At 45.9% G+C, this 48,671-nt stretch carries 34 protein-coding genes, 2 tRNA genes and 3 rRNA genes (1 of these 39 running past the window's edge); 16 read left to right on the plus strand and 23 right to left on the minus strand.

Going from position 1 to position 48,671, the window contains the following annotated elements:
* The 7 genes in view from BACSA_RS18205 to BACSA_RS18235 are tightly spaced (at most 55 nt apart) and all read right to left on the minus strand, a layout consistent with a single transcriptional unit that may run on beyond the window.
* A protein-coding gene (locus BACSA_RS18205; RefSeq protein ID WP_013619492.1) for a fimbrillin family protein crosses the window boundary here: on the minus strand, nt 1-1,309 show its 5' portion. Its footprint begins 731 nt before the window's first position; 1,309 of the gene's 2,040 nt are visible here — the first part of the coding sequence; the start codon lies at nt 1,307-1,309; its stop codon lies beyond the left edge, outside the window.
* A gap of 22 nt (nt 1,310-1,331) precedes the next feature.
* Complete coding sequence (locus BACSA_RS18210) at nt 1,332-2,390, minus strand: hypothetical protein (protein WP_013619493.1); 1,059 nt, start codon at nt 2,388-2,390, stop codon at nt 1,332-1,334.
* Entirely contained in the window at nt 2,387-4,111 is a 1,725-nt protein-coding gene (locus tag BACSA_RS18215; protein ID WP_041584122.1) for an Mfa1 family fimbria major subunit, read from the minus strand. Before BACSA_RS18215 ends, BACSA_RS18210 begins: the two co-directional genes overlap by 4 nt.
* 1 nt (nt 4,112) lies before the next feature.
* Entirely contained in the window at nt 4,113-5,117 is a 1,005-nt protein-coding gene (locus BACSA_RS18220; protein WP_013619495.1) for a FimB/Mfa2 family fimbrial subunit, read from the minus strand.
* Between the two features lie 55 nt (nt 5,118-5,172).
* Complete coding sequence (locus tag BACSA_RS18225) at nt 5,173-6,810, minus strand: Mfa1 family fimbria major subunit (RefSeq protein ID WP_013619496.1); 1,638 nt, start codon at nt 6,808-6,810, stop codon at nt 5,173-5,175.
* 21 nt (nt 6,811-6,831) lie between these two features.
* Nucleotides 6,832-8,256 carry a DUF3868 domain-containing protein gene (locus BACSA_RS18230; RefSeq protein WP_013619497.1) on the minus strand — a complete coding sequence of 475 codons (1,425 nt, stop codon included), beginning with the start codon at nt 8,254-8,256 and terminating at the stop codon, nt 6,832-6,834.
* Between the two features lie 12 nt (nt 8,257-8,268).
* Complete coding sequence (locus tag BACSA_RS18235) at nt 8,269-8,844, minus strand: DUF3575 domain-containing protein (RefSeq protein WP_013616653.1); 576 nt, start codon at nt 8,842-8,844, stop codon at nt 8,269-8,271.
* Between the two features lie 709 nt (nt 8,845-9,553).
* Between BACSA_RS18235 and BACSA_RS18240 the strand changes: the two genes are divergently transcribed.
* The 3 genes from BACSA_RS18240 to BACSA_RS18250 all read left to right on the plus strand — a co-directional run bounded on the left by BACSA_RS18240 (nt 9,554) and on the right by BACSA_RS18250 (nt 12,651).
* Entirely contained in the window at nt 9,554-10,294 is a 741-nt protein-coding gene (locus tag BACSA_RS18240; protein ID WP_013619499.1) for a (Fe-S)-binding protein, read from the plus strand.
* Nucleotides 10,291-11,655: a lactate utilization protein B gene (locus BACSA_RS18245; protein ID WP_013619500.1), complete on the plus strand. Its 1,365-nt coding sequence runs from the start codon at nt 10,291-10,293 to the stop codon at nt 11,653-11,655. The genes BACSA_RS18240 and BACSA_RS18245 overlap by 4 nt, the downstream gene beginning before the upstream one ends.
* A 381-nt stretch (nt 11,656-12,036) precedes the next feature.
* Nucleotides 12,037-12,651 (plus strand): LutC/YkgG family protein, encoded by a 615-nt coding sequence (locus BACSA_RS18250; RefSeq protein WP_013619501.1) that lies wholly within the window; start codon nt 12,037-12,039, stop codon nt 12,649-12,651.
* A 26-nt stretch (nt 12,652-12,677) separates the two neighbouring features.
* Here the strand turns inward: BACSA_RS18250 and BACSA_RS18255 are convergent, their stop codons facing one another.
* The 8 genes from BACSA_RS18255 to BACSA_RS18290 all read right to left on the minus strand — a co-directional run bounded on the left by BACSA_RS18255 (nt 12,678) and on the right by BACSA_RS18290 (nt 19,438).
* Nucleotides 12,678-12,917 carry a hypothetical protein gene (locus BACSA_RS18255; protein WP_041584123.1) on the minus strand — a complete coding sequence of 80 codons (240 nt, stop codon included), beginning with the start codon at nt 12,915-12,917 and terminating at the stop codon, nt 12,678-12,680.
* A gap of 36 nt (nt 12,918-12,953) precedes the next feature.
* On the minus strand, nt 12,954-13,412 hold the full coding sequence (locus BACSA_RS18260) for a GNAT family N-acetyltransferase (RefSeq protein WP_083802664.1): 459 nt from the start codon (nt 13,410-13,412) through the stop codon (nt 12,954-12,956).
* Nucleotides 13,413-13,505: 93 nt separating this feature from the next.
* Nucleotides 13,506-14,225 carry a phosphate signaling complex protein PhoU gene (gene phoU / locus BACSA_RS18265; RefSeq protein ID WP_013619502.1) on the minus strand — a complete coding sequence of 240 codons (720 nt, stop codon included), beginning with the start codon at nt 14,223-14,225 and terminating at the stop codon, nt 13,506-13,508.
* Between the two features lie 39 nt (nt 14,226-14,264).
* The gene (gene pstB / locus BACSA_RS18270; protein ID WP_013619503.1) at nt 14,265-15,017 is read right to left on the minus strand and encodes a phosphate ABC transporter ATP-binding protein PstB; all 753 of its coding nucleotides are present in this window, start codon (nt 15,015-15,017) and stop codon (nt 14,265-14,267) included.
* Nucleotides 15,018-15,035: 18 nt separating this feature from the next.
* A complete protein-coding gene (pstA, locus tag BACSA_RS18275; RefSeq protein ID WP_013619504.1) occupies nt 15,036-15,920 on the minus strand; it encodes a phosphate ABC transporter permease PstA in 885 nt (294 codons plus the stop codon).
* Nucleotides 15,921-15,923: 3 nt separating this feature from the next.
* On the minus strand, nt 15,924-17,117 hold the full coding sequence (pstC, locus tag BACSA_RS18280) for a phosphate ABC transporter permease subunit PstC (protein ID WP_013619505.1): 1,194 nt from the start codon (nt 17,115-17,117) through the stop codon (nt 15,924-15,926).
* 43 nt (nt 17,118-17,160) lie between these two features.
* On the minus strand, nt 17,161-17,940 hold the full coding sequence (locus BACSA_RS18285; protein ID WP_041584124.1) for a phosphate ABC transporter substrate-binding protein: 780 nt from the start codon (nt 17,938-17,940) through the stop codon (nt 17,161-17,163).
* Nucleotides 17,941-18,298: 358 nt separating this feature from the next.
* Nucleotides 18,299-19,438 (minus strand): aldose epimerase family protein, encoded by a 1,140-nt coding sequence (locus BACSA_RS18290; protein WP_013619507.1) that lies wholly within the window; start codon nt 19,436-19,438, stop codon nt 18,299-18,301.
* A 141-nt stretch (nt 19,439-19,579) separates the two neighbouring features.
* On the opposite strand from BACSA_RS18290, the gene fldA reads away from it, so the two are divergent.
* From fldA to BACSA_RS18305, 3 genes are all read left to right on the plus strand, one after another.
* A complete protein-coding gene (fldA, locus tag BACSA_RS18295) occupies nt 19,580-20,086 on the plus strand; it encodes a flavodoxin FldA (RefSeq protein WP_013619508.1) in 507 nt (168 codons plus the stop codon).
* A gap of 123 nt (nt 20,087-20,209) precedes the next feature.
* Nucleotides 20,210-20,560, plus strand: a complete 351-nt coding sequence (locus BACSA_RS18300; protein ID WP_013619509.1) for a DUF2023 family protein — start codon at nt 20,210-20,212, stop codon at nt 20,558-20,560.
* 326 nt (nt 20,561-20,886) lie between these two features.
* Entirely contained in the window at nt 20,887-22,392 is a 1,506-nt protein-coding gene (locus tag BACSA_RS18305) for a TrkH family potassium uptake protein (RefSeq protein ID WP_013619510.1), read from the plus strand.
* A 99-nt stretch (nt 22,393-22,491) separates the two neighbouring features.
* Here the strand turns inward: BACSA_RS18305 and BACSA_RS18310 are convergent, their stop codons facing one another.
* A complete protein-coding gene (locus BACSA_RS18310; RefSeq protein WP_041584125.1) occupies nt 22,492-24,111 on the minus strand; it encodes a pectate lyase in 1,620 nt (539 codons plus the stop codon).
* Nucleotides 24,112-24,299: 188 nt separating this feature from the next.
* Between BACSA_RS18310 and BACSA_RS18315 the strand changes: the two genes are divergently transcribed.
* Nucleotides 24,300-24,737 carry a cupin domain-containing protein gene (locus BACSA_RS18315; RefSeq protein WP_013619512.1) on the plus strand — a complete coding sequence of 146 codons (438 nt, stop codon included), beginning with the start codon at nt 24,300-24,302 and terminating at the stop codon, nt 24,735-24,737.
* A 260-nt stretch (nt 24,738-24,997) separates the two neighbouring features.
* Here BACSA_RS18315 and BACSA_RS18320 read toward each other — a convergent pair whose 3' ends face one another.
* Complete coding sequence (locus BACSA_RS18320) at nt 24,998-27,139, minus strand: RagB/SusD family nutrient uptake outer membrane protein (protein WP_013619513.1); 2,142 nt, start codon at nt 27,137-27,139, stop codon at nt 24,998-25,000.
* Nucleotides 27,140-27,161: 22 nt separating this feature from the next.
* Nucleotides 27,162-30,398 carry a SusC/RagA family TonB-linked outer membrane protein gene (locus BACSA_RS18325; RefSeq protein WP_013619514.1) on the minus strand — a complete coding sequence of 1,079 codons (3,237 nt, stop codon included), beginning with the start codon at nt 30,396-30,398 and terminating at the stop codon, nt 27,162-27,164.
* Nucleotides 30,399-31,201: 803 nt separating this feature from the next.
* On the opposite strand from BACSA_RS18325, the gene BACSA_RS18330 reads away from it, so the two are divergent.
* The 7 genes from BACSA_RS18330 to glgP all read left to right on the plus strand — a co-directional run bounded on the left by BACSA_RS18330 (nt 31,202) and on the right by glgP (nt 41,023).
* Nucleotides 31,202-32,732: ribosomal RNA gene (locus BACSA_RS18330) — 16S ribosomal RNA — on the plus strand.
* A gap of 91 nt (nt 32,733-32,823) precedes the next feature.
* Nucleotides 32,824-32,897, plus strand: a tRNA-Ile gene (locus BACSA_RS18335).
* 7 nt (nt 32,898-32,904) lie between these two features.
* A tRNA-Ala gene (locus BACSA_RS18340) sits at nt 32,905-32,978 on the plus strand.
* Between the two features lie 127 nt (nt 32,979-33,105).
* A 23S ribosomal RNA gene (locus BACSA_RS18345) occupies nt 33,106-35,985 on the plus strand.
* A 73-nt stretch (nt 35,986-36,058) separates the two neighbouring features.
* Nucleotides 36,059-36,167: ribosomal RNA gene (gene rrf / locus BACSA_RS18350) — 5S ribosomal RNA — on the plus strand.
* Together the 16S, 23S and 5S rRNA genes with 2 tRNA genes alongside form the textbook arrangement of a ribosomal RNA operon.
* Nucleotides 36,168-36,760: 593 nt before the next feature.
* On the plus strand, nt 36,761-38,425 hold the full coding sequence (locus BACSA_RS18355; protein WP_013619515.1) for a glycogen/starch synthase: 1,665 nt from the start codon (nt 36,761-36,763) through the stop codon (nt 38,423-38,425).
* 30 nt (nt 38,426-38,455) lie between these two features.
* Entirely contained in the window at nt 38,456-41,023 is a 2,568-nt protein-coding gene (gene glgP / locus BACSA_RS18360; RefSeq protein ID WP_013619516.1) for an alpha-glucan family phosphorylase, read from the plus strand.
* 534 nt (nt 41,024-41,557) lie between these two features.
* On the opposite strand, the gene BACSA_RS18370 is transcribed toward glgP, so the two are convergent.
* From BACSA_RS18370 to BACSA_RS18390, 5 genes are all read right to left on the minus strand, one after another.
* The gene (locus BACSA_RS18370; protein ID WP_316928574.1) at nt 41,558-42,574 is read right to left on the minus strand and encodes an IS3 family transposase; all 1,017 of its coding nucleotides are present in this window, start codon (nt 42,572-42,574) and stop codon (nt 41,558-41,560) included.
* Entirely contained in the window at nt 42,523-42,882 is a 360-nt protein-coding gene (locus BACSA_RS18375; RefSeq protein ID WP_013616650.1) for a hypothetical protein, read from the minus strand. The genes BACSA_RS18370 and BACSA_RS18375 overlap by 52 nt, the downstream gene beginning before the upstream one ends.
* Nucleotides 42,883-43,008: 126 nt before the next feature.
* Nucleotides 43,009-44,190, minus strand: a complete 1,182-nt coding sequence (locus tag BACSA_RS18380) for a C1 family peptidase (protein ID WP_013619518.1) — start codon at nt 44,188-44,190, stop codon at nt 43,009-43,011.
* A gap of 57 nt (nt 44,191-44,247) precedes the next feature.
* Nucleotides 44,248-45,243 carry an AI-2E family transporter gene (locus BACSA_RS18385; protein ID WP_013619519.1) on the minus strand — a complete coding sequence of 332 codons (996 nt, stop codon included), beginning with the start codon at nt 45,241-45,243 and terminating at the stop codon, nt 44,248-44,250.
* A 4-nt stretch (nt 45,244-45,247) separates the two neighbouring features.
* The gene (locus BACSA_RS18390; protein WP_013619520.1) at nt 45,248-46,219 is read right to left on the minus strand and encodes a bile acid:sodium symporter family protein; all 972 of its coding nucleotides are present in this window, start codon (nt 46,217-46,219) and stop codon (nt 45,248-45,250) included.
* 160 nt (nt 46,220-46,379) lie between these two features.
* Here BACSA_RS18390 and BACSA_RS18395 point away from each other — a divergent pair, with 160 nt between their 5' ends.
* Together BACSA_RS18395 and BACSA_RS18400 are read left to right on the plus strand one after the other, a co-directional pair.
* Nucleotides 46,380-47,540, plus strand: coding sequence for an N-acetylmuramoyl-L-alanine amidase family protein (locus BACSA_RS18395; RefSeq protein ID WP_013619521.1), 1,161 nt, complete (start codon nt 46,380-46,382; stop codon nt 47,538-47,540).
* Nucleotides 47,541-47,547: 7 nt separating this feature from the next.
* A complete protein-coding gene (locus BACSA_RS18400) occupies nt 47,548-48,435 on the plus strand; it encodes an MlaD family protein (RefSeq protein ID WP_013619522.1) in 888 nt (295 codons plus the stop codon).
* Nucleotides 48,436-48,671: the final 236 nt, after the last annotated feature.

Genomic DNA, 48,671 nt, shown 5'->3' on the forward strand with positions numbered 1-48,671 from the left:
CATCATCACCTGGATATACAGCAATATTTTCACGTTCTTTAATGGTAGCAGAAGTTAAGACAATGGGTCGTTCATCATCTACACAATATACCCTTTCTCCGTTTTGATTGTAAGTATAAAGATATTGATAGATCTGACCAACTCCATTGTTTTTATCATACTTTTCCTTATCTAATATATAAGGTATATTCCTCGCATACTGGTAATAATATCCTCTGCAGTTTTCCCAATCGTTTTCGCAATCGGCACTTTTGGCACCCAAGTTACGGTCCATCCACATCAGGTTGGCAAAGGTAACGGGTTGTCCCAAGTAGTTGTCATCTCTGTTCTCGTCAATCCAGTCATACACCTGCGGAGCTATGGCAATGGTACGCACTTCGTCTTTCAGTACGGTTATCAGCAGGGTATATTCATGATTCATTTCAAATTGGAAGTTACCGTCTTCCTCTCCTTCCTCATCTATCTCCATAAGGCGATAATCCACCGTCTTTTCGCCTTCGCTATCGCCTATTCCGGTCAACGTAACCGATATGGTTACCTGCTCGTTTGCCTCATTCGGAAAGACAAGCATTTCGCCCGGAACCTCTTGTGAGGCAGTCTCTACCTTCATGCCCGTTGTGTTGTCATAATACGTCCTTACGGACAAATCCACTTCCTCCTCAACATACGTCCACTTGCCATTTACGATGTCCAACGAACCTGTCCCGTGCGTACCCTTTACTTGTATTTTTGTCAATGTAGCGTTCTCCAACTTCTTCTCCGCTTCCGCATCCTCCGTTTCATCTTGCTTCACAATCCTAAATTTCAGTTTGCTCATGGCATGTTTGAAATCCATTTCCAGCCGATAGCCATGACTTACCGTTTGGTCTATCAAGTTATTGGAAAACATCAAGTCGGGCAGACTATTATTTGTTACTTTTTCTGCAATCATCGGAACGCCAAGTGGGGTATTTTCAGGTGCTTTGTTCGGACTGTCCGGTGTTCCATACGTCACCCCGTAAATACTAATTGGAGTATCGTCATAGACAAGAGGTGATCCGTAACCGATTGTATTGTTGGCTTGCTCTATCCCTTCCCTATTATATAAGGGCCATTCGTTTCCTCTGTTAGCGTAAAGCAAATATTTTGTACCTTCTTCAAACTGCTTCACTTCATCACCTGCACGGGTAATGATGTGGCTTTTTCGGGCAGAAAGTATGGTTTCCTGCTCTTCTGACGGAGTGACGGAAATTGCGTCCTCGTGCGTACAGGCTGTGATACCCAGTAGGGCTAATATGCCTGCTCCGTATTTCAATTGTTTCAGTATCATGTATCGTTCCTCCTTCTTTCAATCAGTTAAAAGGATAAATGGGAATTACCAGATAACCACCTTCTTCCCATGGACATTCGTTTCCTATCAGTTCGATGCCTTCTTCGCTGAAGACGAGGGTGAAGGTGTATGACTCGTTGGCATAGAGCGTATTCTCATTTTTGCCCTTATCCCAATCATCACCCGCATCCCGCTCTATCTTAAACTCAAATGTTGGTTCTACGGTAAAATCCTTCCACTCGGTTGCTTCCGCCGATTCTCCCCTTGCCACTGTAACTTCGACCGACAAATCAGTCTGTCCGGGCACGATATATGCCCAGCCGATTTCCAATGGATTTTCAGGGGTCAGCATGTAGTAATCGTTGTCATCGTTGGGTTGTTGAGCGAGTTCATAACTTTCCTGTCCGGATGCTATCGGAACGTAAAGGCTTTTATACCGGTTCCATTCCACGTGGGTTGCCACTACGGTATGGGAGAGCTTAATGCGTACATTTTTCAGAAATTCTTTTGAACCTTTTGCCAGTTTCGCATAGAAATACACCCGCGACTGCGCATGCATAAATTGCAAAGTCTCTCCGTACTCTCTATCAAAAGGCAGGGCAGCCGAAGCCACTATCGGTGTGATGGAAGTCAGCACATCGGTCTTACATAAACCGTCTTTTGGTATAGTCAGGCGTTCGTAATTGTCCGTATTGTCCGTTCTCATTTCCGGAGTCAGCGTAGCAGGCGCATATCCTGTAGCCATGACACGGCGATTACCGTCGGGATACAGTTCGCCGGTATTATAAGGTTCATTGGGACGCTTGTAGGTATCAATGTGTTTTTCGGGTTGTTTCACATAAAGCGGAGTTGGATCCACTGCATTTCCCAACACATCGCCAAAGTCCCAAAAGAGAAAGACCGCATCGTTGGCTGTACTTCCGGCATCGGTCTCTTCTCCGTCTGCGCGTGCCACATCTGTATAGATACGCATTTCCGCACTGCCGGATGCTCCGTTGTCCGGCACATCGTTTTGCGAACATGCCGCAAAGAACAACATGCCCAACATCCCTGTTCCTATGTAAAGTCTGTTCATTCTCATGGTTGTGCCGTTTCTGATTGTTGTGGTACTTTTATCTCTACCTCCGAACCGCCTTTGTCTACCCAGTCCACCAGTTCAGAGTGAATACGCATGGTTTCATTGCCCGGGAAAGGCGAGCCTGGAGCGATGATTTTGTCTACCTTTAATATATAGTAGTGGTTGCGCTTGATACCCCAACGGGTTTGGTCTTTTATTGCTCCATTTTGGGCATTCTCATCTATATAAGTGTAATAATAGCCCCAGCCTCCATCGTAACGGCTGAATTCGGTTTTGGGATCTTCCAGTAATTTCGTTTTCATGCCTTCCAGCGAATAATAGTTGCCTTTGCTATCCCTCCAGAAAGTCCCTGCCAAATAGGTGACCGGTTCTAACGGATTATCTACATCCTTCACTCCATCCAATATCCCTTGTGCTTCGTCTTCCGTTTTGGTTGTTATCGGTTCTTTGCCTCCGTCCCATATCACTTTGGGTGTATATTTCGCTCCCACCATTACCCGGGTGGTTACATAGCGGATGGCAGATTGGAAATCGGCGTCCTTATCGAATGTCATGTCGTTATAAACCGTGTTCTCGGTGCAATACAGTCCTTCGGTATAGTGATTTTCATTCCCCATATTTGTAGTTTCATCTACTTTCATTTTGTCTGCATCATATTTAATAGCGATTCTGCTGGTGCATGCTTCGGGTGTTTTCCCTTCACGGTCTTGCACGTCTTTATTCAGCATTTCTACCATGGCTTGTGTGTCATAGTAGAGAAATTCCCGCTGGTATTCGTCCAAATTCGTAATGCCATACCCTCCTCCTTCTTCTCTTAGTGAAATCAATTCTCCCATCGCATAATTAGGGTCTATCAGATTATTATCCTCTATCCGATAATTGAGGTAGGTTTTCCGGTTAAGTACATTCAGCATGTAGTTGACATCGGCAAATTTTATCCAGCCGGTATTTTCTCCATCTCCCTCAGGATTTGTTTTCGCATCTTTTGCATCAATAACTTTCACATACTCTTCTGCATCAGATTTAGGCACGCAGGTTAGCAACACTTTCGCTACGGTACGAGTCAGCTTTACCGGGTTGTCAATCGTAATGATTTCTTCTGTACTTCCGGAAGGTATCGTTATGTCCTGTCTGTTTTTTACCAATATAGGTGCAGTCATTACGATGTTGCTTCCTTCACCGATGTTACCATCTAACTCTTGCGAATGCTTTACATTCATCAACGCACCGACAATGTTATGTCCACTATCTTCTTCTCCGGCATCGAACACTTTATCTTGTGTACGGAATGACGCAAGATGATTTTCGCTGAGATTAGCACCTAAATAGAAATGCTTGACTCCCCTATCGTTCGTTTCCAACTGAAACTCCACATCGTAATCACCGTCTTTGCCGGTATCAGCAGGGCTGGAGATAGTCCGCGATGCTTCGAAAACTTCATTACCGGATGCATCTATCCGCATCATAATCAATGTAAGTGAATTGATTTGGTTTTCGGCAGCAGTAAAGCCCAATGTATATTCGTCTCCATTGGGGTCGAGCGGACTGCGTGAAGCCGGTGACTTGCTACCCGACCGCTCTACCGTCAGGTTGACAATGATGTTTGTCTTGCCTTCTTGGGCAGGCGAAAGGTCGGGACGTAATTCATCCCTGCAGCTGCATAGTATTGCCACTGCCCCAATCATCACACATCCGACATATTTCATACCGATACCTTTTTTCATATCACAATTCTATTTCTTCCAACGAAACGACCCAGCCGTTCACTACGATGTGGCTTTTCATCCACGTATTGTTGTCTACATCTATAAAAAAGGTCAAGGCATATTCGTCTTGCCTGTCTAAGTACTCTTGGTCACTCCATTCGGCACGGTGTTCGCCGATTGCCTGCAAGGAGAGAAACCAGGTCAGATTTAGATTCATCACTTCTTCCCCTGTTTCCGCATCGCTGATAATCAAACGCGGTTCCGCATCGGTCATCAGACGTGACGTATTCAATTCCGCCACCAAAGCGCTGCTTATTGTTTCACCATCGGTTGCAGAAGGGTCGCTGGTGGCTTCCTGATAATAAGGATGATAAGCCACTTTGTCTTCCCGATACGGAGAGGCATCGTATGCCAACCAGCCGGTTTTGTCTTCGATGCGGAAATGGTAATCCTCGGCAGACATCACCTTGTCTCCTTGCATGGGCATCAAGATGATGCGCAAGGTATGCGTACACTTCATCATATCAACCGTTACCGTCTGCAACCTGCCCGTAACGCTTGCTTTCAGTGTCCCGTTCAATAAGCTGTTCAACCGATCACGGTGCGTGCCGTCGTTCTCACGGGGGAGCCGGGCTGTCAGCTCCTCCATAAGAGCGCCGTTGTTCAGTTCAGGCAATTCAAAATCGGCGTATTCTCCTTGTTTGTCTGTGCTTCTTGCCCATGCCACGAAAGAATATTCACCTGCTGGCAAGTAAGGGATGTGCAGTTGAAAATTATCTATTTCCCGTATGCCTTCTTCTTCGTATTGAGCCACCAGCCGGTTGCCAGCATCGAATACCCATAGCTTCACTTCATCAGCTTCTTGAGCAAATGCATCCGCATCCAGTATGTTGTATGTATAACGGAATTGCACGTTCAGCCCACAATCGCTCCGGTCTTCCTTGATGCAAGCCTGAAGTACGCATGCCGTCAAGATGCCGTACAGCCACGGCATAAAGTGGGAGACACGATTTCTTGTTTTCATTGCCTTCGTTGTTATTAGAAATTTTTGTTTACTTTAAATCGTCTTTTACAGTCCATCATTGCAACGTAATGTTTTCGCTGCTTACTACCCACGGATTAGCCTGCGCTTCTACTACCATATAAACATTGGTCGGGTCTACAGGGTCTTCCGGGTCTTTATCCGGATTCCATCCGCCGGGAATGTCTGTGCCGATGCGTTGCAGTTTGGTTACTGTCAATTTATAAACCGTATTGCGCATTACCGAATAATAATTTACAGGCTGTTGTCCTGTCTTTTCCACTTGCTTATAATTCTGGTCTTTGATGTAATACGTATAGTACATAATGCCATCCGTGTAAACCTTGATGTTGTATTTTGCACGGAACCTTGATATTTCTCCTTGTTTATCCGTTGTATGGGTGTAAGCAGCATTCATTTCTTTTTCTAAAGCAGCGATTTTCTCTTCTGTTGTCGTTCCCGTAGTGACTTTATTTAAAACTACAGGATATGCTGTTGCAAGTGCTTTTAACGAAGCATAATAATTGCCATCGTATGCATAGAAGCAATTTGTTCCAGCTTTTCCATCACCACCTGCATCAGCTTTAAGTGTTACTTGCCATTGATAAACCAAACCTGTGGTGTTTCCATTCAAAGCATCTGTAATTGCAGCATTTCTATAGGTAGGGTTGTTTTCCATGCAATAGATAGCGGCTTTTTCTTCTCCACTTTTTATGTTATAATAAGGAATTTCTCCGTACAAATCTTCTACTTCTGTATAGGTATATACATCTACATTATTCGTAGATGATGTTGACTTGGAAATTGTTCTAAAATCACTAAGGTGATTGTAAAATTCGTCCGCAGATGAAGTTTCTGCTGAACTTCCCGCATTCATAGCCGGCGTAATTAAAGTATTAGTCCACGGATAAGAACCTTGTCCGCTAAGCGTTGTCGTCCACTTTTGTTGCAAGTTGGCTTTTGTCGCTCCATTCAGCAGCTTGAAACCTTTCAAATCTACACTTTGTACAGCATTGAATTCGGCATCATTCCCAGTTGTGATTTCTGAAATATCTACAGATTGCCCCACAGAAGAAGTTATCTTTACTGCTAAACGATCCAACTGGATTGTAGAACAAGTGGCAGGATGTTCATAATCATTGTCTTTACCAATCGTAATCGATTCACCGCCCGTGTCATCCGAACCATTACACTCGTTAAACATCAAGAATTTATTATTAGCAGCATATTGGCTTTTCATTAACGCTTCAGTAATTTGATCTATAGTTTTGTCTGTTACGTCACCCGTAATCGTTTCCGTTGTTGGATTGGCAATGACATATACATCATAGATACCTGTACTTGTTTCTATTACAGGTGTCCTTACTCCATTCGTGATAGAAGTCAATGCACTGGAGCCAATATTATATGAATGAGTGACTACATGAGTTGTAGGATCACATAATAAAACATTAACCGATGAAATCTTGTTTTCTTCCGTACTTCCTACTTCCGTATCACCTGATTGAGATCCATCTTCATCGCCATTTGGATTTTCCTCTGTTCTCGAATCAATCCCTTGCGGTCCTACAATCTGTAAAGTCATATAGACATTCGCTTCTGTAGGTGTTTGGGCATTACCTATTTCTTCATTGTCACTACATGCTGTTATCCCGACTGCGAAGACACCTGCATAAAAGAAATGTTTCAGTTTCATAATCGAATTATTGTTTTGGAATTAATACTTGTTCGCTTTCACCCGAAGCAGACTATCCAAGTTGCTATCCGCCTCTTTTACACCCCGTTGCTGTGCCTGCCGGAAATAGCTTTCCGCTTTTTCTAAATCATTTTTCATGTAAGCCAATATGCCACGGGCTATCAAAGCCTCGCCGCTATCGCCTGCACGTTTCAAATAGTTTTCAGCTCTATCCAATTCATTCCGCTGCATTGCCGAATTTGCTGCATTCAGGTTTGCCGCCTCATCATCGGGGAAAAGGCGTACCGCCGTTTCGAACACTTCATTGTATTCCTTGCTGCCTGTTCCGTAGGTCTGCGCCACGGCATACATCTCTTGCAGCGAAAGCTTTTGCGGCTCTTTCCAAATCAGCTTCCGGGCTTCCTCCACATCGAAACCGCGTACGGTATACGCCACTACATAATCGGAATGACGCAAAGCCGGGAAACAGTCGCGCAGCAACGTGCGGTATGCTTCGGGATATTCCGTGCGCAAGCGGCGTTCTTTGGCATCGGCTTCCAAACCGCTGTCTATCAAGCTGAGCAACGCATCCTTTTCGGGCAAGCTGCCCTTTGCAATGTAAGCACGCAGACCTTCCCAGTCTTCCGGCTCGTAATCTAACCGGAACAGGGAAGCGTCGAGCGGATATTCCTTTTTCAGATAGTCTACCAGCGAGCGGGTACGCGCTTCCGCCAGCCGGCTGTTGTTGGCATACGAACCTTCGGGCGAAGCATAGCCTTTGATGGTAATGTGGTTGATGGACACGTCCGCATCGCCTTTGATGCGGTTGATGGTGTTTTCTATCTTTGCCAGTTCCGACCGGTTGCCGCGATAATCGGGACGTATGTCGGTCTTGTTGACGGGGAAGTCAACGTAGGCTGCCCCTTTCTCGTGGCGTGTCTTACGGGTTTCCGCCTGTGGGCTGACGTAGACAAAGTGTGGCGTAAATACAGCCGGTGTAAAGTCCTGTTCGGCAAGCAGGCGGTTGCGGTCCGCCAACACTTCGCGCAAGCATCCGCAGGAGTCTTCATCCAGATACAGGCGCACCAGTCCCGGACGTTCCGCTATGGGGACGGCAGTCTGGTAATGCAGGTGTTGCGTCGTGCCGTTATAACGCCGTATCACTTGCGTCATCGCACTCCTGCCGGTGTTCCGTTGCCACTGAATGTATTGCCTGCGCCCCATGACGTCTACTCCGGGCAGGCGGACAATTGCCGTATCCATACGGAGGGAAGGCAATAAAGAAACCGAACGGTTTGCCGGAAGATGCAATGCCGAGAAGTCCATATCCATCTGTACACGAAGCGAATCTCCAGCGACAGACAGACTGACATCGTTGACCGTAATTCTTCCTTTCAACCCTTCTTGCGCCTGTGCCGTTCCGGCAAAAGCCAAGAGGAAACCGATATAAATGATTGTTTTCTTCATACGCATTGCAGATTAAAAGACATAAATCAGGCTGAGAGCCAACTTGGTAGGGCCAACATAATGATGGGGCTTATCCTGTTCGTACGTCTCGCCGCACGTGGCGCAGTCGTACTTGTCGTATTGGGAATACACGTAACCGATACCGATTTCCGCCTCTACGCTCCAATGCTTGGAAAGCATCCATTGGTATCCGTAGGCAATGCCCATTCCCACCATCCATCCTTCGAAACGGTAATCTTTCAGCTTGCCGAAATCGGTGCCCAAGAAAGTGAAATCGGTATCCCAGTTGCCCATGTTGTAGATGCCGCCCAAGAGGTGCGCGCCTACAAAGTGACCGTTGAATGCCTCGCAAAACCAATAGCGCGCCTCGGGCTGGACAACAAGCTGTTTCCACTTCTTGTTGTCGGAAAAGGTCCACGGATTCCAATTCGCGGATACATCCAATGTCCACTGTGGGGACATACGGACTTCCGCTCCCAAATTCATGGTCGCGGTCATATCGTACAACAGATTGGTCTTCACCGCCCAATTTTGCGCTGAAACCGACAGTCCTATGCATGACAAAAGGACGAAAAGCAAACGCTTCATAGCATATATCTTTTTATTCTTACTCCATCAATCTTACTGTTTTATCGGAACTTGCACCTTGAAGATGTATTACATATATAATATAAAGGTGTATCAGACCTGTCTGATAAAATAGAAGTAACCTATTTCAGCGGCAAAGATATATAACAAACTTGGCATTAACAACTGAATCTATTGAATTTTTCAAAAAAAATAAAAGAATAAATGAAAAGGCTGATATCCCGTAATCGGATATATGATTTTCTGCAAGCAGCTGCTTATGTTTTATATTCCGGCTGGCGGAATGTACATTCCATGGGCTGGAACGTACATTCCACGCCGTGGAACGTACATTCCAGCCCATGGAATATAAAACTTTTGTAACTGCCGCAGGGAAACAAATGCCATAAGCGGCGTAAATATGTTTATCCGCTGCGTGTTTTATTAGGAATTAAATGTTATCTTTGTCTGCAGGAAACAAAATGTGAAAATGATTATTGAATATCCGCAAACATCCCATGTAGGGGCGTATCGCATACGCCCGAATGCGCCAACTTATCCAAACGGAAATGACTCAAAAACTCATCCCAAATCATCGCACGATAAATTCAAAACAGCTTCTAATGCAGAGGTGTGTCTCACACTTTCTGAAAATATATCCGTAAAGTCGTTTCGTTTATTCAAGAATATAGCGTAACTTTGCTTGTGAAATAACTTAATGGCAAGAAAAATGAAAGTAGGATTGTTTGTTCCCTGTTACATCAATGCCGTCTATCCCGAAGTGGGGGTTGCCTCCTACAAGCTCCTGAAAAGCCTGGGGGTGGATGTGGATTATCCATTGGACCAGACCTGTTGCGGACAGCCGATGGCAAATGCAGGGTTTGAAATGGAATCGAAAGAGCTGGCAAAGCGTTTCGACAGCTTGTTTGAGGGGTACGATTATATCGTCGGGCCTTCTGCCAGTTGTGTGGTGTTCGTACGCGACCATTATGGCAATTTGCTGAAAGAGGAACCGCACCGTTGTGCCAGTGAAGGCAAGATTTACGATATTTGCGAGTTTATCCACGATGTGATAAAGCCGGATTCGCTTCCGGCATCGTTCCCGCATAAGGTCAGCATTCAGAACAGTTGTCACGGGGTGAGGCTGATGCACCTTTCGTCGCCCAGTGAACTGAACGTACCTTATTATAATAAATTGCGCGATTTGTTGTCGTTGGTAAAGGGTATCGAGATTGTAGAGCCTGAGCGTCCGGACGAATGTTGTGGCTTCGGAGGCATGTTTGCCGTAGAAGAACACGATGTGTCGGGGCGTATGGGGCGCGACAAGGTGCAACGGCACATCGATACGGGTGCCGAGTATATCGTAGGAGCAGACAGTTCGTGCCTGATGCATCAGACAGGCATTATCGAGCGCGACCATCTGCCTATCAAGACCATTCATATTGTTCAAATTTTAGCTGCAGGATTATGAGTACGAAACATTCGAAAGCTGCCGGAGCGTTTCTGAAGAACCGTGAGATGGCTGCCTGGCACGACGAGACGTTATGGATGGTGCGTGCCAAACGGGATAAAATGAGTAAGGAGGTTCCTGAGTGGGAGCAGTTGCGTGATGCGGCATGTGCCCTGAAGATGTACAGCAACAGTCATTTGGACCAGTTGTTGCAGGAATTTGAGAAAAATGCACTTGCCAACGGGGCATACGTGTATTGGGCAAAAGATGCCGATGGGTATTGTAAAATTATTTATAATATCCTGAGCGGGCATCAGGTGAAGCATTTCATCAAGAGCAAATCGATGCTTGCCGAGGAGTGTGGGCTGAACGAGTATCTGGAAGAAAAAGGAATCGAGGTGGTGGAAAGTGATTTGGGCGAACGCATCCTTCAACTGATGCACAAGCGTCCGAGCCATATCGTGATGCCTGCCATTCATATCAAGAAAGAAGAAATCGGTGAATTGTTCGTGCGTGAAATGGGTACCGAGCCAGGCAATAACGACCAGACATACCTGACTCATGCAGCACGCAAGAACTTGCGCCAGAAGTTCATTCATGCGGAAGCAGCCATGACGGGTGCCAATTTTGCGGTGGCATCGACCGGTGAATGTGTAGTGTGTACCAATGAAGGGAACGCCGATATGGGCACTTCGCAGCCCAAACTTCAGATTACGGCTTTCGGGCTGGAAAAGATTGTTCCCGACCGTGAAGCTTTGGGCGTATTTACCCGTCTGTTGGCACGTTCGGGCACAGGGCAGCCCATTACTTCATATACGTCGCATTACCGTAAGCCACGGAAGGGAGGCGAGTTGCATATCATCATTGTAGATAATGGGCGGAGCCAGATTCTTGCCGACCAGGAGCATGTGAAGACGCTGAACTGCCTGCGTTGTGGTGCGTGTATGAACACTTGTCCGGTGTACAGGCGTTCGGGAGGTTATTCGTACACCTATTTCATACCGGGACCCATCGGCATCAATCTGGGGATGCTGAAGGCTCCTTTGCACTATTATGACAATGTTTCGGCATGTTCACTGTGTTATTCGTGCCAGAATGTGTGTCCGGCAAAGGTTGACCTTGCCGACCAGATTTACCGTTGGAGGCAACGGATGGACGGCTTGGGTGTGGCAAGCAAGGAAAAGAAGCTGATGTCGGGCGGCATGAAGTTCCTGATGGAGCGTCCTGCCTTGTTCAACTTTGCCTTGAAGAATGCTTCCATCGCCAATTCGCTTCCCCGCTGGACATTGTACAACGATATGAATGACTGGGGCAAGGAGCATGAGATGCCGAAGTTTGTCAAAGAGAGTTTCAACGAGATGTGGAAGAAAGGGAAAGTGTGATTGCCGTTTCCCTCAACTCACGAACTTAGAGGAGAACAAAATTGGTTTGCGAAAAATTCTTGATGCATTGTCATCCTGAACGAACGTGAAGGATCTCGCATACATCCACGTGGGCGCATCCGAGATGCTTCACTTCATTACCAATGACGGATTATCCTTAACCCTCTTGTCATTCTGACGACCGTAGGGAGGAAGAATCTCACATCCACGTGGATGTTTACGAGATCCTTCACGTTCGTTCAGGATGACAATAGCTTTGAAAAATCCCCGTCATAATCGAATGGGTTTTCCACAGGAAATGGGCACTCAGCATGACAAATGTTTTTTCGCATTTTATTTCTGATTGACTATTAAAACTTACAACTCAAAAACTCAAACAATATGAGCAGTAGAGAAGATATATTACAGAACATACGCCGCAATACGCGGACACGTTATGAACGGCCGGACTTGACATCGCTGGAAGAGGAAGCTTTGACTTATGCGGATCCGGTTGGCCAATTTTGTAAAATTATGGTACAGATGGGCGGTAAAGCCGTTGTATTGGGAAAGGAAGACGATTTGAACGAAGTTATCCGGCAATTGTATCCGGATGCCAAACGCATTGCGTCCATTCTGAAAGAAGTGCCTACAGGTGAAAAAATCCAACTTATCACCTGTGCGACTTTCCATCCGGATGAGGTGGAAAATCCGGGAGAACTGGACGGTACAGACCTTGCCATCGTTGATGGCAGGATTGGTGTATGCGAAAACGGTGCTGTCTGGTTGCAGCAGGATGTGGAACAACGTGCCATTTACTTTATTTCGGAGGCACTGGTGATTTTGCTGGACCGTAAGAATCTTGTCAACAACATGCACGAGGCTTACAAGCGGATTGATACGGGCGAATATGGTTATGGGGTTTTTATGTCGGGACCTTCGAAGACTGCCGATATTGAGCAGGCTTTGGTTATGGGAGCTCACGGTCCGCGTAGCGTGACCGTGATATTGTTGTGACCAGAGATGTGCAGGAACCAATGAGACTATTCGAAGAAGGCGTTGGGATAACGTACCCATCCGTGTATTTCTTTTAGTCCGTCCGGTTCCAGTTCGACAGCCATGCAACATTCATCGGGGGCATTGAAAGGAAATCTTAGAAGCTGTTTTGAATTTCTCCAAAAAGTTTTTCTTGACTTGATGTATTCGCTTTCGTGTGTGCTTTGGGCGATTTTTTGGTCCTTTTCGCTCCTGTTCTTCGTCAGATAGCCCGCTATCTTCCTCATCACAAAAGCGAAAATGCCTCAAAAACTCATCCCAAATCATCGCACGATAAATTCAAAACAGCTTCTTATGCCATAGGATGAGGCTCTCCGATAGCCGAATCTTGGATAATAATCCTTATGCCCCAGCAACAGGACAGCTTTGTAACCCAGCAGGGCTGCCCGTCTGTGGGCTTCACGCAGGAGCATGCCTCCGATGCCTTGCCGTTGAAATTCAGGCAATACAGACAGGGGAGCGACACTAAGTACGGTGGTCGTGCCTTTTTCTGATACGATTCCTACTTTTGAAAGCAGGATGTGTCCTACGATTTTTCCTGTGTTTGTTTCTGCCACCAAAGACAGTTCCGGAATATAGGCTTCTGATTGCCGCAGGCGTTCCACCAGTAAGTGTTCTGTATGGTCGCTTTCCGGTACGTTTAGAAATGCCTGTTCGGTCAGGCTACGTATGAAGGGAAAATCCTTGCTTTTTTCTTCTCTGATTGATAGGTCGTTTCTCATTTTTTGTTTATAGCATAAAGCCCCGGCATCTGCCGGTTCTGGTGTGAACCGCAGCATGCCGGGGAATTTGTTTATGGAGGTTTCCTTTCGGATTTAGCTTTCTGCTTTGTTGTCGTTTTCCAGATTTTCTTCTTCCGAATCTCTAAGCATTGATTTGTGGTGTTTCAATACTTCCGCATCAATGTAGAATACAGTTTCTTCGGCAAGGTTGTTGATGTGGTCACCCGCACGTTCCAGTTTGCGGAAGATGCCTGCGATTTCCAGACACAACTTGATGTCTTCGGGATGTTCGTTGGCGTATGCCGCCAGTGTATCGATGGCGTTTTTGTTCAAGATATCCAATGTTTCGTCTTTGTCGAAGATGGATTTTGCAAGTCCGATGTCCTGTTTCTGCAAAGCATCGTATGTGGTGCTGAGCATGTGCAATACCATATCGAACATGTCTTCCAGCTGGAGTTCGGCAAACAGTGCCTTGTTTTCCGGTTTCAAATCGGTGCGGATGACAAAGCGTGCGATGCTGTCGGCATAGTCGCCGATGCGTTCCAGGTTGGTATTGATTTTCAGCATGGCAAGTGCAAAGCGCAAGTCTACAGCTACGGGATTGTACAATGCGATGAAATCTTCGATGTCACTGTCGATACGCAATTCGAATGCATTGACACGTTTTTCGCGTAATATTACTTTATCGGCAAGTTCCATATTGACTTCCAATACAGATTTATAGGCATTGTTCAGTTGTTGGTAAACCAACTGCCACATATCGTTTACTTCTGTCTTGATGTTGAGAAGTTCGTTTTCTACAAATTTTACCATGTCTGTATAATTAATAGTGAATAATTAATAATTAACAATTTATCCGAAGCGTCCGGTGATGTAGTTCTGGGTAGCTTCTTTATCGGGGCTGGTAAAGATTTTCTTGGTTTCGCCGTATTCTACCATTTCGCCCATATAGAAGAAAGCAGTCTTGTTACTTACGCGGGCAGCCTGTTGCATGCTGTGGGTTACGATGACTACAGTAGTCTGTGAGCTCAGTTCGCAAATCAGTTCTTCAATCTTTGCTGTAGAAATGGGGTCGAGGGCAGATGCCGGTTCGTCCATCAGCAACACCGAAGGTTCTACTGCCATGGCACGTGCGATGCACAGACGCTGCTGTTGTCCTCCGGAGAGATCGTAGGCAGAAGCCTTCAACTTGTCTTTCACTTCGTTCCACAAGGCTGCGCCTTTCAATGCTGTTTCCACCCGTTCGGTAATGAATTCCTTGTCTTTGATGCCATTGACGCGTAACCCGTAAGCTACATTCTCGAAGATGCTTTTCGGGAACGGGTTGGGACGTTGGAATACCATACCCACGTTTTTGCGTAAGATGTCTACATTGACCGACGGTTCGTAGATGTTCCGTCCGTCAATACAGATTTCTCCAGTCAGCCGGGTTCCCGGAATCAAATCGTTCATGCGGTTGAACAAGCGCAGGAAGGTTGATTTACCACATCCGGAAGGACCGATAAAGGCAACCACTTCATTGTTTGGAATCGTGATATTGATATTCTTCAGCGCATGAAAGTCGCCGTAATAGAAATCTACGTTTTTAGCTTCAATCTTATTCATACAGATGACGATTATGGTTTATTTGGATTTTAATTTGTTTTCAAAATATTTTCGGATGTTGTTGGCAAGTAAGTTCATAATCAGTACGATGACAATCAGAACAAATGCTGTGCCATAGGCGATAGGCGTTTGTGCCTCAATGTCGGTACCGCTGGTAGCGATGACATACAGGTGATACGGCAACGCCATACATTGGTCGAAGATGCTTTCGGGCAGTTTGGGCAAGAAATAGGCGGCACACGTAAAGAGGATAGGGGCGGTTTCGCCTGATACACGTCCCAATGAAAGTATCAGTCCGGTAATGATGCGGGGCATCGCCATAGGCAGCAATACTTTCCAGATGGTCTGTGCCTTGGTAGCGCCCAAAGCAAGGCTTCCTTCGCGATAACTGTTTGGGATGTCTTTGAAAGCTTCCTCAGTGGTACGGATGACAATCGGCAAGGCAAGCAAGCCTAACGTAAGCGAACCGGCTATGATACTGTCGCCAAAGTCGAGGTAATTGACAAAGAAAGCCATACCGAACAAGCCGAATACGATAGACGGGATGCCGGCAAGGTTGTTTGTCATTGTGCGGATGAAGTTTACCATTTTGCCTTTAGGGGCATATTCGTTCATATAAATGCCGCTCATCACACCTACAGGAAACGAGAATACGGCACTTCCTATCATCAGGTAAAACGTACCCACAATGGCAGGCAGGATTCCTCCTTTGGTCATACCGTCGGTAGGAGCCTGAGTGAGGAAGTCCCAATTGATGACGCTGATGCCTTTTACGATGATAAATCCCAATATGTAGAACAATACTGCTGCAATGAAGTAGCTCAGTATGCGGAAGCAAGTGAACATTCCTTTCTGAATGCCTTTTTTGTGCTTCATGTAAGACGGATCGATTTCTACAGCCATACGTTATTTCTTGAATTTATTGCGCGAAGATACGATTTCTACGCAAGAGTTAATAATTAAAGTGATGAAAAACAGGATGACACCCAGCAGGAAAAGTGACTGGTAGTGTGCACCTCCGGCAGGCGCTTCACCCAATTCGGCTGCAATGGTTGCCGGGATGGTGCGCAATGGTTCCAGAATGCTATGGGGCATGACTGCTGCATTACCGGTTACCATCAATACCGCCATGGTTTCGCCGATGGCGCGTCCGATGCCCAATACAATGCCAGAGGTAATACCGGAAATAGAAAACGGGATTACGACTTTATAAATAGTCTGCCATTGTGTAGCTCCCAAGGCAAGGCTGGCTTCGCGCATGCTTCGCGGACAACTGCGCATGGCGTCTTCGCCTACGGTGATGATGGTCGGCAATGCCATGATGGCAAGTACCAGGCTGCCTGCCAATCCCGATTCACCTACAGGCAGGTTGAATGTCTGCTGGAGGAAAGGTACGATGACCGCCAGGCCAAAGAAACCGTAAACGACAGAAGGAATACCATTCAGTAATTCGATAATCGGCTTCAGGAATTTTCGGGTCTTTTCGTTTGCCACTTCGGCAAGATAAATGGAAATGGCAAGCCCGAAAGGCAAGGCGATGAGGATGGCGAAAAAGCTTACCCATAGCGTACCGCTAATCAATGGAAGGATACCGAAAATAGGGGAAGGAGTTGCGGTAGGGAACCATTCATTGCCTAATAAGACATCCTTTACGGGAATATCTTGGTTTTCGATGTAATGGATGTCTTTTTGTCCTTTCATCAATACATCGGGGACGTAAGCAACAATACCCGGAGTCTGGTGAACCTGTTCAGCAATCTTGTCGCCGGCATATTCATATTCCGCTCCTAATTCCGCTTCTGTATAATGCTTGTCGAGGTCTTCCAGACGGAACACGGTAATGGGCATGTCTTTGCCGCCCACTTCTTTCCAGTTGGTGATTTCCTCATCGAAAATGTTTTTTATTTGTTGTGCGCTGAGTCGTTTTACATCGTTTTCCTTGTTCAGTGCCAGCACGTATCCGTCTTCTACGATGGGATTGTTGAAGAGGCCTACTGCTTCTTTGAACAAGAAGCCGATAATCAGCAGGATTACCACACTGGTGGTGAATCCGCTTACGGTAAGCACATACCGTGCGATGTTATCAATCAATCTTTTCATATTTCTATATACCTTATTTATATATACCTGTTACGTATCGTGGTTAGCGAGGAATGAAGCCCAAATCCAATGTTTTGGCTTGCCCTTCTTTCGAGGTGGTGAAATTGAGGAATGGCATGACATTCTTTTCGTTTTGCTTGTCGTAATAGTAATACAACGGACGGACAATGGGATATTCTTTTCGCGTCGCGCTTTCTACCGAGGGATAGACGTAGTGTTTGCCTTGGTCGTAGGATACGGCAATGGCTTTCACATAAGGATTCAAGTAAGCCAATCCTACATAGCCGATAGCGCCTTTGGTCTGGCGTACTGATTGGATGATAGCACCTGTGGCAGGCATAGAGAGCACGCTGCTCATATAGTTTTTGTTGTGTAATACACTTTCTTTGAAGAATTCGTATGTACCCGAAGACGTTTCGCGCGAGTAGACTACGATGCGGGCATCTTCACCTCCCACTTCTTTCCAGTTGGTGATTTTGCCCCGGAAGATGCCTTCCAATTGTTCGCGGGTAAGTTGTTTAACCGGATTTTGAGGATTGACAATAACAGCCAGTGCATCGTATGCCACGATATATTCGCAGGGCTCGTGCTTCGACTGTTTCATTTTCATTTTCTCGCTGAACTTTATTTTTCGGGATGCCATTGCCAAGTCGGTTGTTCCGTCAAGTAATGCCGAGATTCCTACACCGCTACCGCCTCCGGTGACAGTAACTGTAGCAGAGGGATTTTGATTCATGTACATTTCCGATAGTTCCTGAGTAAGAGGAAGTACGGTATCGCTTCCCTTGATGCGTTGTGCCATCAGTATGCCAGGAAGACACATACAGCACGCTCCTAAGAAAAAAGAAACACATTTCTTCATACGCCGTTAATATCCAGTTTTTTGATTCTAAAATTTAACGGCGTAAAGGTACGATGATTTTTCCGAACAGGCTGTTACAAACTTGTTACATAGTTAAGGCGTTTTTGTAAATGTTGATTTGTCTTTAATGAATTCCGCAGACAGCCTAGTGAGTATGGTTCACTCTGTTACGCCGGATTTGTAATCTGGCGTAATTGAAGAATCGGATTTGCAATCCGAAACCGTTTGCTGATGCGGATTATAAATCCGCAAATGTAATTACGCTGGATTACAAATCCAGCGTGACAAACAAACAGGCAGACCCTGCCCCTACAATGTTCTATTCTATGGTAAATTTGTATGCCGTATGGCTTCTGAACGTGTCTCCCGGATATAATGCGGTAGAAGGGAACTGCGGGTTGTTGGGGCTGTCCTGAAAGTGGCAGGTCTCGAAACATACCGCTGCACGGAAAGGATAATAAATGTCTTGTTTCCCTTTTACTTTCCCCTTCAGTCCATTGCCTGTATAGATATGAATAGCAGGTTCAGTGGTATAGATTTCCATTTTCCGTCCGCTTGCTTTGTCATAAATCCAGGCTGCAGGTATAGAGTCGTTCCCGGGATGATTCAATGCCCAGGCATGGTCATATCCATTTACGACTTTCAATTGTCCGTAATTGTCGTTAATATGCTCGGATAGCAGATGAGGCTTTCTGAAGTCGAGTGGGGTAGAAGCGACAGGCCACAGTTCTCCAGTGACGCATTTGTTCCGGTCGTATGCGCTGAAGTAACCGGCATCTACCCACATGGTTTGGTTTTCTACACTTTGGCTTAGGTTGCCCGATATATTAAAAAAGGAGTGGTTGCACAGGTTGAGTACGGTTGGCTTGTCGGTCGTTGCTTCGTAGCGTATATCCAAGGCATTGTCTTCGGTTATGGTATACGTGACAAAGAGGTTCAGATTGCCGGGAAATCCATTCTCTCCATCGGGTGAAAGGTAATTCAGGGTGATGGAAGAAGGAGTGCTTTGCGTAACCTTCCACATCCGTGCCCCGAAGTTGGGATTTCCTCCATGAGCGGTATGTCCTAACGAGTGGTTGGCCTGAAGATGATAAGTCTTTCCGTCCAATGTATATTGTGCGTTCAGGATGCGGCCGATATACCTGCCTACAGTAGCTCCGTAGTTTTGCGACTGGCTGATGTAGTCCTCGATATTGGAAAAACCGCATACTACGTCTTCCAGTTTTCCGTTCTTGTCAGGTACCATCAGTGACACTACGCGTGCGCCGTAATTGGTAATGCACGCTTCCATGCCTTTCGAGTTGGTTATCTTGTATAAGCGTGTTTTTTGTCCTTCAGCCTTTTGTTGGAAAGCCTTGGGCTGTAAGCCCGATGAAGTGACAAGCCGCTGGTTGCCGCATGCGGTTGCAAGTAGCAGCAGTCCGATGCTTATGACAGGGAATAGATGTGTGAGTCTCATATACAATATGCTAAACTGTTTGAGTACAAAGATACGTTTTTTCTTCCAATCCTCTGCTTTGAAAATCACTATTTTTAGGTATTTCTTGTTTCAGGGCTTTGTCATTACTTTGTATCGTTAAATCAAAAAATGAAAGAAGACATGAAAAAAACAGGAGTTTTTTATGGTTCCACGACCGGAACTACGGAATCGGTAGCCGCTCAGATAGCGGAAAAATTGGGAATTGCCCCGGCAGACGTACATGATGTGAGTAAGATGACAGCCGATATGGTAAATGATTACGAGGCTTTGATTTTAGGAACATCCACGTGGGGTGACGGGGAGTTGCAGGACGATTGGTACGATGGCATCAAGGTTCTGAAAGGCATGGACCTGAAAGGGAAAACTGTCGCATTGTTCGGATGCGGTGATTCGGAGTCGTATGGCGATACTTTCTGCGACGGCATGGGCGTGCTTTATGAAGATTTGAAAGATAGCGGATGCCGTTTCGTGGGGGCTGTTTCTGATAGTGACTATGCGTACAGTTCTTCGATTTCGGTTATCGACGGCCGATTTGTGGGGCTTGCCATTGACGATGTAAACGAAAGCGATAAGACGGACGAACGCATCGCGGCTTGGACCGATATGCTGAAATCTGATTTGGCATAATCCATTGTCTGTCGGCTGGCAGGTGATATCCGTTTTCCGGATTATTGCTTGCTGGCCGGAAGACTGCCAGCTCTTATTATTCACTCCCATTTTTCAACCACCAATTATACACATCAACTGATTATGGAATTGAATCCTGCCGACATTAAAGTGTTTTTGAACCACATTTACGAATTCAAGAAAGGAGTACGCCGCATGGTGTTGTATACAACCAACAAAAAGTACGAGGCTTTTGCGGTCAAGCGTTTGGAAAAACAACACATTAAGTTTATCGTGCAACCGGTTGACGACGAACGCATCAACTTGTTTTTCGGTTGTGACGAATGTATCGATGCCATTCGCCTGTTGGTCGACCGTCCGTTGAACAGGCTGACACCGGAAGAGGATTTTATTTTGGGAGCGATGTTGGGATATGACATCTGTATGCAGTGCAGGCGGTATTGCGACCGGAAAGCGCGTCATTTGGCTTCTTGAATGTGTCTGCGTATCGTTCTCTTCATTTGCTGCCGGTTTGTGTAACACGTCCGGTCGCGATGCCCGGCACGACCGTGCGTGTGCCGCATCACGGCTTGCCGTATGGCGTGATACGGGCGGTCGTGTCGGAGCATTGGTGTGAAGGCTGTGCTTTCTTTTCCTGAAAAAGGCAATTTGTGCTTGAAATCTGTGCGTGGATTGAGAAACTGTTTTGAATTTATCATACGAAAACGAATACATCAAGCCAAGAAAAACTTTTTGTAGAAATTCAGAACAGTTTCTGAATCTTTTCATTAGTTTTGCAGCGTTATTAATCAAAACAAGTGATGGAAGAGACAATCGCAAAAAATGTATATGTAGGTGGAAGCCGAAAGAACAGCCTGATAAACCAGAAGATGATATGCCGCATTTTAGGTTTTTTGTTGTTTATTGAGGGAGTGATGTTGCTGGTAGGTTCGGCGGTTTCCTTGTATTATCATGAGTCCGATTATATTTATTTTATTTATTCTACACTGATAACGGTAGGGGCAGGAAGTCTTTTGGTCTTCTTGGGAAGGAAAGCCGAAAATAAGCTTTCCCGGCGTGACGGATATTGCATCGTTGCCTTTACATGGATATTATTTTCAGTTTTCGGGATGCTTCCTTTTTATATCAGCGGGGCAATACCTTCGATACCCGATGCTTTCTTCGAGATTGTTTCCGGATTTACTACGACAGGAGCCACGATTCTTGATAATATCGAGTCGCTTTCGCATGGCATCCTGTTCTGGCGTTGTTTCTCGCACTGGATAGGCGGTTTGGGAATTGTGTTCTTCACCATAGCCGTGTTGCCGATATTCGGTGTGGGGAATCAGGTGCTTTTCTCTGCCGAGGCTACGGGAGTGACGCACGACAAGATTCATCCTAAAGTGAGCATCATGGCGAAATGGTTGTGGACGGTGTACCTGATATTGACCGTTTCGGAAACCTTGCTGTTGGTTTGGGGAGGCATGGGATGGTTTGATGCCATTTGCCATTCGTTCTCTACGACGGCCACGGGTGGTTTTTCCACCAAGCAGTCGAGTGTGGCTTATTGGAATTCGCCTTTCATCGAGTATGTCATCGCTATCTTTATGATGCTTTCCTCGCTAAACTTTTCATTGTATTTCATGTGCTTGAAAGGGAAGTTCCGCCATCTGCTGAAAGACGATGAAGTGAAGGGCTTTCTGATTTCTGTATTTACGGTGACTTTATTCATCACCGTTGCGCTTATCATCAATAATCATTATGATGTGGAGAAAGCTTTCCGAAAGGCGCTTTTCCAAGTTGTTACGGTGCATAGTTCTACCGGTTTTACCACAGATGATTACAATTTCTGGCCTCCATTCACATGGATGCTTATCATGTATGCTACAATCGTAGGCGGTTGTACCGGTTCTACCAGTGGCGGCATTAAAGTGATGCGCTTGCTCATCCTTTTGCGTAATGCGAAGAACGAATTGGCACGTCTTATTCATCCGCGTGCTGTATTTCCGGTAAAAATAAATCGCCAGACAGTCGACCCGTTGACTATTTCAGCGGTAACGACTTTTACGTTATTATTCTTGATATGCGGTTTTGTAGGTTGGGTTCTTTTGATGATGATGGGAGTGGAACTGACCGATGCGTTCGGGGTGGTTTATTCCAGCATGGGAAATGCAGGCGTGGCTTTAGGACATTACGGACCTGCCTTTTCATGGAGCGGACTTCCTGATGGTGCCAAATGGATATTGTCATTCCTGATGCTGTTAGGCCGTTTGGAACTGTATGCCATTTTGTTGATGTTCGTTCCTAGTTTTTGGCATAACCGTTGATAATTAATAATTAATAGTTAATAATTAATAATTGACGATGCAGGGCAATATACCTACAGGCTATCAATTATTAATTATTAACTATTAATTATTAATAAATCATTCGATTGCCTTAATCAGAAGCATCATGTTCTCGATGTATTTTCGTACGGAAATACCGTCTATTTCTTCTTGGGGAGAATAGGGTGAGGTGTCAAATTCGTCACCTACCATGGTCTGGCTGTATGCATCTTCTGCATACGTGGCTTTTCCCTCTTGATATTCTTTATAAGGATTCGAAATGGAATTCAAGGGCGTGATCCAACATTTCTTCTCTTGCGCTTCTTTTATCAGCCGGGCTATTTCTTTGTCATCAGCCGGTTGGTTGGGCATTCGTGTATAATATTGGGGCAAAGGAATTAATTGATTTGACATTAAGGGTGAAGCTGCCAGCAATGCTTTTCTATCCAGTTTTTTGGCTGCTTCGTATTCCTCTTCCAGTTGGGTAGGATTGACAAAGGTAGCTGAGCTATAGTGGGCGATGGTCGATTCGAGGTTTTGGTCGATATAGTATGTCCCATTGTGGATATTGCCTCCTTTGCGGTGTACGAACAATGGTTTTCCTGTATCCGGATCGATAAAACGTGCTACTAAGATTTCTTCAGAGTTACGTGCTTTGCGGTGCCATATCTTGGCGAACGATTCGGGAAGCTCTTGTGATTTCAAGAATTTGATGGCAGCTGGGATGCCGGCAAGGAAACGGGTATCTGCGGTCAGCTTGTAATATTCAATCATTTGACGTATCATGCCTGCGGTAGTGCCGGTGTTGATACTGCGTGGTTCGTACGACCGGGCGTGAGCCGGTTTCAGGTCTTCTACCGTATATTGGTCTGCCCAACCGGAATAAGGTTCGCCTTGTTGCAAGGTAATCATCAGATACATGGCACGCATAATGGGTTCCTTGATGTTTTGCAGTCCGATAGATTGGTAGCATTGAATTAAGAAACGGATGATTTCAGGGGTAACGTCATCATTCAAGGTAATGAACGATGAATAGTCGGCTTTCCCTTGAAAAGGATGATCGTATTTGAGCGGATAACGTTGAGGCCATCCTCCGGAAGGATATTGGCTCTCCAATACAAAGCGGATGACTTTTTCCAAGGGCGCTTTGTAGACCGGATCGTTCTTTTCTACATACATGCGGAGCAAGAATTCGGCAGCCATCATAGTACCTAAGTCATCGTAAGTCGCATTTCCGTAATAATGGCGGAATTCTTCCAGCCTCCATCCGTTTTTCCCTACCGTGTCGTACCATTGCTTCAGTGAATTTTCGCCGGCATAGTCGAATACATAATTCCATCCTCCGCATTCCAGTTGCCCCCATATTAAGGCATTGGCGACTTTTTCGGCAGCTTCGTAATAATATTCATCACCTGTTGCATGATAAGCGTCCAATAACAGATGACCTACCGAAGGAGTTCCGGGCGGTTGTATCCAGACCATGGTGCGTTTGGCTTCCATTTCTCCCCAGGAACGGGATAGATCGGGCAGGTATTGCCAGACAAATCCTCCACGGTAGCTTACATTATCCATCATGTATTGTGTGACTGTTTTCATGGCAGACATAATTTCTGCCTTTGATTCTGTAGGTTTGTTTGCCTGTAGCGGACTGCATAGCAGCCCGGCAGCCAGTGCGATGGCTCCTGATTTGAAATAAATTTGTTTCAACATGTTTTTCATGGTTTGTTTGAATGATTAATTGAAAGCAAAATAAGTGAAAATGCGGAATAAAACAAATAGGGGATAGGAGTAAAAATTGGTCGAATAGGAGGACTTTTTATGTGAAGTGGAAATCTCTGTCGTTTTACGTTTTATCCTCCAATAAAATCCGTATCTTTGTACATTCTAAATTTAAAAAACAGATTGCGATGAAAACATTGAAAAAACTTTTGTTTACAGGTATTTTGCTTGTTTCATTTAGCCAATTGGGCTTTGCTGCAAATCCGGAAGGTGATTCTCAAAAAACGTGTAGCGAGACATTTATGTTCGAAGCTCAGACTCCGTGGGAACAGACGAGCGATAAAGGTGTGGTTCGTCAGGTTGTGGGTTATAACGGTACGGTGATGATGGTGAAAGTTAAATTTGAGAAAGGAGCAGTAGGTGCGGCTCATACGCATTATCATACTCAAGTGACTTATGTGGCTGCCGGGAAATTTGAGTTCACCATTGGAGGCGAGACGAAAATCGTGTCGGCTGGTGATGCCTTGTATATGGCTCCGGATGTAAAGCATGGTTGCAAGTGTCTGGAAGCCGGCTTGCTGATTGACTGCTTCTCGCCGATGCGTGAAACGTTTTTGGCAAAATAAGACACATCTTGTGCCGTTTCTGTAGAAACTTGATTGAACACAGAGGCATAGAGCTTTATTTTTTAGAGAGGACAAAGTTCACGGAAAACTGATACTGTGACTTTGTCCTCTCTTTATTAATATCTCTGTGCCTCTGTGTCCTGTTTCTTTTTCGCAAACCAATGATAACATTAGCAATGTCTTGAAAGCAAAGAGGGCAAGCCCGAAAGCCTGCCCCCTTATTTACCAACCAAGTTTATGAAACGAATATGATATTCGGTTTATTGCTGTGCAAATCCATAACCATTGGTAAAGCCGCCGGTTGTGATAACGTTTGGAGTGAACGGCCACAAGTAAATCGGAGCCTTTACATAGTCGTAATCATAGAATAAATATCTATAATATTCATTGTCATTGGCAACTATGGCTGCCCCCCAGTCTTGTCTTTCATAACCTTCTGCTTCCAGTGCCTTTGCTTCTGCACCGTTCGGGTCAATATATTCGAACAGACCTTTAATTGCTATATTAGTTGCAGGTGTTGAGGTACCATAATCCAAACCGTAGTTTTCCCATGCATCATTTTGACCACGCCATCCCGGATAAAGCACCGGATCATCTTTCTTGTCTGCCGGACATTCGGTGGTCAGACGGTAACCGTATTCACTGCGTGCGTCTACCAGTTTGGTCCATACATAATTGGAAATTACGTTACCGTTTTCAAATTCGTGATATCCTTTAGCTGCCAAATCGTCAATCATGCTACGGGTCATTTCCTTGATATTGCGGATAGCATCAGGCAGCATACCGGTACGGATTAATGTCCAACGGCGGTCACCTTCACCTGCAAATTCAAATCCACGTTCTTGAATAACAGCGTTGAGCAAACTTCCGCAATCGGCAATGAATTGATCTGTATTGGCTTGTCCTGTCGGGAATGAGCGTTCGCGGATCAGTTTCAAGTAAGTTTCTGCTTCTCCGTTTTCACCCAATGCAGCACAAGCTTCAGCATAACCTAAATAGATTTCAGATATTCGCATATATGGCATGCTGATACCGGATTTACGTTGTCCTGCTGTATAAGGATTTGCCATACGGTTTTCATCCCATTTGTTTACTGTAATGCCTCCACCGTCTGCTTTTGAGTTCGGTACTAATGGAATCAATTTTTCGATGCCCTTACCTGCACTACCCGTTACACAGCAGCTAACGTCACGGCGTTTATCATTCGGATCGAACATACCATAATAAAACGCCGGATTGATTCGTCCTTGTCCATAGGATTTACATGGATAGTCATTAGAAGAACCTCCGCTAGATACACGTCCTAAAGAGTAGGGACGTGGAGAGTTCCCTGAACCTTGAGTTAAAGGAATTTCGTAAATTGATTCATCGGCAAACTCCAAATCATTGTTTTGTTGGAAGAAGTATTGGTACGGATTGTCAAACATTTGTCCTGCATCGCTTTCACTACGTGGATCTGTGGTATGAAAGACAGCAGTACCAGGATTGTCGATACAAGCTTTGAAGTAAGTTTTAGCTATTTGATACAAATTTTGCCAATCTGTACGACGCCCATATTCACTATTATTATTGGGAGTACCCATCGTTTCAAAAGTCAATACATTTCCTTCTCCATCTTTATAAAAATCAGCACCTAAATCCATACGGCGTGTTTGATAACCGCCAGCTTCTAATGCCATACGACCAATCAACCCTTGTACGTAGTTGCGTGACATGAAATTCTTTTGGATGGTTGTATTTTCTCCCAAACGATACATAACCGGTTCAACTCGAATCAAGTCGGCTATGCAGCAATCGTAGATGGAATCACGTGGAGCCAGACCATTGGCAGCTACACCACTTTGAACTTGATAAGGAACGTCACCAAAACTTCTTAACAGTTCGCGATAAGCTGTGGCACGTACAGCGATTGCTTCTCCATATAGTTGGGTCATGTCTGTCGGTGTGCCTGCAGCTATTAGTTCTTCAAATCCTTCTTCATTTTGTAAGGCATTAATGATAGCATTTGCACGGGCAATTACCGCATACATTTGTGCATAGGCACCAGAATCGTCGTCCTTCATGTAGGAAAGCAGACCATATTGCCCTGCATAAGTTCCATTTTGATACAAACATTCCGGATAGTGACGCCCAGGTTGGTTAGAGAATGATTCCGGATGTCTTTCGATATCTGAACCTGTTATGTCTGTACCATAGAAAAGACCATCGCCGAATACTTGTGTACTTCCACATTCTCTCCATTGCTCGTATGTACCGTCCATAGCGGCGCGTGCTGTTTCCATGTTGGAGAAGACAAAGTCTGCATCAACTACTGAAGAAGAGCTGGTTTCTAGAAAATCATTACAGGAAGTCAGTGTTAATGCGCCAGCGGCACATAATATTAGGTATATATTTTTTTTCATAATGATAAACCTCCAATTCTTTTTAGAATGTCAAATTCAAACCGAATGTAAATGTTCTTGCTTTGGGGTAAGCATTGTAGTCATAACTCGGAGTCGGGAATCCGTCACCACCGGCATCAAAGTTGGTATTGACATCTGGGTCAAGACCTGAATAACCGGCAAGGCAGAACAAGTTGCTTCCGGTGAAGTAAACACGCAGGTTGCTGACCTTAATCTTCTGCATCCATTTTTGCGGGAAGGTATAGCCAATAGTCAAAGTTTGTAAACGCAAGTAAGAAGCGTCTTCAATAAAGTCGGATGTCACCATACCGTATTCAGAGTAGAAGTTTGGATATTTCGCATTGGCATTCAAGGCAGTCAATTCACTAGGGTCAGTTACTAAATAAATGTCACCGTTCGCATCAATGTTATAATTTTTATAGGTGTCTTTTACAAATTCCAAGCGGTTGTTACCTAATCCATTGTCTTTATCACCCATCATGCTGTGCATAGCATTGGCATTGTAGACGTCACCACCGATTTGGTAAGTAAAGCCTGCTGAGAAATCGATACTCTTGTAGTTGGCACTTAAGGTAAATCCACCGGTATGTTTCGGCATCATGTGACCGATAATTGTCGCATCGTTATCATTTACTACCCCATTTTTATCCACGTCTTCAAACTTAGCAGCGCCGGGGAATGCATTCTGACCTTCCGGTACCAATGATTTCACTCCGCTCGGATAGTTGACGATACTTTGTACATCAGGGATGCCTGGTTTCAGGGTATAGACACCGTTGGCATAAGTAAAGTCATCAACAGTATAGAATCCTTGTGATTTGAATCCCTGAACCAGACCTACCGGTTCGCCTACACGAATCACATAGTCGTAATTCGGTTTACGCATGGTTGATCCCCAATTGGTATGTGTATCTACAAGTACGCCTTCTGCCAATTCATCAATGTTATTTTTGTTAAAGTTATAGGTTGCATTTAAGGTTAAGTTAAAATCTTTTGAACGTACTAAATCTATACCTAAAGCAACTTCCACACCTTTGTTTGAAGTCTGACCTACATTTTGGAACTGATAACTGTAACCTACAGATGCTTCGATGGGCACTTTCATTAAGATGTCTTTCGTTGTATTCCAATAAGCATCAATGCTACCACGGATGCGATTTTTGAAGAAACCGAAGTCAATACCTAAGTTACGTGAAATGGTACGTTCCCATTTCAGATCTTCGTTACCCATCATTTCACCTGGTTTATAAATTGTAGTAGGCTGACCATTTACGGTTATGTTTTCGGTTTCCCATGTTTCACGCCACAAAGACGGGTCAATGTTATCAGAACCTGACGTACCATAAGACAAACGCAATTTCAAGTTATCCAACCATGTACGTGTATTTTCCATAAACGGTTCGTCAGAAATACGCCATGCCACAGCGGCTGCAGGGAAATATCCCCAATGGTGATTGGGAGCGAATTTAGAAGAACCGTCGGCGCGGAACGTAGCGGTTAGCAAGTAACGTCCTAAGAGCGAGTAGTTGACACGTCCAAACCAAGAAAGGGTATGGGTCGGTGTATCAAGAGTGTTTTTGAATTGGTCTTGTCCTAACGATGAGTCGGTCATGTTAATCATACCGAATGCATCGTCCATGGTAAATCCCGCAGGATAACCAGCACCTTTGATGTAACTTTCGTCATCTTTTGATGCTAACATTTCGTTACCAAGCAAAAAGTCTAAACTATGGTTTTCGCCTAAACCTTGTACTGCATAGTTCAACGTAGTTGCCCAACGTACATCGTAACCGTCTTTTTGAGTTAATTCAGCAACACTATATGCAGTTTCTCCTGGGTCATTACCACCGTTCCATTCTTGTTGTTTTGACCAGCTGCGGCTTAAAGATAATTCGGTACGTGCGGTTAAGCCTTCGATGATGTTCCATGTCAAAGCACCACGTGCACGAATGCGCTGACGTTTGGTTAAATTTGTATAGTTATTGATGATGGTTACAGGATTGTAAGCCGGATCAACTGTAGCTGAACCTTGTCCCATATAACTAGGATTATCTTCCCCTAGTGGTTCATCAATCGGACGATATCTGTAGGAAGCATTATCGAACTTTGCTCCTTCAAATTTCATTTCGTTGTAACGCAAGTCGGCATCAAATGTCAATTGCTTATTGATTTTCTGTGTGATCTTGAAGTTAGCGCTCCAACGGCTGAAGCCTGAATTGATACGGGTACCTTCCGCATCCATGTAGTTTACAGAAGCATAGTATTTTGTCTTCTCATTACCGCCGCTTAACGAAAGGTCGTGATTCCAAGAACCTGCCGTCTGCATTACATCGTTTGCATAATTGTGCGCGCTCATGTTGCGGTATTCTTCCAGATGGTTGCCGTATTTAGAACCTAAACCGAAATACTTGGCAACATTGTCGCCATACGATTCACCGTAAGCCGTAGCGTATGCCCATGTATTATATACGTAGTCATAAGCATCCATGCCTTCCAAGACTTCAGGAGTCGTACGGATTTGGTAGTACATGTTGTATTTTACAACCGCACGGCCTTCTTTCGCACCTTTTGTTGTTACCAAAATTACACCGTTTGCACCACGTGCACCGTAGATAGCTGTAGAAGCTGCATCTTTCAATACATCAATGCTTTCGATGTTGTCTGCAGGGATGTCATCAATGCTGCTTACCTGCACACCGTCGACAATGAACAACGGGTCGTTAGACTGGGTAATAGAGCCTCCACCACGAATACGGATAGACATGCTGGCACCCGGACGTCCGTCCTGAGACGTTACTGATACACCTGGCAACTGGCCTTGTAACGCTTCTGCTACATTCGCTACCGGATTGGCAGCCAGTTTCTCTCCCGTTACAGAAGCTACCGAACCGGTCAGGTCGCGTCTCTTTACGGTACCGTAACCGATGACAACGACTTCGTCCAACGTTTCGGAGTCTTCTTTCAGAATAACATTAAATGAAGTTTGTGAACCTACCGGAATTTCTTGTGAAAGGAAACCGATATACGATACAACGAGCACGTCTGAGCTCTTTACATCCGGAATCGTGAATTTACCGTCCAAGTCGGTAATTGATCCGTTTGCTGTACCTTTTACCAGTACATTCACACCAATCATGGGTTCACCCGTGGCATCTTTGACCACTCCTTGAATCTGTTTGCCTTGCGCGAAAGCAAACAAGCAGATCATACTCAACAAGAACGTCGAATAGATCCTTTTTAAACATCTCAATTGATCCATAAGTGTTTTTGTTTTTAGATTTAATTGGTTGAATATTGAAAACTTGTTAGCGCAAATGTACGCCAAAATTCAATAAGTCGGTGTGTAAATATTGATTTTTTTTAGTGAAGATAGTGGAAAAATCGTATTTTTACAGGTATTCGCATGGCTAACGTTATAATTATAGTTCAATAAGGTGGCAATCCGGATATCCGATGGAAGCGGCTTGTTTTACGTGCTGCAAAAGTGTCCAAAATGAAAAACGCAGGGGCTCTGTATGTAGATAACTAAGGTGTCTGAACGAACATAAGTGAATCGGTCATCGAACATAAGTGAGTCAGCTGTTTAACATAAGTGAGTCAGCCGTCGCACTTATGTTGTGCCTTTTTGTTATCCCGGTTGTGTTTGCCTGTATGTACGGCTGCGTTTTCGGAGGCATTTTGTTGCCTTTCCTTTCCATTTCCGCTTCCTTCGCGCACGCGTATAATTGAATAAGGTAAGGCGTACTGCATCCCGGACTTTCTTCCGGAAGTTTTTTTATGTCTCAACCTGTTGTATTTCAGTTTATTTGCATATTCATTACAAAAAACTTTCGAAAAAAAGTGTCCGATGTCTTGCAGTTTCTGAAAAAGTCTGTACCTTTGCACTCGCTTTCCGGAAGGGACGCCCCCTGAGAGGGGCTGTAACGGTAAGGGGAGCGACGTTCTATGAGATTATTTGGATAGGAACAACGTAGTACGATTCAAGGAAAGGAAAAGAGACGTCAATTCAAGAGACGAACGGGAGCCAGTCGACAGGATTCATTTAAAAGAAAAAGATATTCTACAATGAAGAGTTTGATCCTGGCTCAGGATGAACGCTAGCTACAGGCTTAACACATGCAAGTCGCGGGGCAGCGGAAGCTTAGCTTGCTAGGCTTGCCGGCGACCGGCGCACGGGTGAGTAACGCGTATCCGACCTTCCGCACACTCCGGGCCAGCCTTCCGAAAGGAAGATTAATCCCGGATGGCATGGCGTGGCTGCATGGCAGCGCCATTAAAGGAGCGATCCGGTGTGCGATGGGGGTGCGTTCCATTAGCTTGTTGGCGGGGTAACGGCCCACCAAGGCGACGATGGATAGGGGTTCTGAGAGGAAGGCCCCCCCACATTGGGACTGAGACACGGCCCAAACTCCTACGGGAGGCAGCAGTGAGGAATATTGGTCAATGGGCGAGAGCCTGAACCAGCCAAGTAGCGTGGAGGATGACTGCCCTACGGGTTGTAAACTCCTTTTATAAGGGAATAAAGCCTCCCACGTGTGGGAGCTTGTATGTACCTTATGAATAAGCATCGGCTAACTCCGTGCCAGCAGCCGCGGTAATACGGAGGATGCGAGCGTTATCCGGATTTATTGGGTTTAAAGGGAGCGTAGACGGGATGTCAAGTCAGCTGTGAAAGTTTGCGGCTCAACCGTAAAATTGCAGTTGAAACTGGCTTTCTTGAGTGCGTTCGAGGCAGGCGGAATTCGTGGTGTAGCGGTGAAATGCATAGATATCACGAAGAACCCCGATTGCGAAGGCAGCCTGCTAGGCCGCAACTGACGTTGATGCTCGAAAGTGCGGGTATCAAACAGGATTAGATACCCTGGTAGTCCGCACGGTAAACGATGGGCACTCGCTGCCGGCGATATACAGCCGGCGGCTTAGCGAAAGCGTTAAGTGCCCCACCTGGGGAGTACGCCGGCAACGGTGAAACTCAAAGGAATTGACGGGGGCCCGCACAAGCGGAGGAACATGTGGTTTAATTCGATGATACGCGAGGAACCTTACCCGGGCTTGAACTGCGCCTGAATGTGCCGGAAACGGCACAGCCGCAAGGCAGGCGTGGAGGTGCTGCATGGTTGTCGTCAGCTCGTGCCGTGAGGTGTCGGCTTAAGTGCCATAACGAGCGCAACCCCTTCCGCCAGTTGCCATCAGGCAATGCTGGGGACTCTGGCGGTACTGCCATCGTAAGATGCGAGGAAGGTGGGGATGACGTCAAATCAGCACGGCCCTTACGTCCGGGGCTACACACGTGTTACAATGGGGGGTACAGAGGGCCGCCATCCGGCGACGGAGCGCCAATCCCAAAAGCCCCTCCCAGTTCGGACTGGAGCCTGCAACCCGGCTCCACGAAGCTGGATTCGCTAGTAATCGCGCATCAGCCACGGCGCGGTGAATACGTTCCCGGGCCTTGTACACACCGCCCGTCAAGCCATGAAAGCCGGGGGTGCCTGAAGTGCGTAACCGAAAGGGGCGCCCTAGGGTAAAACCGGTGATTGGGGCTAAGTCGTAACAAGGTAGCCGTACCGGAAGGTGCGGCTGGAACACCTCCTTTCTGGAGCGGCTTCCGTTCCGGTGGCGTCCTGCCTTTTCGGCGTGCCGTTGTTCCCCTCCTTATATATGATATGAAACAGAGGTTCAACGCCAGTCCTATAGCTCAGTTGGTCAGAGCGCCACACTGATAATGTGGAGGTCGGCAGTTCAACTCTGCCTGGGACTACGGTCTTGGGGGATTAGCTCAGCTGGCTAGAGCACCTGCTTTGCAAGCAGGGGGTCAACGGTTCGAATCCGTTATTCTCCACTGTTAGAAAGAAGTTCTATGACATGATGTGACAAGCAATAAAGAGAAACGAGCGCTTGCAGGCTATTCTGCAAGCATCAGCCAGAGGTATATGCCCGCTCTCTTCCGGAAGGAAGAGCGAGCGGCGGCGTAAGTAGATAAGGGCGCACGGCGGATGCCTTGGCTCTCGGAGACGATGAAGGACGTGACAAGCTGCGAAAAGCCGCGGGGAGGCGCACATGGCCCTTGATCCGCGGATCTCCGAATGGGACAACCCGTCATGCTGAAGGCATGACATCCCGCCTGAGGCGGGAGGCCAACGCGGGGAACTGAAACATCTTAGTACCCGCAGGAAAAGAAAACAACAGTGATTCCCCCAGTAGCGGCGAGCGAACGGGGAGGAGCCCAAACCGCGCGTGTTACGGCACGCGCGGGGTTGAAGGACCGCGACACCGCAAGAAGCAAGGCGAATGGAACGCGCTGGAAAGCGCGGCCGTAGAGCATGAAAGCTGCGTACATGAAGCCTTGTGAAGCGTAGCGGCATCCTGAGTAGCGCGGGGCACGTGGAACCCTGCGTGAATCTGCCGGGCCCATCCGGCAAGGCTAAATACTCCCGAGAGACCGATAGCGAACCAGTACCGTGAGGGAAAGGTGAAAAGCACTTCGGACAGAAGAGTGAAAGAGACCCTGAAACCGTGCGCCTACAAGCGGTCGGAGCACGCAAGTGTGACGGCGTGCCTTTTGCATAATGAACCTACGAGTTCCCCTGCTTGGCGAGGTTAAGCGCGACAAGGCGCGGAGCCGGAGCGAAAGCGAGTCTGAAAAGGGCGTCAAGTCATGCGGGGGAGACGCGAAACCAAGTGATCTACCCTTGTCCAGGATGAAGTCCGGGTAACGCCGGATGGAGGTCCGCACCGATAAGCGTTGAAAAGCTTCCGGATGAGGCGAGGGTAGGAGTGAAAGGCCAATCAAACTTGGAGATAGCTCGTACTCCCCGAAATGCATTTAGGTGCAGCCTCGCGGTAATTCGGCATGAGGTAGAGCGACTGATAGGATGCGGGGGCTTCACCGCCTGCCAAGTCCTGACAAACTCCGAATGCATGCCGCATGTTCCGCGGGAGTGAGGGCACGGGTGCTAAGGTCCGTGCCCGAGAGGAGAAGAATCCTGACCGCCGGCTAAGGCCCCTGAGTGGCGCCTGAGTTAATCTAACGAAGTCCGGCCCCCGAGACAGCTAGGATGTTGGCTTGGAAGCAGCCATTCATTTAAAGAGCGCGTAACAGCTCACTAGTCGAGGTGCCGGGCGTGGATAATAATCGGGTATAAGGCGCCCGCCGAAGCCGCGGGATACAGAGTATCGGTAGGGGAGCATTCCATCGGCGCCGAAGGCGCTCCGTAAGGTGCGCTGGAGCTTATGGAAAAGCAAATGTAGGTATAAGTAACGATAAAGGGGGTGAGAGGCCCCCTCGCCGAAAGACTAAGGTTTCCTGATCAACGCTAATCGGATCAGGGTAAGTCGGGGGCCTAAGGCTCAGCCGCACGGCGAGGCCGATGGACAAACGGTCAACATTCCGTTACTGGCGTCCGGTGTGACGCGGTGACGCGGCTGTGACACTGCCGCCCCCTGACGGAATAGGGGGTTTAAGGGTGTAGGAGCCGATTCCCGCAGGCAAATCCACGGGAAGATCCGAACCTGAAAGTACGGCGCGCCCTCCGGGGCAAGCCGATAGCGCAGGTAACCATGCCGCCGAGAAAAACCGCTAAACTCCAGCCGGACGGCACCCGTACCGCAAACGGACACACGTAGTCGGGTTGAATATACTGAGGCGCTTGGGTTAATCACGGTTAAGGAACTAGGCAAACTGACCCTGTAACTTCGGGATAAAGGGTCCCTCCTCGCAAGAGAGGGCGCAGAGAATCGGTCCAGGCAACTGTTTACCAAAAACACAGGGCTGTGCTAATTCGAAAGAAGCCGTATACAGCCTGACACCTGCCCGGTGCCGGAAGGTTAAGAGGAGAGGTCATCGCGAGAGAAGCCTTGAATTGAAGCCCCGGTAAACGGCGGCCGTAACTATAACGGTCCTAAGGTAGCGAAATTCCTTGTCGGGTAAGTTCCGACCTGCACGAATGGTGTAATGATCCGGACGCTGTCTCAACCGTGATCCCAGTGAAATTGTAGTATCGGTGAAGATGCCGATTACCCGCGATGGGACGAAAAGACCCCGTGAACCTTTACTGCAGCTTAGCATTGGACGTGGGCACGCGTTGTGTAGGATAGGCCGGAGGCAATGAGCCGCGGGCGCCAGCCTGTGGGGAGCCGCCGTTGAAATACGGCCCTTCGTTTGTCTGTGTCCTAACTCCGGGTTGGAGGACATTGCTTGGCGGGCAGTTTGACTGGGGTGGTCGCCTCCAAAAGCGTAACGGAGGCTTCTAAAGGTGCCCTCAGGACGATCGGTAACCGTCCTCAGAGTGTAATGGCAGAAGGGCGCTTGACTGGGAGGCCGACAGGCCGAGCAGGTAGGAAACTAGAGCATAGTGATCCGGTGTTTCCGCATGGAAGGGACATCGCTCAAAGGATAAAAGGTACTCCGGGGATAACAGGCTGATCCCTCCCAAGAGCTCATATCGACGGAGTGGTTTGGCACCTCGATGTCGGCTCGTCACATCCTGGGGCTGGAGAAGGTCCCAAGGGTTGGGCTGTTCGCCCATTAAAGTGGCACGCGAGCTGGGTTCAGAACGTCGTGAGACAGTTCGGTCTCTATCTATCGTGGGCGCGGGAAATCTGCGCGGCTCGGGCACTAGTACGAGAGGACCGTGCTTGACAGACCTCCGGTTTGCCGGTTGTCCCGCCAGGGGCACCGCCGGGTATCCGCGTCTGTACCGGATAAGCGCTGAAAGCATCTAAGCGCGAAGCCGTCCGCAAGATTAGATTTCCTTGAGGGCCGTCACAGACTATGACGTCGATAGGACGCAGGTGTAAAGGTGGAGACACCAAAGCCGAGCGTTACTAATTGCCCGAAACTTTCCCGCCGCGTTTTGCGGCCGTATGCTTCCGGCACTTGTTTCCGGATTGCTTGTCGCTTGTCATGGCACTTGATCGTATTCAGGTGGCTATAGCGCGAAGGTCCCACCTCTTCCCATTCCGAACAGAGCAGTTAAGCTTCGCATCGCCGATGGTACTGCGCAAGCGGGAGAGTAGGTAGCCGCCGTTTTTTCCCTCCCCCCGGCATCCGATGGGCTGCCAGGGGGATTTTTTGTTCAGCGATGCAGGAAATAAGTAAGAGCCTGTTTTGAATTTCTCCAAAAAGATTTTCTCGTCTTGATGTTTACGTTTTCGTGTGTGCTTGGGGCAATTTGGGGGGACCTTTCTGCTTCTGTTCTTCGTCAGACAACCCGCTATCTTCTTCATCACACAAGCGGAGTGTCTCAAAAACTCATCCCAAATCAGCACACGATAAATTCAAAACAGTTTCTCAATGGATATCCGTGTTTTTTTGTATTTCTGTAAAAATGTAAAGGCATGAGATTCTATATCTTCTTTTTATTCGTATATCTGTATTGAGGGAATTTTTAAGGTTCGCATATATTTATGTCTATTTTCCGTTAAGCCGTAATTAGTCTTGACAAATGTTCGCTTATTAGGCTTTCTTCTTTTTCCTTTTTGATTACAATTGACTATTATTGTAACATGTATTCTATATGCTTTCATCTCTCTCTTAGGATGTAAATTGAAAAAAGTTTTGATTTCTTCGTAGATTTAATTCTTTTTCGTAACTTCGCACTGATTTAGAAAATATTAAAGATAATGACGAAACAGCTATTGAAACCTGATTACATTTTCGAGTCAAGTTGGGAAGTATGTAATAAGGTCGGTGGAATTTACACCGTATTATCGACAAGGGCAAAAACCTTGCAAGCTGCATTTCCGGATCGAATTTTCTTTATCGGCCCGGATGTTTGGAGAGGTAAGGAGAATCCTTTGTTTACCGAAGATGAAAGTGCATTGCGATTGTGGCGTGAGCATGTGAAGAATGAAGGATTAGATGTGCGTGTGGGACGTTGGAATATTCCTGGGCATCCAATTTCAATTTTAGTGGATTTTTCTCCATTTTACAATCAGAAAAATGAAATCTACACACAGGCATGGCTAGATTATCAGGTTGACTCTTTGCACGCTTATGGTGATTATGACGAGGCATCCATGTTTTCTTATGCTGCTGGAAAGGTGGTAGAGAGTTTCTATCGTTATTATTTATCGGCTCAAGATAAGGTGATTTATCAGGCTCATGAATGGATGACTGGGCTGGGAGCTTTGTATGTACAGAAAAAGGTGCCTGAAATCGCTACTGTCTTTACAACACACGCTACTTCGATAGGGCGTTCGATTGCGGGTAACAACAAGCCTCTGTATGATTATTTATTTGCCTATAATGGCGATCAGATGGCACAAGAATTGAATATGCAGTCCAAACATTCAATAGAAAAACAAACAGCCCATCATGTGGATTGCTTTACTACGGTAAGTGAGATTACCAATAACGAATGTCGTGAATTGCTGGATAAATCGGCTGATGTGGTTCTGATGAATGGCTTTGAAGATGATTTTGTTCCCGAGAAAAGTGATTTTGCTTCCAAACGCAAGCATGCTCGCGAGGTCATGTTGCGGATAGCAAATAAATTATTGGGTACTCAATTGGACGATGATACCCTGATTATCGGTACGAGTGGCAGATATGAGTTTAAGAATAAAGGAATTAATGTCTATTTGGAAGCTCTGAACCGATTGACTCGTGATAAAAATCTGAAAAAAAATGTGTTAGCCTTTATCAATGTTCCAGGTTGGGTAGGAGAAGCCCGCGAAGATTTGCTGGAACGTATGAATAGCGATCAGAATTATACTACTCCACTTAAAGTTCCTTTTATTACCCATTGGTTGCATAATATGACCCATGACCAAGTGTTGGATATGTTGAAATACCTGAACATGTCGAATGCTGCGGATACAAAAGTGAAAGTCATCTTTGTTCCTTGCTATTTGGATGGGAAAGACGGAATATTGAACGAATCTTATTATGATTTGTTAATTGGCATGGATTTAAGTGTCTATCCTTCTTATTATGAACCGTGGGGCTATACACCATTGGAAAGCGTTGCGTTTCATGTGCCCACCATAACTACTGATTTGGCGGGATTTGGCTTATGGGTCAATTCGGTTACAGGACATGAAGGCACTTTGCAGGACGGTGTGAAGGTTATCCATCGTACAGACTATAATTATTCGGAAGTTGCGGATACTATAAAGGATACGGTTTCTGATTTTTCTGCTTTATCTGACCAAGAAATAACTCAAATACGTGAACATGCGGCATCAATTGCCGAAAAGGCCTTGTGGAAACACTTTATACAATATTATTATGAAGCTTACGACATTGCTTTGCGCAATGCGGAAAAACGTATGAAAAAACAATAACCGAAATCATTTACACTAAATTTAAACAATATGAAAGTCAAGACTAATTATGCTAACACTCCAGCCTGGAGAGAGGTTAATGTAAAATCTCGTATTCCGGAACCTTTGAAGATGTTGGAAAGGATGGCCCGCAACATTTGGTGGGCTTGGAATGATGAAGCTACAGAGATGTTTAAAGAACTGGATCCGGAATTGTGGAAAGCCGTAGGTCAGAATCCGGTCGCTTTGCTAGAGCGTTTAAGCTATGAAAAATTGGAAGATTTATCGGCTGATAAAGCCACACTTAAGAAAATCAACGATGTTTATTCCAAGTTTGAGGCATACATGAACGAGAAGCCTGACGCTTCGCGTCCTTCTGTCGCTTATTTCTGTATGGAGTATGGTTTGACTCATGTTTTAAAAATCTATTCAGGAGGTTTGGGTATCTTGGCTGGTGATTACTTGAAAGAGGCATCGGACAGCAATGTAGATATGTGCGGTATCGGTTTCTTGTACCGCTATGGCTATTTTAAACAGACATTGTCGATGGACGGTCAGCAAATCGCTAATTACGAAGCCCAGAATTTCGGTAGCCTGCCTTTGGAACGTGTAGTAGATGCAGAAGGAAAGCCTTTGGTTTTGGATGTTCCATATTTGAATTACTATGTTCACGCATGCGTATGGAGAGTGAACGTAGGACGTGTCCCTTTGTATTTGCTTGATACTGATAATGAGATGAACAGTGAATTCGACCGTTCGATTACTTATCAATTGTATGGCGGTGATTGGGAAAACCGTTTGAAACAAGAAATTCTTTTGGGTATTGGAGGCGTATTGTTGCTGAAGAAATTAGGCATCAAGAAAGATGTATATCACTGCAATGAGGGACATGCTGCTTTGTGTAATGTTCAGCGTTTGTGCGATTATGTAGAAAGCGGAATGACTTTTGATGAAGCGTTAGAAGTAGTACGTGCTTCTTCTCTTTATACGGTGCATACTCCGGTACCTGCCGGTCATGACTATTTCGATGAAGGTCTGTTTGGTAAATATATGGGCGGTTATCCGCAACGCATGGGTATCACTTGGGATGAGTTGATGGATTTGGGCCGTATCAACCCGGGTGACCATAATGAACGTTTTTGTATGTCTACGTTTGCATGCAATACTTGCCAGGAAGTGAATGGTGTAAGCTGGTTGCATGGAAAGGTGTCTCAGGAAATGTTCTCAGGCATTTGGAAGGGATATTTCCCAGAAGAGAATCATGTGGGCTATGTTACTAATGGCGTGCATTTCCCGACTTGGTGCGCTTCTGAATGGAAGAAATTGTATAACAAATACTTCGACCAGAACTTTTTGAAAGATCAGTCAAATCCGAATATTTGGGAAGCTATTTATAATGTGCCTGATGAAGAAATTTGGAAAACCCGCTTGGCATTGAAGAATAAGCTGATAGATTATATCCGGGAACAATTCCGCAAGAATTGGTTGAAGAACCAGGGTAATCCGGCTTTGATTGTTTCTTTGCTTGACAAGATTAATCCGAACGCTTTGACTATCGGTTTTGCGCGTCGTTTTGCTACATACAAACGTGCACATTTGTTGTTCAGCGATTTGGACCGCTTATCTAAGATTGTTAATAATCCAGACTATCCGGTGCAGTTCTTGTTTGCTGGAAAAGCTCACCCGCATGACGGTGCCGGCCAAGGGCTGATCAAGCGTATTATTGAAATTTCAAACCGTCCGGAATTCTTGGGTAAGATTATTTTCTTGCAAGATTACGATATGAAACTGGCACGCCGTTTGGTATCGGGCGTAGATATCTGGATGAATACGCCGACCCGTCCGCTGGAAGCATCTGGTACATCAGGTGAAAAAGCTTTGATGAATGGTGTTGTAAACTTCTCTGTATTGGACGGTTGGTGGCTTGAAGGATACCGTGAAGGTGCCGGATGGGCTTTAACTGAAAAACGTACGTACCAGAATCAGGAGTATCAGGATCAGTTGGACGCTGCTACAATTTATAGTTTGCTGGAAACTGAGATCTTGCCGTTGTATTACGCCCGTAATAAGAAGGGATATTCTGAAGGTTGGGTTAGAACAATCAAAAATTCGATTGCTCAGATTGCTCCGCACTATACGATGAAGCGTCAGTTGGATGACTATTACGCTAAATTCTATGGAAAAGAAGCTGAACGTTTCCATGCTTTGGAAGCAGACAATTATGCGAAAGTGAAAGCATTGGCTGCTTGGAAAGAAGAAGTTGCCGCAAAATGGGATTCTATTCAGGTTGTATCGATGGACAAGTGCGAAGAACTTCGTCAAGGCAATGTAGAAAGCGGTAAGGATTATACCATTACTTGCGTTGTAGACGAAAAAGGACTTGATGATGCAGTGGGAATCGAAATGGTGGTTACTTACAAGAATGCTGAAGGAAAGGAATATATTTATAGTGTAGTGCCGATGGAACTGGTAAAACGTGAAGGCAATTTGTATACATTCAAGATGGAATACAGCATGTCGAATGCCGGAAGTTTCAAGGTAGCATACCGCATGTATCCGAAGCACGTTGACCTGCCTCACCGTCAGGACTTCTGCTATGTGCGCTGGTTTAATGAATAATCCACTGATATAAGTGATGTTTTATAAAAGCCGGTTGATTCAATGAAGAGTCAACCGGCTTTTTTGGTCAGATAGCCTGCTTATCATCTTCGTAAAATCAGAAAGGCATCCTCGAAAACAGTTTTTGGCAGTTTTCTGTTTAAGGGTAAAAACAGTGATATTGTGCTTGCAGATAATCAAGTTTCTGTTTTCGGCCGGTATCCAATATGTGAGCAGCATATTGATTTTTATATTCCACGGCGTGGAATGTACATTCCATGGGCTGGAATATACGTTCCATGGCGTGGAATATACGTTCCAGCCCGTGGAACGTAAAATCAGAGCTATTGAAAGAAGAAAGCCTGTAGCTTTGTAGAAAAGGTTGACTACTTTAAGTCTTATTCGTAGTACGGGTTGACTCGTATTATTACTATTCATGCACAGGGTTAACCCTGTGGCCGTTTTTTCATGAAAAGGGTTTACCTTTCCGTTTTCGAGGCAAAGATAAGCTTTTATTTTCATCTTCCTCTCTATAACAAGGTAAAAACGTAAGTTTCATCCGGAGGCCGGCCGGCTTCCGGTCTGTGGGCGGCTTTGTCCTTTTATGGCCCTCTCCCGGAAACTGGTCCACTTCTTCTTCAGCTCCCCCTTGCACCGGGAGGCTTCGGCCGGCGTCATGCCGTCCAGGCTCCAGTGGGGACGTTCGTTGTTATAGAAGTCCACCGCCTCCTTCACCGCCTCCCTTACCTGAGTGATGTTCAGGAACGTCATGCCGCCGAGCAGCTCATTCTTGACCGTGTTGTTCACCCGTTCGGCCACCGCGTTGTCTTTCGGATTGCCGCTTTCGGTCATGCTGATGCGGATCTGACGTTCCTTCAAACGCCGCGTGTACTCGTAACTGGCATATTGCACGCCCCGGTCCGAATGGTGGATCAGGCCGCTCAAGTCCCTGTCCCCATAGTGCCGCAAGGCCATTTCCAGCGCTTCAAGGGGATAGCGGGAGTCCAATGTCTCGCCCACGCTATAGCCCACGATTTCCTTTGTGTAATAATCGGTTATGAGCGAAAGGTAGCAGAACGTGTATTCCCCCGTCAACGGATCCGTCCAGCATACGATGTAGGTGATGTCGCTCACTATCAGCTGGCAGGGCGCATCGGGTATCAGCGCTTTCACCAGGTTCGGATAGACCGGAAGCCCGTGGCGCGAATCGGTCGTCACGGCACGACGCTTACGGCGGCGGAGCTTAAGCCCGTGGCGTTCCATTATCGCATAAAAACGGTTGAAGCCCACGTGCCAGGCTGTGCCGAAACGGCGGTTGTACATCTGCCACAACTTGCCTCCTCCTATGCCCGGATCCTTGCGGCGGACCTCTCTGACGTAGTCCACAACGAAAGATTCCAGCGCCAGGCGGTGCAAAAGCTTGTCCTCATGCTTGTAGTAGGCCTGTTTGCTTACACCAAGCAGACGGCACATCGGGGCAATGCCGTAAAGACGCTTGTCCCGGACGTGCAGCCTACATGCTACTTGGTGCCAGCTTTTTTTAGCCGTATGCCGTATACTTCCTCCCCGAATGCGACCATCTCTTCATAGAAGTCGGCGCGGAGGCGTTCCCGTTCAAGCTCTTTCTTCAAACGGGCCAGTTCATTCTGAAGACGCTTGTAATCTTCCGGAGTCACATCTTTTCCTTGACGTTTCATCTGTTCTGCTATTTGAGGGTTTTCACGCTCAAAGGTAGACAATATACGATACAAAGTCGTACGGCTTATGCCGAATTTTTTCATTAAGGCGGAATTGTCCAACCCCTCAACTTTACACAAACGGTAAATCTCTACTGCACGGATGCAAGAATGATCGTGCACAAAACTTTCTTCTTTTTTCATTTTCTTGACTCTGATTTATGAGTCAACCTTTTCTAAAATAAGACAGCCATTCGGATTCGGGAATAAATCCATCCAATTGATTGAGTTTGTATTAACGCATTGGCACATTCCCGCATAGGCTATTGATTATAGTTCCAGCTTTTTCTTCAGTTCTTGGGAGAGGGCATCTTTGTGAACCAGGATGTAGATGGTTTTGGCACGGACATAGCTTTCCGACATGTTCAGGTATCCTCCGAAACGGTTCCCGTCGGCTGCCCATGAGTTCTTGGTGATGTAGTAGCGGGTGCCGTTTTGGTCGGTTGCAATACCGGTGATGTGCATCAGGTGATCATCGGTGGTTTTTCCAGATTCGTAGCCTTGCTGGCGGATTTCGGGAGTGACGTTCACTTCCGGATACGGACGCTTAAAATGGAATACTTCGGCAAGCCGGTCTTTTGTGCTCAGTTGTCCCCAGCGTGCACGGTCGCTGTCTTTATACAGGTCGGCATTCTCTACGTCGGGATTGATTGCCACTCCGTTGTTGAACGAGAACCCAGGTTCGCTTACGTCACCGTCCCAGCACAGGGTGTATCCGTTTTCCAATGCCGTGTCCATTGTGCTTATCAGTTCATCCAGAGGAAGGTTGTACATGCGTTGGTGCTCCCAGTTGTCGGGGATTTCCACTTCGAATGCTTTGTAATAGGGCTTGTGGGTGAAGCTGGTGAGCGGGATATAGTCGTCGGTGTCGATGTCCAGACTTTCTGCAAAGCTTTCAGGGGTGTATTCTTTGCCTTTATACGTGAATTTTTCGGGGAGTTTGCCGAAGTAGATATCGAACAGGCTATTGGCAAGCTGCTGGTATTGGGGGCTGTTCTTGCTTTGTTTGACTGCTTCTGCAGAGAGGGCTTCCACGTATCCGGCAAGTTCGGAGTGGTTGTGTACCGGTGAGTCGTAGTTAATGCCTGTATAGACTTCTTCGGGCACGATACCTACTTGGTTGAATGCAGTCATCCAACTGGTGGTGATGCTTCCTTGCCCTACGTTACCCTTGCCGTGGCGCAGGAAGTTGTCGGCCATCTGATTCAGGTATTTCTGGCGCACGATGAACATTTCTGAGAGATCGTATTCTCCTTTGCCTTGGCGCAGCAGTTCCGATTCGATGAACGAGGTGGTGGCGAAGCACCAGCATGTACCGCTTATTGCCTGGTCTTTTACGGGGGTTGTCTTTTGCTGGACTACGGTGTTGAACTTGTATCCATCTTTCTCTTCTGCCATTACCGGCAGGGTGGCAAGCGCGAAGGCTGCCCATACATAATGTCTCAGTTTCATGAGTTCTTGAGTTTTTAAGTTTTTGAGTTACTGATATCTGTTATTAGTTGTCCATTGTCAATTGTTCGTAAGGTATTCTTTTCGGAACATGTCGAGGAACAGCAGGAAGAGTGATACCAGCAACGGTCCGAAAATGATGCCCATAAAGCCGAAGATGGGAAGTCCTGCCACCACGCCGAAGATTGTAATCAGCGGATGGATGTTTGCCATTTTCTTTTGCAGGATGAACCGGATGAGATTATCGCATTGTGAGATGATGATGCCTCCGTAGGCAAGCAGTATCAGTCCGTGTACCCAATCGCCGATGATGAAGAAATAAGCGGTGACCGGAACCCATACCAGAGCCGTTCCTACCAGAGGGACGATGGAGGCGAAACCGGTAAGCATTGCCGTGAGAACCGGGTTCGGTGCATGGCAAAGCAAATAGCCGAACAATGAGATAAATCCTTGAATGATGGCTAGGAGAGGGATTCCGATGGCATTGGAGCGGACAATGAGCTGGATTTTCTGGAGCACTTCGCGCTTGTTGTTTTCTTCGAAAGGAAGCAGTTCGGAAATGAATTGCTCCATTTTGTCTCCTTCCCATAACATGAAGAACAAAAGCATAATGGCTACAGCCAGATTGATGATAAGATCGCTCACTCCCGTCATGATAGAGTGCCCGATAGAGGAGGCTTGTGTGATGATGAACGACAAGTTTTTTTCCGACAAAACGTCGAAGCCGGTACGTTTCTCGATGATGTCTATCATTTGTTGGGCAGGGCGGATGATATCAGCGGTGTCAAAGTGCAGATTGGATATTTGATTGACTACTGCCCAGCTGAAAAGTGAAAGAGGAATCAAGATAAATAAGGTCGTTCCGATGGTGACAATCCATACGGCAACCAATGGCTTGATTTTTGATTTCAGCCAGTTTGTAAATCCGCGTAAAAGCAGATAGAGGGTAAATCCGCCCAGTATGCCGTTCATATAGGGTTGGGCTTGACGGAACAAGAGGATTCCTAAGCCTACAATCAGAATGATAAGCGAGTATTTCCAATATGTTTCTTTCATGCTTTTATATATTAGGGTTATCGGATAATGTTGTTTCTTCTTTCTTTCGTTTTTTCCAGAGTTGCCAGCTGTTGATAATGTTTTGCCATGCCACGTAACTTCCCGGAGCGATGGCTGTAACCGGATTCAAGTAGGTTGTGGCCATCCAGATAGCGAGGATGGTATTTTTCTGTCCTAATGCTTGCCCTCCGCTAATCCGGTCGTTATGTTTTCCTCCGATGCTTTTTCCGCACCAGAACTGTAGGCAGCAGATTACCAATGCTAAACCGGCTATCATGCATTCTTCGCCTATCGATATATTGCCTTCTACAATCGATTTCATGGTTTCGCCCATGGCGATGGTCAAAGCGACAGCCCACAGATAAAATGCCATATCTTTAAGTCCTGTCAGAAAACGATGTACCGGAGGAAAGTATTTCCGTAAAAACAGGGCAATAAAGAAAGGGAACAGCAAAAGCGGGAATACTTTTCCTAATATTTTCAGAAACGACATTCCAAAAGAAAAATCAGAAGGTTCTACCAATGGGAATACCAACGGGACGACGATTGCCGCCAATAAGTTTGACATTAATGTGTAAGTGGTAAGCGAAGCGGCGCTTCCTCCTAATTTTCCTGTGATGACCGCGGCTGCAGTCGCGGTAGGACAGATAAGACATACCATGGCACCTTCTAACGCTATTTTCCAGTAATTCCCTGATTTGAAAAGCAGTAAGGTACCCGCAATGAACAGGCAGGATATCAGTTGGATTAGTAATAACTGGTAGGTCCAACGCCGAGGTGACAAATCCTTTATCTCTACTTTGCAAAAAGTAAGTAATAATTGCGAAAAAATCAGGAAAGGGGTTAGCCACGATACCTGAGCCTTGACAAAGGGTTTTAGCGGGGCAAGAAAATCGAAATATGCAAAACAGAAATATCCGATGATGCCTGCCAGCATGGCTAAAGGCAATGTCCAATTTTTTATAAACTGTAACATAGACTGTGCTCTCTTATTCATGGCGCAAAAATAAGGAAAAAGTGAAAAACGGTCGCATTTTTTTCTGTTTTTATAGACTTTCTCCTTTAAATTATAGATTTCTTTCATGGGATAAGGTGGAAAAGGCAAAAAACTATTACCTTTGCATCGGACTGATAATATGAAAAGGTATAAATTTTACATAGTATTCGTTTCCTGTGTCTTTTTATCGTTCTTGTTGGGAACGTTGCCGGCAGGTGCTTCAGATAAATTGTTTACGGTAGTTATTGATGCCGGTCATGGAGGTAATGATCCGGGTGCAATCGGTCGGCGTGGACGGGAAAAGAATATCAATTTAAGTGTGGCTCTGAAATTGGGCAAGCTGATTGAAGGGAATTGTAAAGACGCGAAAGTGGTTTATACGCGTAAGAAGGATATATTTGTCCCTCTTCATAGGCGTGCCGAAATAGCCAATGCGGCAAAAGCTGACTTGTTTATATCGATTCATACCAATTCGCTCGCTTCCCGTAATAGCCGGGTGCAGGGTACTGAGACTTATACGTTAGGGCTTCACCGGACGGAAGATAACCTGGAAGTGGCTAAGAAAGAAAATGCTGTTATTTTGATAGAAGATGATTACCAGCAACGCTATGCCGGGTTTAATCCGAATTCATCGGAGAGTTACATTATTTTCGAGTTCTTGCAGGATAAATACATGGCGCAAAGTGTAAGCTTCGCCCGGTTAGTGCAGAAACAGTTCCGTCAGAGTGCCCGCCGGGTGGATAAAGGTGTACATCAGGCAGGTTTTTTGGTGTTGCGTGAAACTTCGATGCCGAGTGTGTTGATAGAGCTGGGGTATATCACCAATCCTTCCGAGGAACAGTATTTGCTTTCCGAGTCCGGAAGTTCGGCTTTGGCGAAGAGTATCTATCAGGCATTTTTGACGTATAAGCAGGAAGGAAAGCAAGGCAATGTCATCGAATCGGGCAATGTTGTTGAAACGAAAAAGGAAGAGCCGCCTGTATCCGAACGGTCTGAGGATAAGAAACCACAGGCGAAGGCTCAGTCTGTCCAGCCTGTTTTCAAAATACAGATACTGACTTCTGATCGTGTGCTTCCGGTGAAAAGCCGTTTGTTTAAAGGCTTGGCTCCGGTAGGCTGGTACAAAGAAGGCGGCATTTATAAATATACGTATGGCGAGAGTACCGATTATAACCGGATACTTCGCTTGAAGCGTTCGAAAGTGGATGCCAAGTTCAAGGATGCTTTCATCATCGCGTTCAAGAATGGCGAGAAAATGAATATAAACCAAGCAATAAAAGAATTTAAACAAAATAGATAAGAACGGTATGAAAAAGGAGTTTAAAATAGGTTTGGCAGGAATTGCAGCACTGATTATTTTGTTTTGCGGCATTCATTACCTGAAGGGAATCAACATGTTCAAGCCCGAAAGTTATTATTTGGTGGAGTTTGAGAATGTAAATGGGCTTCCTGAGTCGAGTCCGGTATTTGCCAACGGATTCAAGGTTGGCATAGTCCGAGATCTTCGGTATAATTACCAGAAACCGGGGCATGTGCTTGTGGGTATTGAGTTGGACCAGCACATGAAGGTGCCTAAAGGAAGCCGTGCAGAACTGGTGACAGAAATGCTGGGTACTGTTAAGATGAATTTGTTGCTTAATCTTCAGAATATGGAATATTATGGCGAAAACGATACCATTCCAGGGGTTGCCAACAATGGCATTATGGGAGCGGCTGAGAAAGATCTGTTGCCTCAGATACAACGGATGTTGCCTAAAATGGATTCTATATTAGGTTCGTTAAACAAGTTGCTTGCCGATCCTTCTTTGGCGAATACCTTGCATAATGCTGAGCAACTGACGGCATCGCTGAATGCTACTGGGCGGCAACTGAATAAACTGATGGATACCGACGTTCCGCAATTGCTTGACAATGTTAATGCTACGGTTTCCAATTTGCAGGTAATCAGCAATAACCTGAAAGATGTAGACTATGCTTCTACGATTGCAAAAGTTGATTCAACCTTGGCGAATGTGCATCTGCTGACTGACAAGTTGAACCGGAAAGACAATACATTGGGATTGTTGATGAACGACTCTTCTCTTTATAAAAACCTGAATGCTACTTCTGCCAATGCGGCAAGCCTGCTTGAGGATTTGAAAGCGCATCCAAAACGTTACGTACATTTTTCTTTGTTCGGTAAGAAAGATAAATAATGTCTTATATAGAAATTGTCTAAATAGTATGTAAGGAAAAGCGAATGCTTTTGTATATGCTAATGCTTTGATATTCAATACGAGAATATCAAAGCATTTGTGTCTCGGCAGGTAATTGGTGTGATAATAATGTATTGAATTTCAAGCGGTTTTAAATTCGCAAATTTCATAAAATTGATGTTGTGTTTCTGCTTAAAACAATATATTGAAAACCAATATCTTATAAAATAGATGTA

The sequence above is a fragment of the Phocaeicola salanitronis DSM 18170 genome (genome assembly GCF_000190575.1).
Lineage (GTDB): Bacteria > Bacteroidota > Bacteroidia > Bacteroidales > Bacteroidaceae > Phocaeicola > Phocaeicola salanitronis.

Coding starts and splice junctions, on each gene's coding strand:
- BACSA_RS18315 (WP_013619512.1), top strand. CDS start 24,300: ATGAAAACATTGAAAAAACTTTTGTTTACAGGTATTTTGCTTGTTTCA.
- BACSA_RS18325 (WP_013619514.1), bottom strand. CDS start 30,398: ATGGATCAATTGAGATGTTTAAAAAGGATCTATTCGACGTTCTTGTTG.
- BACSA_RS18260 (WP_083802664.1), bottom strand. CDS start 13,412: ATGAGAAACGACCTATCAATCAGAGAAGAAAAAAGCAAGGATTTTCCC.
- BACSA_RS18240 (WP_013619499.1), top strand. CDS start 9,554: ATGAAAGTAGGATTGTTTGTTCCCTGTTACATCAATGCCGTCTATCCC.
- phoU (WP_013619502.1), bottom strand. CDS start 14,225: ATGGTAAAATTTGTAGAAAACGAACTTCTCAACATCAAGACAGAAGTA.
- BACSA_RS18250 (WP_013619501.1), top strand. CDS start 12,037: ATGAGCAGTAGAGAAGATATATTACAGAACATACGCCGCAATACGCGG.
- BACSA_RS18230 (WP_013619497.1), bottom strand. CDS start 8,256: ATGAAGAAAACAATCATTTATATCGGTTTCCTCTTGGCTTTTGCCGGA.
- BACSA_RS18355 (WP_013619515.1), top strand. CDS start 36,761: ATGACGAAACAGCTATTGAAACCTGATTACATTTTCGAGTCAAGTTGG.
- BACSA_RS18375 (WP_013616650.1), bottom strand. CDS start 42,882: ATGAAAAAAGAAGAAAGTTTTGTGCACGATCATTCTTGCATCCGTGCA.
- BACSA_RS18255 (WP_041584123.1), bottom strand. CDS start 12,917: ATGAGGAAGATAGCGGGCTATCTGACGAAGAACAGGAGCGAAAAGGAC.
- BACSA_RS18320 (WP_013619513.1), bottom strand. CDS start 27,139: ATGAAAAAAAATATATACCTAATATTATGTGCCGCTGGCGCATTAACA.
- BACSA_RS18395 (WP_013619521.1), top strand. CDS start 46,380: ATGAAAAGGTATAAATTTTACATAGTATTCGTTTCCTGTGTCTTTTTA.
- BACSA_RS18385 (WP_013619519.1), bottom strand. CDS start 45,243: ATGAAAGAAACATATTGGAAATACTCGCTTATCATTCTGATTGTAGGC.
- pstA (WP_013619504.1), bottom strand. CDS start 15,920: ATGGCTGTAGAAATCGATCCGTCTTACATGAAGCACAAAAAAGGCATT.
- BACSA_RS18400 (WP_013619522.1), top strand. CDS start 47,548: ATGAAAAAGGAGTTTAAAATAGGTTTGGCAGGAATTGCAGCACTGATT.
- fldA (WP_013619508.1), top strand. CDS start 19,580: ATGAAAAAAACAGGAGTTTTTTATGGTTCCACGACCGGAACTACGGAA.
- glgP (WP_013619516.1), top strand. CDS start 38,456: ATGAAAGTCAAGACTAATTATGCTAACACTCCAGCCTGGAGAGAGGTT.
- BACSA_RS18225 (WP_013619496.1), bottom strand. CDS start 6,810: ATGAAACTGAAACATTTCTTTTATGCAGGTGTCTTCGCAGTCGGGATA.
- BACSA_RS18300 (WP_013619509.1), top strand. CDS start 20,210: ATGGAATTGAATCCTGCCGACATTAAAGTGTTTTTGAACCACATTTAC.
- BACSA_RS18285 (WP_041584124.1), bottom strand. CDS start 17,940: ATGTGTCTTCCTGGCATACTGATGGCACAACGCATCAAGGGAAGCGAT.
- BACSA_RS18380 (WP_013619518.1), bottom strand. CDS start 44,190: ATGAAACTGAGACATTATGTATGGGCAGCCTTCGCGCTTGCCACCCTG.
- BACSA_RS18305 (WP_013619510.1), top strand. CDS start 20,887: ATGGAAGAGACAATCGCAAAAAATGTATATGTAGGTGGAAGCCGAAAG.
- BACSA_RS18245 (WP_013619500.1), top strand. CDS start 10,291: ATGAGTACGAAACATTCGAAAGCTGCCGGAGCGTTTCTGAAGAACCGT.
- BACSA_RS18390 (WP_013619520.1), bottom strand. CDS start 46,219: ATGTTACAGTTTATAAAAAATTGGACATTGCCTTTAGCCATGCTGGCA.
- pstB (WP_013619503.1), bottom strand. CDS start 15,017: ATGAATAAGATTGAAGCTAAAAACGTAGATTTCTATTACGGCGACTTT.
- BACSA_RS18210 (WP_013619493.1), bottom strand. CDS start 2,390: ATGAGAATGAACAGACTTTACATAGGAACAGGGATGTTGGGCATGTTG.
- BACSA_RS18220 (WP_013619495.1), bottom strand. CDS start 5,117: ATGAAAACAAGAAATCGTGTCTCCCACTTTATGCCGTGGCTGTACGGC.
- BACSA_RS18235 (WP_013616653.1), bottom strand. CDS start 8,844: ATGAAGCGTTTGCTTTTCGTCCTTTTGTCATGCATAGGACTGTCGGTT.
- BACSA_RS18290 (WP_013619507.1), bottom strand. CDS start 19,438: ATGAGACTCACACATCTATTCCCTGTCATAAGCATCGGACTGCTGCTA.
- BACSA_RS18310 (WP_041584125.1), bottom strand. CDS start 24,111: ATGAAAAACATGTTGAAACAAATTTATTTCAAATCAGGAGCCATCGCA.
- pstC (WP_013619505.1), bottom strand. CDS start 17,117: ATGAAAAGATTGATTGATAACATCGCACGGTATGTGCTTACCGTAAGC.
- BACSA_RS18215 (WP_041584122.1), bottom strand. CDS start 4,111: ATGAAAAAAGGTATCGGTATGAAATATGTCGGATGTGTGATGATTGGG.